At 71.5% G+C, this 57,671-nt stretch carries 46 protein-coding genes, 1 pseudogene and 1 riboswitch (2 of these 48 cut by a window edge); of the genes and pseudogenes, 28 read left to right on the top strand and 19 right to left on the bottom strand.

Annotated elements, in window-relative coordinates; translation table 11 throughout:
* Nucleotides 1-1,168 carry the 5' portion of a DUF4032 domain-containing protein gene (locus O7610_RS25580; RefSeq protein WP_281552936.1) on the bottom strand. The gene continues 53 nt to the left of window position 1, outside the view, so only the first 1,168 of its 1,221 coding nucleotides appear in the window; its start codon is at nt 1,166-1,168; the stop codon falls past the left edge of the window.
* Between the two features lie 150 nt (nt 1,169-1,318).
* Here O7610_RS25580 and O7610_RS25585 point away from each other — a divergent pair, with 150 nt between their 5' ends.
* The 3 genes from O7610_RS25585 to O7610_RS25595 all read left to right on the top strand — a co-directional run bounded on the left by O7610_RS25585 (nt 1,319) and on the right by O7610_RS25595 (nt 4,432).
* The gene (locus O7610_RS25585) at nt 1,319-2,089 is read left to right on the top strand and encodes a phosphatase PAP2 family protein (RefSeq protein ID WP_281552937.1); all 771 of its coding nucleotides are present in this window, start codon (nt 1,319-1,321) and stop codon (nt 2,087-2,089) included.
* Between the two features lie 551 nt (nt 2,090-2,640).
* A complete protein-coding gene (locus O7610_RS25590) occupies nt 2,641-3,192 on the top strand; it encodes an HD domain-containing protein (RefSeq protein WP_281552938.1) in 552 nt (183 codons plus the stop codon).
* A 733-nt stretch (nt 3,193-3,925) separates the two neighbouring features.
* Entirely contained in the window at nt 3,926-4,432 is a 507-nt protein-coding gene (locus O7610_RS25595; protein WP_289212070.1) for a nucleotidyltransferase domain-containing protein, read from the top strand.
* Here O7610_RS25595 and O7610_RS25600 read toward each other — a convergent pair.
* The gene (locus O7610_RS25600) at nt 4,425-5,762 is read right to left on the bottom strand and encodes an IS701 family transposase (protein WP_289212071.1); all 1,338 of its coding nucleotides are present in this window, start codon (nt 5,760-5,762) and stop codon (nt 4,425-4,427) included. The genes O7610_RS25595 and O7610_RS25600 overlap by 8 nt on opposite strands.
* Before the next feature lie 447 nt (nt 5,763-6,209).
* Between O7610_RS25600 and O7610_RS25605 the strand changes: the two genes are divergently transcribed.
* Nucleotides 6,210-7,301, top strand: a complete 1,092-nt coding sequence (locus O7610_RS25605; protein ID WP_289212072.1) for a PD-(D/E)XK nuclease domain-containing protein — start codon at nt 6,210-6,212, stop codon at nt 7,299-7,301.
* 742 nt (nt 7,302-8,043) lie between these two features.
* Here the strand turns inward: O7610_RS25605 and O7610_RS25610 are convergent.
* Complete coding sequence (locus O7610_RS25610; protein ID WP_281552940.1) at nt 8,044-8,514, bottom strand: NUDIX hydrolase; 471 nt, start codon at nt 8,512-8,514, stop codon at nt 8,044-8,046.
* A gap of 5 nt (nt 8,515-8,519) precedes the next feature.
* Nucleotides 8,520-9,278: an XRE family transcriptional regulator gene (locus O7610_RS25615; protein WP_289212073.1), complete on the bottom strand. Its 759-nt coding sequence runs from the start codon at nt 9,276-9,278 to the stop codon at nt 8,520-8,522.
* 473 nt (nt 9,279-9,751) lie between these two features.
* Between O7610_RS25615 and O7610_RS25620 the strand changes: the two genes are divergently transcribed.
* A complete protein-coding gene (locus O7610_RS25620) occupies nt 9,752-9,961 on the top strand; it encodes a hypothetical protein (protein WP_475051452.1) in 210 nt (69 codons plus the stop codon).
* 20 nt (nt 9,962-9,981) lie between these two features.
* The gene (locus tag O7610_RS25625) at nt 9,982-10,239 is read left to right on the top strand and encodes a hypothetical protein (RefSeq protein WP_281552942.1); all 258 of its coding nucleotides are present in this window, start codon (nt 9,982-9,984) and stop codon (nt 10,237-10,239) included.
* 7 nt (nt 10,240-10,246) lie between these two features.
* On the opposite strand, the gene nagA is transcribed toward O7610_RS25625, so the two are convergent.
* From nagA to O7610_RS25640, 3 genes are read right to left on the bottom strand one after another with little or no spacing between them, the layout of a single operon-like run.
* On the bottom strand, nt 10,247-11,401 hold the full coding sequence (gene nagA, locus O7610_RS25630) for an N-acetylglucosamine-6-phosphate deacetylase (protein ID WP_289212074.1): 1,155 nt from the start codon (nt 11,399-11,401) through the stop codon (nt 10,247-10,249).
* Nucleotides 11,398-12,420: an ROK family protein gene (locus O7610_RS25635; RefSeq protein WP_289212075.1), complete on the bottom strand. Its 1,023-nt coding sequence runs from the start codon at nt 12,418-12,420 to the stop codon at nt 11,398-11,400. The genes nagA and O7610_RS25635 overlap by 4 nt, the downstream gene beginning before the upstream one ends.
* Nucleotides 12,417-13,349 carry an SIS domain-containing protein gene (locus O7610_RS25640; protein WP_289212076.1) on the bottom strand — a complete coding sequence of 311 codons (933 nt, stop codon included), beginning with the start codon at nt 13,347-13,349 and terminating at the stop codon, nt 12,417-12,419. The genes O7610_RS25635 and O7610_RS25640 overlap by 4 nt, the downstream gene beginning before the upstream one ends.
* A gap of 251 nt (nt 13,350-13,600) precedes the next feature.
* Between O7610_RS25640 and O7610_RS25645 the strand changes: the two genes are divergently transcribed.
* The 4 genes from O7610_RS25645 to O7610_RS25660 all read left to right on the top strand — a co-directional run bounded on the left by O7610_RS25645 (nt 13,601) and on the right by O7610_RS25660 (nt 17,060).
* Nucleotides 13,601-14,386 carry a DeoR/GlpR family DNA-binding transcription regulator gene (locus tag O7610_RS25645; RefSeq protein ID WP_281552946.1) on the top strand — a complete coding sequence of 262 codons (786 nt, stop codon included), beginning with the start codon at nt 13,601-13,603 and terminating at the stop codon, nt 14,384-14,386.
* Between the two features lie 60 nt (nt 14,387-14,446).
* Entirely contained in the window at nt 14,447-15,475 is a 1,029-nt protein-coding gene (locus O7610_RS25650; protein ID WP_281552947.1) for an ABC transporter ATP-binding protein, read from the top strand.
* A complete protein-coding gene (locus tag O7610_RS25655) occupies nt 15,472-16,482 on the top strand; it encodes an ABC transporter permease (RefSeq protein WP_281552948.1) in 1,011 nt (336 codons plus the stop codon). The genes O7610_RS25650 and O7610_RS25655 overlap by 4 nt, the downstream gene beginning before the upstream one ends.
* A 95-nt stretch (nt 16,483-16,577) precedes the next feature.
* Nucleotides 16,578-17,060, top strand: coding sequence for a DUF3263 domain-containing protein (locus tag O7610_RS25660; RefSeq protein ID WP_281552949.1), 483 nt, complete (start codon nt 16,578-16,580; stop codon nt 17,058-17,060).
* 59 nt (nt 17,061-17,119) lie between these two features.
* Here the strand turns inward: O7610_RS25660 and O7610_RS25665 are convergent, their stop codons facing one another.
* On the bottom strand, nt 17,120-17,332 hold the full coding sequence (locus O7610_RS25665; RefSeq protein WP_281552950.1) for a hypothetical protein: 213 nt from the start codon (nt 17,330-17,332) through the stop codon (nt 17,120-17,122).
* A gap of 152 nt (nt 17,333-17,484) precedes the next feature.
* On the opposite strand from O7610_RS25665, the gene O7610_RS25670 reads away from it, so the two are divergent.
* Nucleotides 17,485-18,360 carry a protein phosphatase 2C domain-containing protein gene (locus O7610_RS25670; protein WP_281555818.1) on the top strand — a complete coding sequence of 292 codons (876 nt, stop codon included), beginning with the start codon at nt 17,485-17,487 and terminating at the stop codon, nt 18,358-18,360.
* A gap of 203 nt (nt 18,361-18,563) precedes the next feature.
* Complete coding sequence (locus O7610_RS25675) at nt 18,564-19,085, top strand: GNAT family N-acetyltransferase (RefSeq protein ID WP_281555819.1); 522 nt, start codon at nt 18,564-18,566, stop codon at nt 19,083-19,085.
* Between the two features lie 70 nt (nt 19,086-19,155).
* On the opposite strand, the gene O7610_RS25680 is transcribed toward O7610_RS25675, so the two are convergent.
* Nucleotides 19,156-21,396 (bottom strand): AAA family ATPase, encoded by a 2,241-nt coding sequence (locus O7610_RS25680; RefSeq protein ID WP_289212077.1) that lies wholly within the window; start codon nt 21,394-21,396, stop codon nt 19,156-19,158.
* A 75-nt stretch (nt 21,397-21,471) separates the two neighbouring features.
* On the opposite strand from O7610_RS25680, the gene O7610_RS25685 reads away from it, so the two are divergent.
* The 3 genes from O7610_RS25685 to O7610_RS25695 all read left to right on the top strand — a co-directional run bounded on the left by O7610_RS25685 (nt 21,472) and on the right by O7610_RS25695 (nt 26,039).
* The gene (locus tag O7610_RS25685; protein WP_289212078.1) at nt 21,472-24,339 is read left to right on the top strand and encodes an alpha/beta fold hydrolase; all 2,868 of its coding nucleotides are present in this window, start codon (nt 21,472-21,474) and stop codon (nt 24,337-24,339) included.
* Entirely contained in the window at nt 24,339-25,241 is a 903-nt protein-coding gene (locus O7610_RS25690; protein ID WP_282232446.1) for an ABC transporter permease, read from the top strand. Before O7610_RS25685 ends, O7610_RS25690 begins: the two co-directional genes overlap by 1 nt.
* Before the next feature lie 75 nt (nt 25,242-25,316).
* Nucleotides 25,317-26,039, top strand: coding sequence for a hypothetical protein (locus O7610_RS25695; RefSeq protein WP_281552954.1), 723 nt, complete (start codon nt 25,317-25,319; stop codon nt 26,037-26,039).
* A 4-nt stretch (nt 26,040-26,043) separates the two neighbouring features.
* On the opposite strand, the gene O7610_RS25700 is transcribed toward O7610_RS25695, so the two are convergent.
* From O7610_RS25700 to O7610_RS25710, 3 genes are all read right to left on the bottom strand, one after another.
* On the bottom strand, nt 26,044-27,864 hold the full coding sequence (locus O7610_RS25700) for a dynamin family protein (protein WP_281552955.1): 1,821 nt from the start codon (nt 27,862-27,864) through the stop codon (nt 26,044-26,046).
* A gap of 175 nt (nt 27,865-28,039) precedes the next feature.
* The gene (locus O7610_RS25705; RefSeq protein ID WP_281552956.1) at nt 28,040-29,671 is read right to left on the bottom strand and encodes a hypothetical protein; all 1,632 of its coding nucleotides are present in this window, start codon (nt 29,669-29,671) and stop codon (nt 28,040-28,042) included.
* A 163-nt stretch (nt 29,672-29,834) separates the two neighbouring features.
* Nucleotides 29,835-32,195: a helix-turn-helix domain-containing protein gene (locus O7610_RS25710; RefSeq protein WP_289212079.1), complete on the bottom strand. Its 2,361-nt coding sequence runs from the start codon at nt 32,193-32,195 to the stop codon at nt 29,835-29,837.
* A 396-nt stretch (nt 32,196-32,591) separates the two neighbouring features.
* Between O7610_RS25710 and O7610_RS25715 the strand changes: the two genes are divergently transcribed.
* Entirely contained in the window at nt 32,592-34,061 is a 1,470-nt protein-coding gene (locus O7610_RS25715; RefSeq protein ID WP_281552958.1) for a dynamin family protein, read from the top strand.
* A gap of 166 nt (nt 34,062-34,227) precedes the next feature.
* Entirely contained in the window at nt 34,228-36,225 is a 1,998-nt protein-coding gene (locus O7610_RS25720) for an Hsp70 family protein (protein WP_281552959.1), read from the top strand.
* Nucleotides 36,226-36,347: 122 nt separating this feature from the next.
* On the opposite strand, the pseudogene O7610_RS25725 reads toward O7610_RS25720, so the two are convergent.
* Both O7610_RS25725 and O7610_RS25730 read right to left on the bottom strand, forming a co-directional pair.
* Nucleotides 36,348-37,093 (bottom strand): annotated as a pseudogene (locus O7610_RS25725) (DUF817 family protein).
* A 46-nt stretch (nt 37,094-37,139) separates the two neighbouring features.
* Nucleotides 37,140-37,280 carry a hypothetical protein gene (locus tag O7610_RS25730; protein WP_281552962.1) on the bottom strand — a complete coding sequence of 47 codons (141 nt, stop codon included), beginning with the start codon at nt 37,278-37,280 and terminating at the stop codon, nt 37,140-37,142.
* Nucleotides 37,281-37,648: 368 nt separating this feature from the next.
* On the opposite strand from O7610_RS25730, the gene O7610_RS25735 reads away from it, so the two are divergent.
* From O7610_RS25735 to paaN, 6 genes are all read left to right on the top strand, one after another.
* Complete coding sequence (locus tag O7610_RS25735) at nt 37,649-37,909, top strand: hypothetical protein (RefSeq protein ID WP_278171781.1); 261 nt, start codon at nt 37,649-37,651, stop codon at nt 37,907-37,909.
* A 93-nt stretch (nt 37,910-38,002) separates the two neighbouring features.
* The gene (locus O7610_RS25740) at nt 38,003-38,821 is read left to right on the top strand and encodes an inositol monophosphatase family protein (protein ID WP_281552964.1); all 819 of its coding nucleotides are present in this window, start codon (nt 38,003-38,005) and stop codon (nt 38,819-38,821) included.
* A gap of 117 nt (nt 38,822-38,938) precedes the next feature.
* On the top strand, nt 38,939-39,310 hold the full coding sequence (locus O7610_RS25745) for a SpoIIAA family protein (RefSeq protein WP_281552965.1): 372 nt from the start codon (nt 38,939-38,941) through the stop codon (nt 39,308-39,310).
* Nucleotides 39,311-39,438: 128 nt separating this feature from the next.
* Nucleotides 39,439-39,580: riboswitch (SAM riboswitch) on the top strand.
* A 10-nt stretch (nt 39,581-39,590) separates the two neighbouring features.
* On the top strand, nt 39,591-40,895 hold the full coding sequence (thrC, locus tag O7610_RS25750) for a threonine synthase (protein WP_282232437.1): 1,305 nt from the start codon (nt 39,591-39,593) through the stop codon (nt 40,893-40,895).
* A gap of 325 nt (nt 40,896-41,220) precedes the next feature.
* Complete coding sequence (locus tag O7610_RS25755; RefSeq protein WP_289212080.1) at nt 41,221-42,234, top strand: GNAT family N-acetyltransferase; 1,014 nt, start codon at nt 41,221-41,223, stop codon at nt 42,232-42,234.
* A 14-nt stretch (nt 42,235-42,248) separates the two neighbouring features.
* Nucleotides 42,249-43,925, top strand: coding sequence for a phenylacetic acid degradation protein PaaN (gene paaN / locus O7610_RS25760; protein ID WP_289212081.1), 1,677 nt, complete (start codon nt 42,249-42,251; stop codon nt 43,923-43,925).
* Nucleotides 43,926-44,000: 75 nt separating this feature from the next.
* On the opposite strand, the gene O7610_RS25765 is transcribed toward paaN, so the two are convergent.
* On the bottom strand, nt 44,001-44,540 hold the full coding sequence (locus O7610_RS25765; protein ID WP_281552969.1) for a GNAT family N-acetyltransferase: 540 nt from the start codon (nt 44,538-44,540) through the stop codon (nt 44,001-44,003).
* Between the two features lie 112 nt (nt 44,541-44,652).
* The gene (locus O7610_RS25770) at nt 44,653-45,576 is read right to left on the bottom strand and encodes a serine hydrolase family protein (RefSeq protein WP_281552970.1); all 924 of its coding nucleotides are present in this window, start codon (nt 45,574-45,576) and stop codon (nt 44,653-44,655) included.
* 235 nt (nt 45,577-45,811) lie between these two features.
* Here O7610_RS25770 and O7610_RS25775 point away from each other — a divergent pair, with 235 nt between their 5' ends.
* Nucleotides 45,812-46,015, top strand: coding sequence for a cold-shock protein (locus O7610_RS25775; RefSeq protein ID WP_067305333.1), 204 nt, complete (start codon nt 45,812-45,814; stop codon nt 46,013-46,015).
* A gap of 416 nt (nt 46,016-46,431) precedes the next feature.
* Nucleotides 46,432-48,054, top strand: coding sequence for a chaperonin GroEL (gene groL / locus O7610_RS25780; RefSeq protein ID WP_281552971.1), 1,623 nt, complete (start codon nt 46,432-46,434; stop codon nt 48,052-48,054).
* Nucleotides 48,055-48,193: 139 nt separating this feature from the next.
* Here groL and O7610_RS25785 read toward each other — a convergent pair whose 3' ends face one another.
* Nucleotides 48,194-50,737 carry a S8 family serine peptidase gene (locus O7610_RS25785; RefSeq protein WP_502959055.1) on the bottom strand — a complete coding sequence of 848 codons (2,544 nt, stop codon included), beginning with the start codon at nt 50,735-50,737 and terminating at the stop codon, nt 48,194-48,196.
* A gap of 35 nt (nt 50,738-50,772) precedes the next feature.
* Here O7610_RS25785 and O7610_RS25790 point away from each other — a divergent pair, with 35 nt between their 5' ends.
* Nucleotides 50,773-52,608: a glycerol-3-phosphate dehydrogenase/oxidase gene (locus O7610_RS25790; RefSeq protein WP_289212082.1), complete on the top strand. Its 1,836-nt coding sequence runs from the start codon at nt 50,773-50,775 to the stop codon at nt 52,606-52,608.
* 26 nt (nt 52,609-52,634) lie between these two features.
* On the opposite strand, the gene O7610_RS25795 is transcribed toward O7610_RS25790, so the two are convergent.
* Nucleotides 52,635-54,044 carry an FAD-binding oxidoreductase gene (locus O7610_RS25795; protein ID WP_289212083.1) on the bottom strand — a complete coding sequence of 470 codons (1,410 nt, stop codon included), beginning with the start codon at nt 54,042-54,044 and terminating at the stop codon, nt 52,635-52,637.
* A gap of 99 nt (nt 54,045-54,143) precedes the next feature.
* Here O7610_RS25795 and O7610_RS25800 point away from each other — a divergent pair, with 99 nt between their 5' ends.
* On the top strand, nt 54,144-55,310 hold the full coding sequence (locus O7610_RS25800; protein WP_289212084.1) for an FUSC family protein: 1,167 nt from the start codon (nt 54,144-54,146) through the stop codon (nt 55,308-55,310).
* A complete protein-coding gene (locus tag O7610_RS25805) occupies nt 55,307-57,103 on the top strand; it encodes a PrsW family intramembrane metalloprotease (protein WP_502959056.1) in 1,797 nt (598 codons plus the stop codon). The genes O7610_RS25800 and O7610_RS25805 overlap by 4 nt, the downstream gene beginning before the upstream one ends.
* Nucleotides 57,104-57,110: 7 nt before the next feature.
* Here O7610_RS25805 and O7610_RS25810 read toward each other — a convergent pair whose 3' ends face one another.
* Nucleotides 57,111-57,671 carry the 3' end of a helix-turn-helix domain-containing protein gene (locus O7610_RS25810; protein WP_289212085.1) on the bottom strand. It continues 654 nt past the right edge of the window, so the window shows 561 of its 1,215 coding nt (coding positions 655-1,215); its start codon lies off the right edge, out of view — the gene reads right to left on this strand; the stop codon is at nt 57,111-57,113.

The raw sequence follows: 57,671 nt of genomic DNA on the forward strand, positions 1-57,671 counted from the left end.
CCAGCACGTCCGCCAGGAACGACTGGACCGCCGGGGCCAGCCCGACGTCCCGGCCGGCCTCCTCGGACAGCCGCCACCGGTGTTCGATGACCTGGGCGAACAGCTCCGACGGCTCGACCTTGCGGCGTAGGTGGGCCGGGACCGCCCGGACCACCGGCTCGAAAACCTCGGTCAGCCAGCGGTGCGCCGCCTGCTGCTCGTCGGTCAGGTCGCTCTCCGCCCGGTGCGCATCGAGGTCGTTGAGCAGCCGGCGGGCCTGGTTCTCCTCGGCGTCGAGGCCGGTCAGCCGCAGCAGCCGCCGACTGTGGTAGCCGGCGTCGACCACCTTTGGCCGGACCAGGTAGGAGCCGCGGTCGACGACCGACATCGCCACCTCGGCGACGTCGAAGCCGAGCTCGTTGAGCCGTCGGATCCGCCGTTCGATGTCGTGCCGGGACTCCCGTTCGATGTGCTGCTCGTAGGTGATCTCATGCCACAGCCGTTCGTAGCGGGCGACGACCTCGTCGGCGACCGTCTCCGGGTCGATCGACTCGTGCAGCAGGCCGGCGGCCTGCAGGTCGAGGGCCTCACCGAAGATGTTCACCCGGGCGATCTCCAGGTCCTCGCCGCGTTGCCCGTTGGACAGGCCCGGCCGCAGTGCGCCGGTCTCGGCGTCGACCAGGTACGCGGCGAACGCACCGGCGTCGCGGCGGAACAGCGTGTTGGACAGTGAGCAGTCACCCCAGAAAAAGCCGGTCAGGTGCATCCTGACGATCAGCGCGGCGAGCGCGTCGAGCAGTCGGGCCAGGGTCTCCGGGCGCAGCTGGTTGGAGAACAGCGCCCGGTACGGCAGCGAGAACTGCAGATGCCGGGTGATCAGCACCGGGTCGAGCGGTTCGCCGTCGGCGTCGGTGCGGTCGGCGACGATCGCCACCGCTTCGACGGCCGGGAAGTCGATGCGCTCCAGGGCGCGCAGCAGGTCGTACTCGCGTTCGGCGACCCGTTCGCCGGTCTCCTTCACGGCGTAGACGGTGCCGGCGAGTTTGACGAACCGGACGACGTGCCGGGAGATGCCCTGCGGCAGCGCCACCAGGTGGTCGGCAGGCCACTGCTCCAGCGGTGTCGACCAGGGCAGGTCGAGCAGCGCCGGGTCCACAAGGGCCGAGGTGATCCGCACGGGATCAAGCATGACGGGTACGACGCCCGGATGCCGCCTGCCGTGGCTCGGCTAACACTGTTGATTTGATCCATATTCAGCGTCTTCGTGGTGGTCCCGCCGTCAAGCTGTCGCCGCACCGACACGACATCGTCACCGCACCGGTTCGGTAACCTGGCCGGCGTGCCCGAGCCGACCGCTACCCGCCCGTCCGCGCCGCCGGCCGACGCGCCGCGGCGACCCGGGCCGACGCCGGCCGGCTGGTGGTTCGACGCGGTGCTGCTGGCCGCGCTGGCCGGGCTGACCGGGGCGCTCGCCGCCGGGGTGTTCCTCGACACCGACCTGGCGGTACGCGACTGGGTCGACGCGCACCGGCCGCCGGTGGCCTACTGGGTGGCCCGGGTGCTCAACTTCTTCGGCCAGGGCGGCTGGCTGCTGATCCCGGTCTCCACCGTGCTGGCGCTCTGGCTGGCCCGGCGGGTCCGTTCGGTGCGTCCGCTGCTGCCGGTGCTCGGCGCGGTGGTGGCGACCTACCTCAGCGTCGGCGCGATGAAGGTGCTGCTGCCCCGGGGCTATCCGCACGACTTCGACGACCCGTTCCCGGAGCGGTTGTTCACCGAGGCGACCCCGGCGATGGCGTACCCGTCCGGGCACGTGACCAACGCGATCGTCTGGTACGCGGTGATCGCCCTGCTGATCACCGGTCTGCTGCGGTCGTACGGCCGGCAGGTCCCGGCCCGGCGGCCGTTCCCCGGCTACCTGGCGCTGCGCTTGCTGCCGGCGACGGTCCTGTTCTGCAGCACGGTCTACCTCGGCTACCACTGGTTGACCGACTCGGTCGCCGGGCTGCTGCTCGGCTGGCTGCTGCTGCGCCTGCTGCAGCGGGTGCCGTGGGACACCGTACGGCTGCCATGGGTGCCCGGTGACCTGGACCGCCCCGCCGGGCTCTTCTAACCAGTAAACCCTCGCTGTTCGGTGCCGCGTCGAGTTGCGGGCTGCAAACCTGCCAGCTCAGCGACCCGGTCGTCAGCCCCGCCGGGACCTACGTACGCCCGTCCGGCTGGTAGGAGCCCTGTCGCCAGTTTCAGTTGCAGGTCGGACCTGGCTGCGCTAGAGTTCACTGTATATACCACCCGGTTTTCCCTAGAGGGGCCGGGTTTTTTTGATCGAGGCAGCAGGCGACTTGGCACCTCCATACCGGGTTTCCGGGTAGCCCGCTGCGGAGGACGAGCCAAGATCACCGTCTCGGGGTCTCCCTCTCTGCACCGCGAGAAGCGATAGGGGCATCCACCCCTCGGCCACGCCGCGCCCCGGCCGGCTGCCGGCCCCAACACCACACATTCCGCAACGCTGACGGTCGGCGGCGGCCCGGTTGGTGTCCGCTGTCCGCGCCAGCCGCCGGGCGTGTTGCGTGGCCGGAGCGGAGCGGCAGCGGACTGCAGGCCGAGCGCCCAGGCGGCGGCGCGTGCGGCCCGCTTCGCTAGGGACGCCGTACGCTCTCGGGTATGTCGGGGCTGGTGGCGCGAGCGGCTGAGCTTGCCGAGGAACAGTTAGCTGCTGCTCTGCCTCGGCGTTGGCGTCATGTGCAGGCCGTTGCCAGGAAGGCCGGCGAGGTCAGTCACGTCCTGGACCCGACGGACGCTGAGGTTCTCGTCGCTGCCGCGTGGCTGCACGATGTCGGGTACGCACCCGGGGTGGCCGATACCGGCCTGCACGCTCTTGACGGCGGGCGGTGGCTACGTCGTGTCGGGGTATCCGACCGCGTGGCCGCTCTGGTGGCTCACCACTCGTGCGCACTGTTCGAGGCGGAGGAACGCGGCCTCCGGGACGAGTTGGCCGCTGAGTTCCCGCAGGAACAGTCGCTGACCGCTGATGCCCTCTGGTACGCGGACATGACGACCGGCCCGGACGGACACGACGTCGCCGTTGCGGACCGGCTGGCGGAGATCGAGCAACGCTATGGCCCGGATCACCTGGTCACCAGGTTCTGGGTACGGGCCAGACCGACACTGCTGGAAGCCGTCGAGCGCACCACGGGTCGGCTCGCGGTGTCCTAACCGATGTACGGCTTCGAACGCCCCTCGTAGCCGTGATCGACGCGCAGTCGCATGGAGGGATGGGTCGCTGCTGGGCCCTGGGCAAGCTCGACGGACGGCTGTCCTGACCACCGTTGCCGTCAAGGTGTCCCGCCGTGTCTGTGCTGGAGCCCCCGGCCGGGCTCGAACCGGCGACATCTCGCTTACGCGCTCTGCGCGCTTCGCCCGGCAGGGTCCGTCCGCGTCGGCGAATTCGGGTCACGGTCCGTGCCCGGCCGCCGACGGCTGTCCTTCGTCCGGGCACGTTGCTGTCACCGTTGCTGTCGAACCGACCTCCTGGTAGCGGGCTCACCGCGCTGCCTCCGCCGCTGGCGACCGGCCAAGGCAACGGAAGACGTTTACGGGCGACGGATCGGTTACCCCACGGCGGTAACAGGGCTGGTCACAGCGGCGGCTGGCCTCATTGCGGCTGTCGCGACGCTCACCGCGCCCCTCATCGCCTGACTACGTGGGGGCAGTCGGTGGCGCTCGCCTACCCCCACATCGTCGCAGCAAGACTGCTCCAACTCGCGTCCGGCGCGCCCGGCGGTTTGGGACGTGTCAACGACAGGGACGCTGCCGTACTCAAGCGGCCCTGTGGAGGAGGGCCAGCGCTTGATGTGCGCCGTCAAGCACAGCCGGACGCTCGGCCATACGAGCGGAGGAAGGCGTCTGCCCGTATCAGGTTGTCGGTGCAGGTCGTTAGGCTCCTGTTATGACCCCGTCGCTCGTGCCGTTGGACCAGGCCACGACTAGTACCAGGCAACCGCCTCAGGACGTCATCGCGCGGGCCATGGCAGCGGTACGAGGGCCGTTCGTTGCTGTTGCCCTGTACGGAAGCCAGGCACGGGGCACCGCCCGGACAGACAGCGACATCGATGTCCTCCAAGTGGTGCGAACACGTCCCGGTAAGTACTCCGACGGGGACGTCAACGTGACTGCATACAACATCAACACCTTGAAGGAGATGTCAAAGCAGGGCAGCCTCTTCATGCTCCACCTGCTCACTGACGGCTACATCCTGAGCGACCCCGATGGGACACTCGGGGAGATTTTTGCCAGTTATCAGTATCCTCCGCACTTCCGGAAGGCGATTGCTGAGTTGGCTGCCGCCGGGCGGGCGCTGACCGTTACGGATGCATCGCTCCACGCGGTCGGCCTGCGAAAGCTCGGGATCTACGTCGCTAGTAGGGCAGCCGTACTTCGTGACTTGATCATGTGAGTCTGGATCGGTAGTGGTACCAGCGGGCGCGGGCTTGATGGCGGCGGCGCCACCAGGACCAGCGGAGATGGTGTTCGAGGCTGTGCCAGGCTCTGGTAGCGAGGTTGTACAGCCTCTTGATCTCGACAACGGTCAGCCGGATGAGTCCGAGGTCGGCCGGTGGTGGTTCGCTGGGGTGGGTGGGTCGGGGTGGTGGCGTGGTCCCGGCCGCGGCGTCGGCGGCGGTGACCGCGCAGACGGCGAGCGCGGCCATGACCAGCACTATGTGCCGCATGATCGGGGTGTGGAGCCGGTTCTGGAACTGGTCGAACCCGAAGTGGTCCTTGCCGAAGCCGTGGTCCTCCTCGATCGTCCACCGCCGGCCGGTCACCCTCACCAACGCGGTCAGGGTCGCCGGAAGACGCTCCGGTATCCAGCAGTAGAAGTAGGCCAGGTCGTCGGGGTCAGCCAGGCTCCGGCGTACGAGCAGGTAGTGGCGGGGGCTGGCGGTGGCGATCCACGCCCACGCGTACCAGCGGTCGCCTTTGGAACCCGCCCCGCAGGACATGGTCTGCCAGGCGGTGTCGGTGGTCAGGGCGGTGACAGCGGTGTCGGCGCGGATCTTCGTCTTCCAGCCGGGCAGGGTGATCCGGAACGAGCACGGCACGCCGAGGCTGTAGCCGATTCCCCGGGTCTCGCAGGTGTCGCGTAGTCGCCGGTCCCGGCCGTAGACGGCGTCGGCGGTGCACCACCGCACGGGTACGCCGGCGTCGAGTGTCTCGGTGAGCAGGTCGGTGGCGAGTCGGGGTTTGGTCGCGAACTCGGTGTCGGCGGGGACGCCGGTGGCGGCGCGGCGGGCGTCGTCGTCGAGGTGGGCGGCGGGGATCCACAGGCGGGAGCCGACCAGGGCGTGGCCGGCGCGGGTGGCGTAGGTGGCGTTGACCAGGTTGACGGCGTTGGTGACCTTTCCCGCGCAGCCCACGTACTGGCGGGTCACGCCGCACGTGCCGGTGCCGGTCTTCTCCACGCCGCTCTCGTCGAAGATCAGGGTGTTGTCGCCGTCCGGGTCGGCCAGGCGTGCCACGGCGAAGTCACGGACCACGCCCATCGCCTTGTCGGTGTCCCAGACCGCGCGTTCGAGGAGTCGTTGCATCCGGTCGGGGGTGGTGTCCCCGGCGTGTTCGGCGAGGGTCCAGCAGTTCTTGCGTGGCAGGTCGGCGATCAGGCCACGGACGTACTTGCCGGCCTGCCGTAGTGGTTCGACCCGGGCGAAACACGCGCCGAGGTCTCCCATCAGCGTGGCGAGGTTCTCCTCGACCCGACCGGCCTCTACCATGGCCGCTGCGGCCACCTCGTGATCCTTCGTTGTCCACACAACACCGGACGATCATGCGGTGGCCGTCTCCGTCGCCGCACACCCTGTCCGTCCACACCCCACCACACCGGTCAGGTCACGAAGTACGGCTGCCCTACTAGAGAGCCCCGAGTATCTGATCAGTCACATGGGCTACGATCCGCGTCGCCCGAATGCTAGAGACCTCCGGGCGATGGTCCTTGAACCCCACTTCGAGCTGTTTCAAACTCGCCTGCAACCTCCGGTGCCATTAACGGTCTGCGGACACTATGCGCAGCGAGGCGGCCGGGCTTTCGTTTCGCAGTCCCTGATTTGCATCGACACGGGCTGCGGCACCACAGAAGGGGCACCGCTAAGCGCGGTCCTCCTTCCCGAGCGGTTGATTGTTCAGTCGGACATAGGAGGCGAGGTCAAGTGACATCTGAGCCGGCTAAGTTGCGTGAATTGCGGAACGCCGTCAATGACGGACGAGAGATAATCTCCGTCCACTATGCTTGCGAGAGTCTGACAGATGCAACGGATCATCCCCCAACTGTCTCCTGCATAGCTGTCGCAAGCCTGAACAACGGGACCCGAGAAGCCTTTTCACTAGCCGACCTACCTGTAGAGACCGACGCGGTGGGGCGAGAAATTTCCTTGCTGGAGCGGTTCTACGACTATCTAAGTGAAAATCGAGAATCTATCATAGTCCACTGGAATATGAACAGCTCGATCTTCGGGTTTGCCGCCCCCGCCAAGCGGTATTGCTTTATCGCTTCCAAGGAGCACCCTCCATACAGGCCGTCCGATCACCTCCTCTATGATATTGATGACATCGTCGCCGAGATGTATGGCGACCAGTACGTCAGGCATCCAAAGTTCTACAATCTTGCCTCACTCAACGAAGTCGGGCTCTACTCATTCCTTCCCGGCAAGGAGGAGGCAAACCGCTTCAAATCCGGAGACTTTGGTGCTATCAATAGCTCCACAACAACCAAAGCGCGTGCGAACTTAGACATCCTGCGCGCACTCTTGGCTGGACAGCTCCGCACCCAGAGAAGTTCGGGAAGCGTGCGATTCGCCGGGCAGCAGATAGATGCCGTTGACACGATTCTGACAATCGGGCAACGGATGCGGGACGTCGAGAGAGAGTTGTCTCGCAGGCACGGCGGTCGACCGACGATCACTGTCGCGGATGAGTATGACGCCCAGGATCTCCTGAAAGGGCTTTTTGCTCTATTCTTTGAGGACGTGCGCCCTGAGACGTGGACGCCTAACGTCGCCGGCGGTGCAGCTCGGATCGACTTCCTACTTCCCTCCTTCGAGCTGGCTGTCGAGATCAAGCGGGCGCGGCCAAGCATGACGGCTCGCAGTCTGGGCGACGAGCTGATTGTGGATCGGGACCGGTACAAGACAGAGCAGCGCGCCAAGCATCTAATCTGCCTTGTCTTCGACTATGACGGAATCCTACCCGGCCCCCGTGGACTAGAGGCGGACCTGAGCCGAGAATCAACGGTCGAAGGGCTGGCGGTAACGGTGAGAATCTTCGACCGCTGACTTTCTCATCCCGTCTGCCGTCGACCCGCCCTCCTGGGGAGCGGGCCTCCGCCCGGCCCGCCACGTCAAGACGGCCTTGACGGCTCGTACGGACGCTGGCGGGTCGGGCGGTGGTCTGCTCGGCTTGCCCGGGTCGATGGCGGGCGGGATGGCTCGCGCAACCACTCACGGACCGCGAGCCGTCGACGATCTTTCCCATCCCGGAGCTGACAGAGCGCCCCCGCCGGAGGCGCAGTAACCGCAACCCCCGCACGCGGCCGGCACCCTGCCGACGCGCCCGGCGTGCGCTCCACCACGCCGTGCGCCTGCCCGACCCGATCCCGGCCGGCTGCCGGCACAACCCCTGAACTTCTCTCCCACCTCGGCCACCCATTCGGCGGCGACCCGTTGGGCATCCCGCTTTCCGCGCCAGCCGCCGGGCGTGTTGCGTGGGCCGTAGTGGAGCGCCAGCGGAACGGAGGCCACGCGTCCAGGCGGCGGCGCGTGCGGCCCGCTTCGCGGGCCGCCTTGAAGACGTACAGAAAGTTCTCACAGCACCGCCGGCAGCCGGCCGGCACCGGGCGCGTATAAGCCTGGCGGGGACGTCTAGGGACGCCGTACGCTCCGGGTATGTCGGGGCTGGTGGCGCGAGCGGCTGAGCTTGCCGAGGAACGGTTAGCGGCGGCTCTGCCTCGGCGTTGGCGTCATGTGCAGGCCGTTGCCTGGAAGCCGTCGGGCGGACCACGGATCGGCTCGCGGTGTCCTAACCGATGTACGGCTTCGAACGCCCCTCGTAGCCGTGATCGATGCGCAGCCGCATGGACGGATGGATCGTCAGCGTGCTCAGCTCATCCTGGGCAACCCACCGAACTTCGGACGACTCGTCGCTCGTGGTGGGTTCGCCGGACAGGTACCGGGCGCGGAAGCAGATGGAGAACTGCTGCCGTACTTCGCCATCGCTGTACTCGATGACATGGTTCGGGTTGGTGTAGAGGCCGACGATCTCGGTCACCTCGATGTCAACCCCGGCTTCCTCCTTGGTCTCACGCACGGCTGTCTCGGCGATGTACTCGCCGAAGTCCTGCGCCCCGCCCGGTAGCGCCCACAGGTCGTTGTCTGTCCGGCGTACCAGGAGAACGCGGTCGTCCGCGTCGAGGACGAAGGCGGTCACAGCGACAACGATCGAGTTCGGTCGGGGGGCGTCCGGGTTGTTGAAGTGCTCGGTCCTGGCCACGGCTCCTAGCCTGCCACTTGCGGGGGCCAGATCGGTGCGGCGCTGGACCAGACGCGGTCGAAGCTGTCGGCGTAGGTGTCGAACAGGTCGCCTCCGGAGAGTCGCCGGAGGTGGAAGACCGGGGCATGTGCGGCGGGGAACCCGTAGGCGTGCGTGTTGACAAGCATCTCGTTGTCAAACCGGTAGATCGAGTTGTAGAGGGTCGTGCTGTGGAACCGGGCATGTACACCTGGCACGTCCTGGAGCTGATTGTAGAAGGCCATCACGTTGCGCACCTTGCCCGCTATTGCGTCGCCGATCCCCTCCTCGGCTCCTCGCTGGGCCACGGCCTCCGACTCCGGGTTGCCGAGGAGTAGTCGGACGTCGACACCGGCTAGCGCCCTTTCTTTGAGGTCTCGGATCAGGGTAGGCACCAGTTCCGGTAGGAACAGGCCGGCGTAGACGAGAATGCCGATTCGTTCGCTGGACTGCTCGATCAGTCGCCGCCACAGGTCGTACGGCACGGCGGACCGGCGGGAGTAGACGTGCACGACCTCGGATTCCGCCACCCGTGCGACGCGCTCGGGTGATGCGGCGTTGGGCCAGAGGTACGACTCACGCTCTTTCAGCAGGCCGGCGATGGCGTGTCGGTGTCGTGGGTAGGGGACACGGTTCTGCGTTATCCACCGCTCGGCCGTCTTGGGGCTGACTCCGACACGTTCAGCCAAACTCAGCGGTGTCAGGCCGGCGTTCAGGACGGCTTCCCGTAGACGGTCGTTCGCCATGACTACCCCTTCGCAACCCTTCGAGGGACGACTTTATCCTAACCAGGACGTCCCTAGACGTGCAAAGTGCGTTGTGACGCCGTGGCTTCCCCTCCGGCGAGAGTGGACCTCGTCAGCGAGCAGTCGTCCGCAAGGGTTGCGCGTTGGACAGGAGGTCCGTGCTCACTCGGTCCTCGGCGCGAACCTGAGTGGATCGACACCTACGAGAAGACGAGGTGGTCATGATCCTCACGCCAACCCAACCCATCTGGAAGTCTCGATGCTAGGCGTCGGCGCGTTCGTCGGGGCGGCGCTGCTCGGCTTCTGCGCGGGGCTGTGGTCGTTCCGAGTGAAGTCCAGATGGTGCCCCAGCTGCGGATGCGCCACCTGGCCGATGGAGCGAGGCGCCGACGGCGTGGAAAGGCCATGTGGCGACGGGTGACCCGGTGAACAACCGGCTGCTCCGGACCCCGGAACCGAGCCCAGGAGATGTGTTGCTGATCGGGCGGGAGGCGAGCGTCCAGTTCGCCGACGACCGCGGCATCCGATTCCGGGTGATCGCGGTGGACCGGAAGTGGACGTACGACGGCTGGATCTGGCTCACCGGCTACGTGCTGGACCGCCACGGCAACGCCATGGAACGGCGCGAGATCTTCGTCCAGCGTCACGGACTCTACCGACTGCCCAAACGTGCCGCGACCTGACTGTTGACCAAGGAGAAGAAGTGATCATCGACGTACTACGGGACTGGTGGCTGCGCTGGCTCGACTGGCGCTCCGGCCGGTCCACGGCGTCCCTGCGACTGCGCGCCCTACGGCTGCGGCAGACGACATCCGCCCGGCACCGCCGACTCGACGGTAACCGTGGACACCACTGGCGTTCGGAGACCACCACCCTGCTGCCGACCCTGCGCCCCCTGATGACCTACGGCCAGCAAGTCGGCTATCGACTGCCGCCCGCCAGCATTCTGACCAGCCGGTGACCGTGGCTCACTGCCAGACGCCGGCGCGCATCACCCGGCGTACCCGCAGGTCGTCGTCGAGCTCGACCAAGTCGGCCCGGTGCCCGGGGGCGAGTGCGCCGACCGTGCCGGCCAGGCCGACCGTCGCCGCCGGGGTGGTGGCCGCCATCCGTACGGCGTCGACGATGTCGATGCCGGCGGCGACCGCCCGGCGCAGCGCCGCGTCCATGGTCAGCGTGCTGCCGGCGATCGACCCGTCGCGGGCCAACCGGGCCACGGAGTCGGACACCGTCACCGCCTGCCCGCCGAGTTCGTACGCGCCGTCGGGCATGCCGGCGGCGGCCATCGCGTCGGTGACCAGCGCGGTCCGACCGGGGCCGCCGACCGACGTGGCGAAGGTGAGGGTGCCGTCGTGCAGGTGCACCCCGTCGGCGATCAGTTCACAGGTGACGCGGTCGTCGCCGAGCAGGGCGAACACCGGGCCGGGTTCGCGGTGGTGCGGCGGGCGCATCCCGTTGAACAGGTGCGTACCGGCGGTGGCGCCGGCGTCGATCGCCGCCCGGGTCTGGTCGTAGCCGGCGTCGGTGTGGCCGATCGCGGCGACCACCCCGGCGTCGACCAGCCGGGCGATCGCGGCCAGCGCGCCGGTCCGTTCCGGGGCCACGGTGACCATCCGGATCACGCCGTCGCCGAGGTCGAGCAGCCCGGCCAGTTCGTCCGGCTCCGGGTCGCGCAGGTACGCCGGGTTCTGCGCCCCGCACCGCACGACCGACAGGTAGGGGCCCTCGAAGTGCAGCCCGGCGAGGGTGCCGTCGGCGACCAGCGGGGCGTACCGGGTGACGGCGTCGCGCATCAGCTCGACTGGCGAGCTGACCAGGCTGGCCAGCAGGCTGGTGGTGCCGTGGGCCAGGTGGAAGGCGGCGGCCCGGCGGGCCGAGTCGGGGTCGCCGGTGGTGAAGGTGTGTCCGCCGCCGCCATGGTTGTGGATGTCGACGAAGCCCGGCACGATCCAGCCCGATGCCGATGCCGATGCCGATGCCGATGCCGATGCCGATGCCGACGCGTGCACCCCGGCCGGGCCGCCGTCGGTCGTCGCCACCTCGGTGATCGTGTCGCCGTCGACGGCCAGGCGGCCGTGCTCGCGTACCCCGTCGGGGGTGACCAGCCGGCCCTCGATCCTCATCGGGCGGCCCGCTCAGCCGGCTCGGCGGCCCGCTCGACCAGGTCCGACGCGACCAGGTCCGACGCGACCAGGTCCGACGCGAGCAGCGCGGCACCGAGGCAGCCGGCCTCGTCGCCGAGCGCGGCCCGGACCAGCCGGGGCAGCCGGTGGAAGGTGGCCCGGCGGCGGACGGCGGCGTCCAGCGGGGCGAGCAGTTGGTCGCCGGCCTCGGCGAGCCCGCCGCCCAGCACCACCAGCTCGGGGTCGAACATCGCCTGGCCGATCAGCAGGCCGTCGGCGAGCGCGTCGACCGCGTCGGCCCAGATCCGGCCGGCGGTCGGGTCGCCGGCGGCGGCCAGCCGGGCCACTTCGGCGGCGCCGCCGGTGCGGCGGCCGGCCTGGTCGGCGTACCGGCGGGTGATCGCCGCCGCCGACGCGACCGCCTCCAGGCAGCCGGTCTGCCGGCAGCCGCAGGTCGGCCCGTCGGGGCGGACCACCACATGACCGAGTTCGCCGGCCGCGCCGTGCGCGCCGGGGTAGCCGGTGCCGTCGACGACGGCGGCGGCCGCGATGCCGGTGCCGACCGCCACGAACAGCACGTGCCGGCTGCCCTGCCCGGCGCCGATCCGGGCCTCGGCGACCCCGCCGGCCCGTACGTCGTGGCCGAGCGCCGTCGGCAGCCCGACCCGGGCGGCCACCAGGTCACGCAGCGGTACGTCGCGGAAGCCGACGTTGGCCGACCAGACCGCGACGCCGGCCGACTCGTCGACGACCCCGGGTACGGCGACGCCGACCGCGACCGGGGTGAGCCCGTCGGCGCGGGCGGCGTCGGCGAGCTGCCCGGCGAGGTCGCAGATGGTGTCGACGACGGCGGCCGGCCCCCGGGCCGCCGCGGTCGGTCGCCGCTCGGTGTGCCGTACCGCCCGGTCGGTCAGCCCGACCAGGGCGCTCTTGATGCCGGTGCCGCCGACGTCCAACGCAATGACGACCTCGTCGGACGGTCCGGGCGGTGTCGGGCCGGCTCCGCCGGGCAGCGTCACGTCAGCACGACCGACCGGGTCAGGTGGCGCGGGTTGTCCGGGTCGAGCCCACGGCTGGCTGCGAGGGCCACCGCGAACCGTTGGGCGAGGATCAGGTCGGCCATCGGGTCGAGCGGCCGGCGTCCGGCGGCCCACCGGTCGAGGACGGCGTACACGCCGTTGGTCCGGCTGTGCACGAACGCCGCGCCCGTCGCCGCCACGTCGTCGGCCAGGTGGTCGGGGATCTCGCCGAACGCCCACACCATCCGGCCCGGCCCGGCGATCGCGATCGGCCCGTGCCGGTAGTCCATCGCCGGGTACGCCTCGGACCAGAAGACGGCGGCCTCGCGGCACTTCAGCGCCGCCTCGTGGGCCAGGCCGACGGTCCAGCCCCGGCCGAGGAAGGTGGCCTGGTCGATCAGTGCCGGGTCGATCGGCAGCCGGGCCCGGACGGCGACCTCGGCGTCGGCGGCGATCGCCGCCACGTCCGCGCCGAGGTGGGCCCGCAGCAGCGCCAGCACGCTGGTGGCGAAGCGGGTCTGCACCACGGACCGCTCGTCGGCGTACGGCAGGGCGACGACGTGGCCGGCGAGCTGGGCGGCGGGGGAGCCGGGGTCGCCGACGAGGACCGTGGTGCGCTGCGGGTCGTCGACGGCGGCGAGCAGGTCGGTGATCTCGGTGGTGGTGCCGGAGCGGCTGATCGCGATGATCCGGTCGTAGTGTCGGCCGGTGGGGAACTCGGAGGCCTGGAAGGCGTCGGTCTCACCGTGGCCGGCGCGTTCCCGCAGCCCGGCGTACGCCATCGCCATGAACCAGGAGGTGCCGCAGCCGACCACGGCGACCCGCTCGCCGGTGCGGGGCAGCGCCCGGGCGGGGGTGTCGGCGGCCTGTGCGGCCGCCCGGCGCCAGCACTCCGGCTGGCTGGCGATCTCGGCGTCGACGTAGCTCATCGCGACACTCCTCGCTGACGACAAGCAGCGGTGCTCGTTCGGGCTCGAACTGGCACCTTTTCGCGCGTCATTGTGCGCGTTCTCGTGACCGGGTGGCAACAACCGGGCTGGGGTGATGCCCGATCGCGCAGCCAGAGGTTTTGCCTGGCGGGCGTTTCGCGCATTAGTGTGCAGCAAACTGGTCACGATCTGCGCAGCGAGGCGTGGTAAGCAGCGAGGCGCGGTAGCAGCGAAGCGTGGGAAGGGGCGGCATGGATCGGTACGCACGCTGGAACGCTCTGCTGGAACTGCTCACCGACAGCGGCCGGATCACCGTCGAGGACGCCGCCACCCGCCTCGACGTCTCCCAGGCCACCATTCGCCGCGACTTCGACCAGCTCGCCCAGCAACAGATGATCACCCGCACCCGGGGCGGGGCGGTCGCCAACGGCGTCTCCTACGACCTGCCGCTGCGCTACAAGACTGCCAAGCACTCGGCGGAGAAGCAGCGCATCGGCGCGGCCGCCGCCGCACTCGTCGAACCCGGCATGGTCGTCGGGCTCAACGGCGGCACCACCACCACCGAGGTGGCCCGCGCGCTCGCCGTACGCCCGGATCTGAACACCAGCGCGGACGGCGCCCAACTGACCGTGGTCACCAACGCGCTGAACATCGCCAACGAGCTGCTGGTCCGTTCCCGGATGAAGATCGTCGTCGCCGGCGGCGTGGTCCGACCGCAGTCGTTCGAACTGGTCGGACCGCTCGGCGGCGCGCTGCTGCGGGAGGTCACCCTGGACGTCGCGCTGCTCGGTGTCGACGCGATCGACCCGCAGCTCGGGGCCGCCGCCCACCACGAGGGCGAGGCGTCGATGAACGCGCTGATGGTGGCCCGCGCCAAACGGGTGGTGATCATCGCCGACGGGTCGAAGCTGGGCGGACACGCCTTCGCCCGGATCTGCCCGATCGACCGGGTGGAGACCCTGATCACCGACTCCGGCGCCGAGCCCGGCACGGTCGCCGCCTTCCGTGAACTCGGCGTGACGGTGGTCACCGCCTGAGCGGTCGGTCCCGTATGGTGTGTCCGGGTTTCGACGGCGGGCGCGCGGCGGAGGTGGCGGATGACGGCCGTACTGGAGATCTCCGGGCTGCGTAAGACCTACCGCAGCCGTCGACGTGGGATCCGGCATGCCGTCGACGGCTTCGACATGCGGGTCGAGGCCGGCCAGGTGCACGGCTTCCTGGGCCCGAACGGATCCGGCAAGACCACCACACTGCGTACCCTGCTCGGCCTGGTCGCGCCGAGCGGCGGCCGGATGGCGATCCTCGGCCAGCCGGTCCCGCAGCAGCTGCCGGCGGTGATCGGCCGGGTCGGCGCCATCGTGGAGAGTCCACAGTTTTTCCCGCACTTCACCGCCCGGGACACGCTGTCGCTGCTCGCTCAGGCCGGCGGCTTGGCGCCGCACCGGGTGCCGGCGGTGCTGGACCTCGTCGGCCTCGCCGACCGGGCCGGCGAGCGGGTCCGCACCTACTCGCTCGGCATGCGTCAACGGCTGGCCGTCGCGTCGGCGCTGCTCAAGGAACCGGCACTGCTGATCCTCGACGAGCCGGCCAACGGCCTGGACCCGGCCGGGATCCGGGAGATGCGCACCCTGATGCGTGACCTGGTCGCCGCCGGCACCACCGTGGTGCTGTCCAGCCACATTCTCGGCGAGATCCAGGTGATCTGCGACTCGGTGACGATCATCTCGCGGGGCCGCCGGGTCACCGCCGGACCGGTCGCCGAGGTGCTGGCCGCGCACTCCGCCGGCGGTCTGCGGGTACGCCTGGAGGCTGCCGCCGACCTGCCGGCCGCCGAGACGGCCCTGAGCGCCGTTGACGGCTCACCGGTCACTGTCACCCGGCACGCCGATCACCTGCTGGTGCACGGGGTCGACCAGCCGGCCCGAGTCACCCGTACTCTCGCCGCCGCCGGCCTGTACGTCAGCGAGCTGACCCCGGTCACCGCCGACCTGGAAAGTGTCTTCCTTCAGCTGACCTCCGAGGCCGACCGCACCGAGGCCGACCGCACCGAGGCCGACCGCACCGAGGCCGACCGCACCGAGGCCGACCTGACGGCCGACGCCGACCAGACGGGAGCCGGGCGATGAATCTGTACCGGGCCGAGCTGCGCCGCCTCGGCAAACGGCGCTTCGTCCGCTACCTGGTGGCCGCCGCGCTGCTGCTGCTGGTCGCGATCGCCGTCGGGACGTTCCTCGGCAACCAGAAGATCGGCCCGGCGGCGTACGCCGAAGCCGAGCGCACCGCCGCGGCCGAGTACCGGGCCGGGGTCGAATGGGCCGAGCAGTGGCGAGCCGAATGCGAGCGCAGCCAGAGCAGCGGCGCCGCCGATACGAACCGGTTTCCACCGAACTGCGCCGATATCGTGGCACCGACCCGGGACATGTACCCGGCCGAGCCGTACCTGCCGGCGACGTTCATCTACCACAGCGATTTTCCAGCCACCCTGTACGTCTTCGCGACCCTGTCCACCCTGGTCTTCTTCGCAGCCGGGGCGTCGTTCATCGGTGCCGAGTGGACCTCCGGCGCGATGATGAACCTGCTGCTGTGGCGGCCACGCCGGCTCCGTGTCCTGTTCACCAAGCTGGCCGCGCTGCTGACCGGCGTACTGGCGGTGACCGTGCCCGCCGTGCTGATGTGGACGGCGGCGCACTGGGCGACCGCCGTGTGGCGCGGTTCGACCGCCGAGATGACCGCCGGTGCCTGGCGGTCCGTCGCGTTGACTGAGCTACGGGTGGTGGTGCTGGTCGTCGCGGCGGCCACGGTCGGCTTCGGGCTGGCCGCGATCGGCCGGCACACCGCGTTGGCGCTCGGCGGCGTCCTCGCCGTACTGGTGCTGGGCCAGTCCGCGTTGAGTTTCCTCGCCGACGTGACCGACGCCACCTTCACCGAGGCGTGGGTGCTGCCGGTGTACTGGATCGCCTGGATGGACTCGTCGATCGAGCTGACCAGCTGGCAGGCGTGCGACGGGCAGCCCGGCTGCGTACCGCCGACCACGGAGCTGACCTGGCTGCACACCGGCGTGCTGATGGCGGCGGTGGTGCTGTTGGTGTTGGTTGTCGCGGCGTGGACGGTGCGCCGGCGCGACGTCAGCTGAGTCGGCTGGGCCAGCTGACGGCGTCGTCGCCGACACACCGCAACGGCGCAAACCGGCGGATGCGTACCCGTGGGGTCGGCGATTACCCTGGTGAGGTGCCGGCTGCTGACGAACCCCGGACCGGACCCGGCGCCGGGCCGGTCCCCCGGACGACGGCCGGCGTTCCCCGGCAACGCAGCGAGCCGGGCGGTTCCCGGGGCTCCGACGACGCCGGCACCGAGCCGCTCGACGACGCCGGCACCGAGCCGCTCGACGACGCCGGCCGCAACGCCGATGGGTCCGACGCCGGCACCGGACCGGGCGGTGCGGGCACCGTCAGCGGTACGCCTGCAGCCGGGCCGGCCGCGACCGGGCTGACCGAGCGTGAGCAGCGGGTTCTCGATTTCGAACGGCAGTGGTGGAAACACGCCGGTGCCAAGGAACAGTCGATCCGGGACACCTTTGGTCTCTCCGCCACCCGCTACTACCAGCTGCTCAACCAGTTACTGGACAACCCGGTCGCGCTGGCCGTCGAACCGGTGCTGGTGGCCCGGCTCCGCCGGCTGCGGGCGGCCAGGTCGCGGGCCCGGCGCGGCTGAGCCGGTCCGCCGGTGGCGGACCGGTCGGGATCGGCCGTCGGCCCGTCTGCGCGGGCCAGTCACTTCTCGTACATCTTGAGCCCGTTGCCGAGCGCGATGAACGTCGGTGCCCATTCGCCGACGAAGATGCCCCACCGGTCGGCCCGGTCGACGCCCGCCGCCTCGAACCGCTTGGAGAGTATCCAGCTGGTCAGCGAGATCCCGATGCTGACGATGCCGGCAACGTACATGTGTTCGGCCCGCAGGCCCTTTTCGTGCAGTTGACGCAACATCTGTGGTCCCCCCTGAGTCCCGGGCGCCGCTGTCACGTGCGCCGCGCGGCTCGCGATCCTCGACACCCACCTACCGGTCAAGCTACCGTCGGTGACGGACCGGATTCTGAGAGTTGGTGAGAGATGCTCAGGGTGATTCCCGGCCGACTCCGATGCCGGCGGTGACGAGCCGGTCGTCGGCCCCGCCGGCCGACCTGCCGACGATGCGGGTGGACGCCTGCTCGGTCGCCGCGCCCGGACAATCGGACAACGAGGACCATATCCTGCAGTACGGAGACCTGGTCGGAGTGCTGGACGGTGCCACCGCTCCCGCCGGCTTCGACACCGGCTGCAGCCACGGGCCGGCCTGGTACGTACGCCGGCTCGCCGCCCGGCTCGGGTTGGCCAGCGCCGCTACGCCGGCCGCCCCGCTGGCCGGGCTGCTCGCCGAGGCCATCCGGGCGGTCCGCGACGACCACGCGGCCAGCTGCGACGTGGACCACCCGGGAACCCCGTCGGCCACCGTGTGCCTGCTGCGCCGCTCCGGTGGACACCTGGACTACCTGGTGCTGTGCGACAGTCCACTGGTGTTCGAGGCGGCCGGGCAGGTCGGCGTGGTGTCCGACAACCGGTTGGCCGACACCATGGACAGACTGCGCGGACAGCACGATCCGCCGGCCACCGACGACCCACGGCACCGCTACCACCGGGCCGTACGGTGGCAGCGGCAGTGGATGAACCAGCCGGACGGCTACTGGGTGGCCGCCGCCGACCCGGCCGCGGCCGACCGGGCGCTCTGCGGCACCCTGCCACTGACCGGACCGGGCCGGATCACCCGGGCGGCGCTGCTCAGCGACGGGGCGACCCGGGCCGTCGAACGGTTCGGGCGGTACAGCTGGCCGCAGCTCATGGACCTGCTCGCCGAGGCCGGGCCAGCCGAGTTGATCCGCCAGGTACGGACGGCCGAGACCGCCGAGCCGGATCGGTCGATTGGTCACAAGCGGCACGACGACGCCACGGCGATATTTTGTTTGTTCGATACCGGGTGATCCGGCCCGTCGATGCGTACTGACCTGGGACAACAGCTGACGGGCGGGATCCGGGTCGCCGGCCCGCGGGTGACCGGTGTCACCGAGGCGGTTTGGGAAGCGCCGGTACTGAGCAACTATCCCGCTCAGGGGCCGGTAGCTGGGTAGACGGGAGGTGCGGAATGAGTAAGGCGGAGTCGGCACCGGCCTGGGAGACTACCGCCGTGCGGCACGACGTGCGGTTGACCCCGATGAGCGACGACCTGTTGGAGCCGTTGCTCTCTGCCGCCGTGGCCGAGGCCGAGCCGGGTGAGGTGATGCCGCCGGTGCCCGGCCCGGCCGGTTGGACCGCCGCCCGCCGGGACGCCTTCCGCACGTTCTACCGGTCCCACTTCGGCGGCGGGCAGTTCGGGCCCGCCGGCACCATCGTCTACGCGGTCACCGTCGGCGGGGACGTGGTCGGCGGCATCCGGCTCAGCCGGCTCGACACCCCTTCCGTCGTGGAGACCGGCATCTGGCTCGGCCGGTCCGCCCGTGGGCGGGGGGTCGGCTCCGCCGCGCTACGCGCGGTGCTGGACGAAGCGGTCCGGCTCGGTGCCCACCTGGTCATCGCCCGGACCACACCGGCCAACCGGTCGGCGATCAACCTGCTGCGGCGGTGCGGCGCGATCATCGGGGTCGAGCAGGGCCAGGTGCACGCCCGGTTCTGGCTGGACGAGGCGTTCACCACCGACCTGGCCGGCTGATCCGGGCGCGCTGATCCGGGTATGCCGGCGCGTCTGGCGCGCAACGGCACTTCAGGGGCGCGACGCGCCCCTACCGGGCGGACTGCTGTTCGGCGTACGCGGCCAGCCAGGCCACCTGCGCCGGGTCCAGCGACGGCCGGATCCGGTTCCGGGCCGCCGCGACGTGCGCGGCGGTCACCGATGACGCCTCCAACGACTCCCGCATCGCGGCCAGGGCCGACTCGCGGACCAGTGCGGCGCAGTCCGCCGCCGAGAACCCGTCCAACGACGCGGCGAGCTCGGTCAGGTCCACATCGTCGGCGAGCGGCACCGACTTCGCCGCCGCCTTGAGGATCTCGGTGCGCGCGGCACCGTCCGGCGGCGGTACGTACACCAACCGCTCCAGCCGGCCCGGCCGCAGCAGGGCCGGGTCGACCAGGTCCGGCCGATTCGTCGCACCGATCACCACGACGTTGCGCAGCGCCTCGACCCCGTCCAGTTCGGTGAGCAGCGCGGCGACCACCCGGTCGGTGGTGCCGCCGTCGGACGCCTGCCCGCGCACCGGGGCCAGGGCGTCCACCTCGTCCAGGAACACCAGGGTCGGCGCTGCCTCGCGGGCCCGGCGGAACAGTTCGCGGACCGCCCGTTCGCTCTCCCCGACCCACTTCGACAGCAGCTCGGCGCCCTTGACCGACAGCACGTTCGCCTTGCCGGTGCCGGCCAACGCGGTCACCAGGAACGTCTTGCCGCAGCCCGGCGGACCGTAGAGCAGCACCCCGCGTGGCGGCTGCACGCCCAACCGGGCGAAGGTGTCCGGGTAGGTCAACGGCCAGAGCACCGACTCGGTCAGCATCTGCTTGACCTCGGCCATGTCGCCGACGTCGTCCAGCGTCACCCGCGCCAGCTCCAGCGTGGACGTCGCCATCGAGGTGGGGCGGACCACCTCCAGCGCGGCCTCGAAGTCGGCGGCGGCCACCATCGGCGTCTCCGCCGACTTCTGCCGCAGCGCCGCCCGTACCCCGGCTTCGCGGGCCAGCGCAGCCAGGTCGGCGGCGACGAACCCGGGGGTACGCGCGGCGACGTCGTCGAGCCGGACGTCGTCCTCCAGCGGCATGCCCCGGGTCAGCACGGCCAACTGTTCCCGACGCATCGCGGCGTCCGGCAGCGGCACCGCGACCTGCACGGCGAGCAGGTCCGGGCCGCGCAGCCCGGGGTCCAGCGCCTCCGGGTGGCTGGTGGTGCAGACCACCGCCGCGCCGGCGGCCACCGTCTCGGCCAGCACCTGCCGGAACACGGTCGACAACGGACCCGGCTCGTCGCGGGGCGCGATCGCGTCCACGTCGGTGATCAGCAGCACTGCGGCGTCGCCACGGCGTACCGACTCGGCGGCCCGCCGCAGCCGCTGCGCCGCCGCGTCGTTGGTCGACGCGGCGAGCTCCGGCGCCCAGAGCGTCTCCACCCGGGCGTCCAGGTCGGCGGCGACCGCACGGACCAGCGCCGACTTGCCGGACCCGGCCGGTCCGCTGAGCAGTACGCCGAGCGAGACCGTGGTGCCCAGCCGGTCCAGCACCTCCCGATGGTGGAAGCCGAGGTCGAGCAGCTCGGTCAACTCGTGTGCCTGGGCCCGCAGGCCGGGCAGGTCGTCCAGGTTGGGTGCCGGCTCGTCGACGAAGTCCGGTGCCGGTGCCGGCGACACCGGCCCGGCCGGGCGGACCTCCTCCCCGGACGACCCGTGGGTGGCCGGCCCGTGCCGCCAGGCCACCACGGTGTCCATCGTGACCAGCACCGGGTCCCCGGTCCCGGCCGGGCCGGCCGGCTCGGCGTCGGCGACCGTCAGCAGGGTGCTGGTCCAGGCGTACCCGACGACGTTGGCCAGACTGCGCCGGGCCGCCTCCATCAGGCCACGGTGCGCCGAGTCGGAGAAGACGTCCTGCGGCAGCAGCGACACGTCATCACCGGCGGTGACCACCTTGCCGAGCAGGGCCAGCCGCAGCATCTCCGGGCTGACCACCGCGACGATCTCGACCGGTCCCTCCAGGGTCAGCCGGCGGGCGGCGACCTCGGGCGCCGGGGCCACGGTCACCTGACCGCCGTCGCGGACACCGAGGTTGCCCAGGGTCAGGTCGTCGGCGTACAGCAGAGCGCGGCTGGCGCCGGCCTCGGCGCGGGCCGCGACCCCGGCGGTGCTGCGTCGCCCGGTCAGCCGCACCGGCGTGCCGGCGGTGACGCCGAGCGCGGCCAGCACCTCCGGGTGCAGTCGGACGATGCCCCTGCGGGCGTCCAACGCGGCGGGCCGCAGGCTCGCGGACAAGGTCAGTTCGGGGTCGGCCACCCGCCGAGCCTATCCACCGCCGCGGCTGAGAGGGTTCACAGCTGGCCGGCGGGCGGTGGCCGTACCGTGTGGCACATGCCGACTCCCTTGTCCACGCGGCTGCGTCGGGTCCTGCCCGGGTCGAACCAGCGGCGGCTGAGCGGCGGGCTGCTCGCGCTCGTCCTGGTCGCCGGCGTGGTCACCTGGGCGGTCTGGCCCGAGTCGGTGCCGTACGCGGTGACCGAGCAGCGGCTCACGGTCCGCTCCGGCCCGGACGGTGACCAGCCGGTCGATCTGGACACCACGTTCTATTTGCCGGAGACGGCCTCGGCGGCCGATCCGGTGCCTGCGGTGCTGCTCGCCCACGGCTTCGGCGGTTCCAAGCAGTCGGTGGCCGCCGACGCCGAGGAACTGGCCACCCTCGGGTACGCGGTGCTGGCGTACTCGGCGCGCGGGTTCGGGGCCAGCGGCGGACAGATTCACCTGAACAGCCCCGACCATGAGGTGCGCGACGCCGCCCGGCTGCTCGACTGGCTGGCGCAGCGCCCCGAGGTACGCACCGACGCCGACGGCGACCCGCAGGTCGGGGTGGTGGGCGGCTCGTACGGCGGCGCGTTGGCGCTGCTGCTGGCCGCTGCCGACGACCGGGTCGACGCGATCGTGCCGATGATCACCTGGAACGACCTGGCCGGTGCGTTCCTGCCGGAGTCGACCGGCGGTGACCCGGTCGACGGGGTGTTCAAGAAGGGCTGGGCCGGACTGTTCTTCGGCAGCGCCGGGGCTCCCGTCGGCGGGCCGGGGATGCCGGCCGACCCGGCTGGCCCGGGGGCACCGACCGGCGTCGGCGGGCCGGGGATGCCGGCGGATCTGGGTGGGCTTGATCCGCAGTGCGGGAGGTTCGCCGCTGACGTGTGCGCCGCGTACCTGCGGATCGCCACCACCGGCCGGGGGGACCCGGCGGCGGTGGCACTGCTGCAGCGGTCCAGCCCGGCCCGGGTGCTGGACCGGATCACCGCGCCGACGCTGCTGATCCAGGGCACGGCGGACACGCTGTTCCCGCTGGCCCAGGCCGACGCGAACGCCCGGGGCATCGCCGCGAACGGCACCCCGGTGCGGGTCGCCTGGTTCACGGGCGGTCATGACGGCGGCAGCGGTCCGCTGACCGACCAGGACCGGGTCAAGTTCCTCACCGCGCAGTGGCTGGACCACCACGTCGCCGGGGACGGCGAGGCTCCGGGCGGCAGCTTCACCTGGTCGCGGATCGCCGGCTTCGACGCGATGGACCGGGGACTGGTCGCCACCGGCTACCGGGTCACCGACTACCCCGGCACCGCCGGCACGGCAACGACGACGGTGACCGTCGGCGGTCCGCCGCAGCCGATCGTCAACCCGCCGGCCGGTAACCCGGCGGCGGTCTCCTCGCTGCCGATGGCCGGCGGGCTGGCCGGTGCGCTCGGTGGCGTCGCCGGCGGCTTGGTCAGTGAGCTGCCCGGCCAGCACGGACACTTCGACTCGGCGCCGTTGGCCGACCCGGCCGACGTGGTCGGCGCGCCGACGGTGACGGTCCGGGCCGCGTCGCCGACCGGCGAGGCGGTGCTGTTCGTCAAGCTGTACGACGTCGACCCGGACGGCGCGATGAGCCTGCCCGGTGGGCTGGTCGCGCCGGTCCGGCTGACCGGCCTGCCGGCGGACATCGCGCAGGCGCAACCGGTCGAGGTGACCCTGCCGGCGATCGTGCACCGGTTCGAGGCCGGCAACCGGCTGCGGATCGTGGTCGCCACCTCGGACCAGGGGTACGCCACCCCGGTCGAGCCGACCGTCTACACGGTCGCCCTCGGCGACGGCACCGCGGCCGGGGGCACCGACGGCGCGCCGGTCGTCCTGCCGCAGGTGGCCGGTGAGCCGATCGCGACCTCGGCAGCGCTGTGGCGCTGGGTGCTCGCCGGGCTGGTCGCCGCGATCGTCGTCGGACTGGTCGTGGTCCTCGCCGTGGTGCGGCTGCGGCAGCGGCGCACCGACCACACCGTCGACGCCGCGCACGCGCAGACCCCGCTGGTGGTGCGGGATCTGCGCAAGGAGTACGCCGACGGGTTCGTCGCGGTCGAGCGGGTCGACTTCACCGTCGAACGCGGCCAGGTCGTCGGCCTGCTCGGGCCGAACGGTGCCGGCAAGACCACCACCCTGCGGGTGCTGATGGGGCTGACCCAGCCGACCCGTGGTGAGATCCTGGTCTTCGGCCACCGGCTGGTGCCCGGCGCGCCGGTGCTGTCCCGGATCGGGTCCCTCGTCGAGGGGCCCGGGTTCCTGCCGCACCTGTCCGGCATCGACAACCTGCGGGCGTACTGGCGGGCCACCGGACGCCCGGCGGCCGATGCGCACTTCGACGAGGCCCTGGCGATCGCCGGGCTGGGAGATTCGGTCCACCGCAGGATCCGCAACTACAGCCATGGGATGCGTCAGCGGCTGGCCATCGCCCAGGCCATGCTCGGGCTGCCGGAGCTGCTGGTGCTCGACGAACCGACCGACGGGCTGGACCCACCGCAGATCGCCGAGATGCGCCGGGTGCTCAGGCGGTACGCCACCGGCGGGCGGGCGGTGCTGGTCTCCAGCCATCTGCTGGCCGAGGTCGAGCAGACCTGTACCCACGCGGTGGTGGTCAACAAGGGCCGGATCGTGGCCGCCGGGCCGGTGGACGACATCGTCGGGGATTCGCCGAGCGTGCAGTTCGACGTCTCGGACGTGACCGCCGCCGAAGCGGTGCTGAAGCGGCTGGCCGGGGTGCGTACCGTCGCCGCCGACAACGGCGGGCTGATCGTCGACGTCGATGGCACGTCGCGCAGCGAGGTGGTCGCGGAGCTGGTCCGGGCCGGGGTGGCGGTGGACCGGGTGGTGCCCCGCCGCCGGCTGGAGGACGCCTTCCTGGCCCTGGTCGGCGAGAACTCACGGGGAAGCGGGGACCGCTGATGGCTACCGTCGAATCACCGGGCGTGCGACAGCCGGACCGGCCGGCGGACCTGTCCGGCGCCGCCGCCGGCTACCGGGCCCGCGCCACCTTGCCGTTCTGGGCCGAGGTACGCCGTCAGGCGGCCCGCCGTCGCACCCAGCTGACCCTGGGCTTCATGGTGCTGCTGCCGTTGATCGTGCTGATCGCCTTCGAGTTCGACGACGGTGACGACGACAACGGCGGCGGCGAGTTCGCCAGCCTGGTCGAGCTGGCCACCACCGGCGGGTTGAACTTCGCCCTGTTCACCATCTTCGTGTCGTCGACGTTCCTGCTGGTGGTGGCGGTGGCGTTGTTCTGTGGCGACACGGTGGCCAGCGAGGCGAGCTGGGGGAGCCTGCGCTATCTGCTGGCCGTGCCGGTGCCCCGGGGCCGGCTGCTGGCGGTGAAGCTGGTCGCCGCGTTGGCGTACTCCGGGTTGTCGATCCTGGTCCTTGCCGCGACCGCGCTGCTGGTCGGCACCCTGCGGTACGGCTGGTCGCCGCTGCGTTCGACGGTGGCTGCCGAGATCCCGGCCGGGGAGGGCACGCTGCGGCTGCTCGGCATCCTCGGCTACCTGGCGGTGGTGCTGCTGATCGTGGCGTCGCTGGCGTTCCTGCTGTCGGTGTCGACCGACGCGGCGCTCGGCGCGGTCGGCGGCGCGGTGCTGCTGTGGATCCTGTCCAGCATCCTGGACCAGATCACCGCGCTGGGCGTGCTGCGGGACTTCCTGCCGACCCATTTCAGCACCGCCTGGCTGGGGCTGCTGTCGACCCCGATGCAGACCGACGACGTGGTACGCGGCTGCGTGTCGGCGTTGGCGTACGCCACGGTCTTCCTGTCGTTGGCGTTCTGGCGGTTCACCCGCAAGGACGTCACGTCCTGACCGTGGCAGGGTTAGGGGGCGGGGCGGGGATGTCCCCCTTGCCGGTCCGGGTGGTGCTCTTCTTACAGTGGTTACATGGCACCGGCGCGATCCCTGCATGAGATCTTCGCTGGGCTGCCCGGCGACGCCGCAGCCCACAGCGACGTCGCTGCCGTGCTCGATGCCAACGGCTACGCGGACCTTTCCCCGGAGTTGCTGGCACAGGCAGTGGTCAGCTTCGCGGACACCGCCCCGGCTGAGGTGGCCGAACATCTGGCCCCGTTCGTCACGGCGCACAGCCAGGTCAGCGGCGACGGCACCGTACCGGACGATCTGGCCTCGCCGCTCGACCTGCTCGCCACGGCTCCCGCCCCGGCGTTCGACGCTCCGACGCCGGATGATCCGGCGTTCGACCGGCTGGATCTGGACGGTCCGGGGTTCGACGCCGTGCCGCCGGACGGTCCGGGGTTCGACGACCCCGCCGGTTTCGACACCCCCGGGTTCGACACCCCAGCCAGGTTCGACACCCCAGCCGGGTTCGACGACCCGGGTTTCGCGGCCGGCCCCGAGATCGACGCGGCGTTCGGTCGCGGCGACGGCCCGACCGTTGACGATCGTGAGTCGGCAACGGTCGACCCGTCCCCGGCCGGCCCGACCGGGGACGACGCCGAACCGGCCAGCCACGACAGCCAACCGGACGCGGCGGATCTCCTGGACGGTCCGCTACCGTCGGGTGACCCGTGGGCGATGCCGCCAATCTCCGAGGGCACCGCCGGGGTGGACGGTGCCGCGGAGATCGACGACCTCGGGGCCGGCTGACCGGTCAGGCGCCGACGATCGCGGTGGCGTGTTCGCGCAGCTGACGCAGCCGGTCCAGCTCAGCGTTTAGATCGCGGAGCCGGCTCTCCCGCTCGGCCTTGGTGCGCTGGGCCGCTTCCGACGCTGCGGACAGCGCCTTGGCGTTCGATCGGGACAGCTCCTCGGCCAGCGCGCTGTAGTGGTCGCGGAGCTGGCGCTGAATCCGGCGCAGGGTGTCCCGGGAGTCCTTGGTCATCACGAAACTGACCTCGTCGCAGTACCGCCGGACGGCGTTCTTCGCCTGGTTCTGCCGGTTGACGCGTTGCCGCTTCTTCTCCTCGCGCAGGCCCTTGCGGCCCATCACCAGCCCGATTCCGATGCCGATCGGGCCGAGCGCGATCCCGGTCAACGAGCCGAGCATGACGAACATGAGCGCGCCGCCGTAGGCGCTCTTGAGCGCCACCATCGCCTGCTTGCCCAGCTTCATCTTGGCCAGCTCGATCTTGTGGTCCACCTGTGCGGTGCCGACCAACGGGACCGGGTCGGGGATCGCGACGTGGTGTAGCACCTCGCCGGCGGCCTCCTGGAAGTGCAGGGCCACGTCGTCGCTGAGGCTCATCGCCCGGTCACGCAGCATCATGTAGTTGGCCAGCAGTTCGTTGGACACCCTGGCCTGCAACCAGCGTTCGGTCTCGTCCCAGGCGTCAGCGGGGTCGATCTCCTCGATCGCGGCGTCGGCCTCTTCGAGGATGCGCCGGAGCCGGCCGCGCAGGTCGTAGTCGACGTCGGCGTTGAGGTCGGAGATCCCGTCGCTCAGCGTCTGTTGCCACTTCGCCGCAGCCGCCTTGAGTGACTCGACCCGCTGCTTCACCGCGTTGAGCTCGGCCACCACCGTGGCGGCGGCCTCCGGGTCGGCGAGCGCGGCGTGCTCGGCCTTGAACTGGTTCTCCATCTGCTCGCAGATGCCGACGACCGACGCGGCGGCCTGTGTGGCGACCCGGGTCGCCGCTCCGCCGGCGACCCGCTGCGTCACGAACTTGACCAGATCCGGGAACCCGGACTCGGCGTTGAGTTCCTTGTCGTTGCCGGCGACTGCCCGCAGCCGCAGCGCGGACGACACCGGGATGATCGGCATTTCGACTTCGCGGCGCAGGTGGCCCTCGTCCAGGTCCCGGATCTTCCGCCAGTGTGGATAGAAGTCCGTCTTGGTGATCACGCACACCACCGTCGGGCACACCTCGTGGGCCTGCCGCAGAAAGTCCAGCTCGCTGCGGGTCAACTCCTGGGCGGCGTCGGTGACGAACAGCAGCGCGTCGGCCATTGAGGCGGCGGACAGGCTGGCTGCAGCGTGGACCGAGCCCAGACCGCCGACTCCCGGGGTGTCGACCATGACGAGGCCGTTCGACAGGATGTTGCGCGGCAGCCGGACCTCCACCCCGGCGATCCCGGGTGGGGTGGCGTCGCCGGTGGCCCGTTCCAGCACCACATCCTGCACCTGGTCGATGGGCAGCGGCTCCCGCCGCGCGGGGTCGTCGCTGAACAGCAGCTGCGCCGACGGCTGCGGTCCGTGCCGGATGTAGGTCGGCAGGACGGTGGCCACGTCGTCGTCGACCGGGCAGATCTTCGTCCCGACCAGCGCGTTGACCAGTGAGCTCTTGCCCTGTTTGAACTCGCCGACGACCACGACGTGCACCACCGGGTCGGACAGGGTGTGCCGGATGGTGGCCAGCCGACCACCGAGGTCGGGGCGGTCGTACGCCTCGCAGGCGCGTACCGCGAGATCGACGATCTGTGTCGCCCGTTGCAGCGTGCCGTCAGCGTCAGGGGGTGTCGTTTTCGCGGTCAACGTCGCTCCTCGATCGAGGTTGGTGTCGGCAGGCGGTGATCAGCAGGCGGTGGTCAGCGGGGAAACGTGCGAGCGCCAACATGGCGTGGCAGGCCCCGGCCGGACCTGCCACGCCATGTTGGCGCTCACCGGGCCGGACGCCGTGCGACGTCCGGTCCGCTCTGTGGTTGTCCGGTCACGCCCCGAGGGTCGGGTCCGCAGTGGTGTCCGCCTCGGCGGTGCTGTTGTTGTTGAACGAGTCGTCGGTGGTGAACGAGTCCTCCGTGTTGAAGGAGTCCTCCTGGTTGAACGAGTCGTCGGTGTTCACCGAGTTGTCGGTCGACTGGTCGTTGAACGAGTCGTTGGTGGACTGGTCGTTGAACGAGTCCTGGGTGCTGGCCGAGTCGCCCCCGGAGGCCAGCGACGAGTCCTCGATCCTCGAGTCGGTGGTGTTCTGCTGGCTGCCGCCCCCGAAGTTGATGTTGATCGGCCCCAGCGCGCCGCCGTCGCCGCCGCTGGCGTTGCCGCCGGTGCCGGCGCCACCGGCACCGCTGCCACCGGTCGCGGTGCCGCCGGCCCCGCCGGCCCCGCCGTCGCCGCCCTCGCCGTCACCCTCGCCCTTGCCTTCGCCCTTGCCGCGCAGCCCGACACCGACGCCGGCACCGACGCCGGCACCCGTCCCGCCGTCGCCGCCGTTGCCCCCGTCGGCGTCGGCGTCGCCACCGACGCCGCCGGCCCCACCGGTGCCGCTGGCGTCGCCGCCGGCCGCCCCGCTGGTGTCGATGTCGAACTGGGCAGCCTGGTTGTTGTCGCCGACCACGGCCTTGTCGACGTCGTCAGCGACGATCCCGGTGTTGTCGCCCAGCACCGTCCGGTCGACGTCTCCATCGGCGATCACGCCGGAGTTGGTGCCGGTGTTGACCACGCCGTCGATGTCGTCGCCTGCGGTGACGGCGTTGTCGCCGGTGTTGCCGACCACATCGCCGGACTCGGAGTTGCCGAGGAACGCGCCGTCACCGGTCGCACCGAGCACGTCGCCGCCGCCGGTGCCGACCACCGCGCCATCGTCGGCGATCACCTTGTCGCCGTCGACGAACTCCAGCGACGAGTTGTCGCCGGTGACGCCGAACGCGTCGTCGCCGGCCGCCACCGACCCGCCGGTCGCGGCGACCTGGTCGCCGTCGCCCTGCTGCGCCACCGCCCCGTCGCCGGTGGCCGCGTTGACGTCCCCGTCACCGGTGTTGGCGACGTTGCCGTCCCCGGTCTGGTTGAGGTTCTCGGAGTCGACGTCGATGTCGCCCAGCACCGGACCGTCCACGTCGACGTCCACCGAGTTGTCAATCTCGGTGGAGTTGTCGGTGAAGGTCTGCGAGTTGTCGATGAAGTTCTGGTTGGTGAAGTTCTGCGTCACCTGGGTCACCTGCTGCACGACCTCCGGGGTCGGTACGTTGGCGGCGGCGCCGGCACCGAAGCCCCCTCCGGCGCCGCCGCCCCCTCCAGCGAAGCCGCCGCCCCCTCCGGCGCCTCCACCGGCCCCCCCGCCAGCGAAGCCCCCGCCGCTGCCGCCGCCACCGGGCCCGCCGCCGGCGAAGCCGCCGCCCCCTCCGGCGCCCCCACCGGACGGGCTTGCGCTGCTGCCGAACGCCGCGTCGTTGACGATCTGGTCGACGTCGAGCTCGTTGAGCGTCTCCGCCTCGATCCCGTTGGCGGCGAACGCGCCCTCCGGGTCGGCCAGGAACTTGGCGGTCTCCTCTTCGCTGCTGAACACCTTGTCGAACAGCGCCTTGACCTTCTCGACGATCAACGGGGTGACTTCTACCGCGGCCATGATGTCTCCTGCATTCGTGGTTCGTAGGGGTTTTGGTCCGTCCCGATCGGCCGGACATGTACAAGACTGCGGGTCAACGCCCGCCCCTCGCATCGGGGCTTCCCCCCTGCCAGGTTCGGGGGTCTAGGGGGTGCCACCAAGCTCAGGTCAGCTAACCGACAAGTCAGGACTCCTCGGGGAGCAGACTTCGCAGCGTAGCGACCATCTCGGCCCGGGTGGTAACCCCCAACTTGCCGCGGATCCGGGCCACATGGTGCTCGACCGTCTTGGGGGACAGGAAGAGTTGCGTCCCGATCTCACGGTGGGTCCGGCCGGCCAGCACGAGCCGGGCCACCTCGACCTCCCGGTCCGACAGGCCACCGTGCGAGGCCCCCGGCCGCGACTCGTCCGGCACCGGGTCCATCCGGGTCAGTTCCCGGGCCCGTTCCAGGAGCCGGCGGGCGGCCGACGCGTCGGTGGTACGGACCGCTGCCTGACCGATCAGTCTGGACGACTCCCAGGGCAGTTCGGCGGCGGCCAGTTCGGCGGCGTCCGTCAACACCGCGTCCGGGTCGACCTCGCCGGCGAGTACGGCGGCCCACCGGCCGGCGGCCCGGCACTGCGCCTGTTGCCGGAATCCGCCCGGGTCGAGCGAACCCAGCTCGTCGGCTGCTGCCGCAGCCGCCGCCGGCTCCTCACCCACGACCGCGATCTGCAACCGGATCCAGCTCAGCGACACCGTCCACGCCGTCGGTCGACCCAGCTGGTCGACGATGCCGGCCAGGTCGGCCAGGACCGGTGCGATCCGCTGGTGGTGGCGCAGCCGGGCAGCGGCGACCAGCAGTTCCTCGACCACTTCCAGCTGGGACAGGTCCACGGCCCGCCGGGCCAGCACCGGCTCGGCGACGGACCAGGCCGCCCGCAGTTGGGCGATGTCCCCGCTGCGGCGGGCGATCCCGGCGGTGAGGCCGGCGTAGGTCAGCCGTTCTCGGCCGGGCAGCATGGCACCGGACAGCCGGCGTAGTTCGGCGACGGCCGAGTCGTATCTGCCGGTGCGCATTCGGACCCAGGCCAGCAACGTCCGGTGCCGGTCCAGCGCGACGGGACCGCCGGCCCCGCTGGTCGACGCCCGCTCCAGCAGATGCTCGGCGGTCGCGGAGTCACCGGCTGCCACCGCGACCAGCGCTCCGACCGCGTGTGGCAGGTCCGGTACGGCAACCGGGGGCGGTGCCTTTTCGAAACTCTCGGCGGCCTCGATCAGCAACGGCAGCGCCGCCGCCGGATCCGTCATCGCCAGCGCGGCGTCGGCGAGTCGCCGCACCGGCAGCGGAGCCGATCCGGTCGCCGCCGTCCGCGCGGCGGCCAGCTGACCGGTGACCACCAGGGCCGGTACCGCGAGGACCGGGCCAGGGGCGTCGGCGCCCAGCAACGCCTCCGCCGCTCGAGCGGCGCGGCCGTCGTACGCCGCCGCCGCCCCGGCGACCAGCGCGATCCGGCCGGTGTCGGCCGGTGCCGCAGCTGGCCCGTCCAGGTCGACCGGCACCCCCAGCAGGGTGGCCGCCTCGGCCCGCCCGGCGGCCACGGTGGATGGCTCGGCGCCGGCGTCCAGCGCGTCGTCGTACCAGGTCAGCGCGCTGCCCGGGTCGGTAAACCGCAACCGGTCGCCGGCCTGCCGGTAGACGTCGGCGGCGGTCGGGGTCCGGGCCCGCGCGGCGCGTAGCTGTCCGGCGGCGCGGACTGGGTCGGCACCGGTGGCCAGCAGCGCCGTGGCCACGGTCTCGTGCAGCCGACGGCGCTCCGACGGGGGCAGGTCGAACAGCAACGCCCGGGCGACCGCCGGGATCATCCGTTCTCCGTCGGGGGTGAGCAGTCCCTCGTCGCGCAGCGACCGCATCGTGGCGGCCGCCTCGGCCGGGTCCAGGCCGGTCGCGGCGCAGACCACGTCGTCGGCCAGGTCCAGACCGAGAGCCAGGACTGCGGCCAGTCCGGCGACACCGCGTCGGGCGGCGTCATGTCCGGTGGCGTCACGTCCGGCGGCGGCGAATCGACGTTGTAGCCGGGCGACCAGGGCGGGCGGCGTACCGGCCGGGTCGGCGGCGACCGCGACGGCGACAGCGGCCAGCCCGGCGGAGGCAACCTGGAGCGCGTGCAGCTGTTCCGCTGTGGCCGGTCGGCCGAGAACCTCCTCTGCCAGCTCGGCCAGGGCGGCCGGTGCGAGTGGGCCGAGCTGCTCGACCGGGCCCTGCCGGGAGACCGCCTCGTCCAGGTCGGCGAGTTCCGGGCCGGTGATCGTGGGACGCCGGGCGATCGCCATCGACACCCCGCCGTAAGCAGCCACGGTCAGTGACCGTAAGATCGCTGGCTCCAGGTGGTGTGCGTCGTCGACCAGGACCAGGGCGCCGTCAGCTCGGGCCTGATCGAGAAGAACCTGCAGGTCGTCGGTTGTCGCGGGCGACACGCGTACGGCCGGTCGGCCGGCGGCTGCGGCGATCTCGCCTAGCCGCCGCGATCGCCCGGAACCGTCCACACCCACCACGACAGTCACCGGTGCAGCCCCTCCTTGCCCGTGTCAGTGAGGCAGTGTACGGACGGCTCCGCAGGCCGACGCATGGCCTGACCCCGTACGCGTGTACCGTGTACTCTCGGCCCGACCTGGGCGCTGAGTGTGCCGTACCCCGAACGTGCGTTCCGCCGGCCGCCGAACGTGCGCGTGGTCAGCTGTGCTGTGTCTCCCGGCTGGGCTGTTCAGCCGGTCAGCAACTCGTTGATCGACAGGGTCGCCCGGGTGAATCTGCGGGTCGGTCCGGTACCGGTGACCGACTCCGACGAGTGAGACAACAGGACACATCCCCGGCGGACTAGAAAGTAGCGGTGTGAGAAATGTGCAGTCCGAGTTGGTCTGTAGTCATATCCCCAGGCCACGGTCACCGGCGGTGACCGGATGAGTCTGATCGACCGGACCCGCAGCGTGCTCGGCCACGCCGTCGAGGTCTACCGGGGCACCGCATACGAGCGGCGGCTCAGCGCCGTCCGCGACCGGCTCGACGAGCCGCTGCGAGTGGCCATCGCCGGTCGGGTCAAAGCGGGCAAGTCCACCTTGCTCAACGCGCTGGTCGGTGACCGGCTGGCCCCGACCGACGCCGGGGAGTGCACCCGGATAGTCACCTGGTACCAGGACGGACATACCTACCGGGTGCTGGCGACGCCCACCCAGGGCGAGCCACGACAGCTCCGGTTCACCCGCGAGGACGGCGCGATCGATGTCGACCTGGGCGACCTGTCCGTCGACGACGTCGCGCAGCTGGACATCACCTGGCCTTCGCAGGCCCTGCGTAACGTGACGCTCATCGATACCCCCGGTATCGGTTCGCTCTCCGAGCAGACTTCCCGGCGCGCCTGGGACCTGCTCGTCCCGGACGAGGAGGAGACCCCGGCAGACGCCGTCGTCTACCTGATGCGCCACCTGCACTCCAACGACGTCGACTTCCTGCGGGCCTTCCACGACGTGGAGGTGTCCCGGCCCAACCCGGTCAACGCCATCGGCATCCTGTCCCGGGCCGACGAGATCGGCGTCGGCCGCCTCGACGCGATGGCGTCCGCCCGGCGGATCGCCGAACGGCTGAGCACCGACGCGAACGTGCGACGGCTGGTGCAGTCGGTCGTCCCGGTTGCCGGTCTGCTCGCCGAGACCGCCGCGACGTTGACCGAAGTGGAGGTCGCGCAACTACGCCGGGTCGCCGAACTGCCGGTGGCCCAGGCCGAACAGCTGCTGCTCTCCGCCGACCGGTTCGTGCAGAACATGCCCGAACTCGGGCTGACCACGATCGAACGGGAAGCACTGCTGGCCCGGCTCGGCATGTTCGGCCTGCGGCTGTCCGTCGCGATGCTGCGACACAACGGCGCGGCGACCGCCACCGAACTTTCCCAGGAGTTGACCGAGCGCAGCGGGCTCACCCAGCTGCGCGAGGTCCTCGGCTCACTGTTCTTCGAGCGTCGGGACGTGCTCAAGTCCCGGTCGGCGCTGCTGGCGCTCGCCGACGTCACCCGGCTCTGTGACCGACCCGGCAGTGAGCAGGTAGCCGGCGCGGTCGAGGAGATCATCGCCTCGGCGCACCCGTTCAACGAGCTGCGCGTGCTGTCCAGCCTGCGGGCCGGCTGGATCACCGGCAAGCCCGCGGTCGTCGCCGAGCTCGAGCAGGTGATCGGCGGCTCCGGCGCGGCGGCGCAGCAACGGCTGCGGCTGCCGGCCGACGCGACCACCGCCGAGGTGACCGAGGGCGCGGTCGAAGCGCTGGGCCGTTGGCAGCGGCGCGCCGAAAGCCCGATGACCCCGTACGAACTGGCGGTGGCCGCCCGGGTGGCGGTCCGGTCCTGCGAGGGCATCATCGCCGACCAGCGGCGATCCCGGTGACCGGGTGCCTGGCCGGGGTCAGCCGGCCCAGCGGTGCCGCCGGACGTTCGCCACGTACCACTACCGTTTTCAACAGTGATCCGACCTTGTGGTGTGCGGCACACCACCGGTCGGCTACCCAGACCCGGCCATACCTGTCTCCACAAACTCCATCGGAGCAACCCTGATGTACGCACTCGGCATTGACCTCGGCACAACGTTCACGGCGGCAGCGATCTGGCGGGAAGGCCGGGTGGAGACCGTCTCACTCGGCGGCCGGAGCTCCGCGATCCCATCCGTGGTGCTGCTGCGGCAGGACGAAACGTTCCTCACCGGCGAGGCGGCGCACCGTCGTGGGCTCTCCGAGCCGCAGCGGGTGGCCCGCGAGTTCAAGCGGCGGCTCGGCGACACCACCCCGATCCTGCTCGGCGGCGTACCGCAGTCGGCCGAAGCGTTGATGTCCCGGTTGCTACGGTCGGTGGTGGAGGAGGTGGCCCGCCGAGAGGGTAGCTTCCCTGCGGCGATCTGCGTCTCGCACCCGGCCAACTGGGGGCCGTACAAGCTCGACCTGCTGCGCCAAGCGGTGCGGATGGCCAACCTCGATGTGCCGGTGACCTACACCACCGAGCCCGCCGCCGCAGCGATCAACTATGCCGAGCAGCAGCGGATCGAGCCGGGCTCCATCGTCGCCGTCTACGACCTGGGTGGTGGCACCTTCGACGCGGCGATGCTGCGCAAGACCCCCACCGGCTTCGAGATCATGGGCCAGCCGGAGGGCATCGAACGCCTCGGCGGCATCGACTTCGACGCAGCGGTGTTCAACCATGTCCGGGCAACGCTCGGCGGGAAACTCGAAGAGCTCGACGAGGAGGATCCGGCGGCGATCGCCGCCGTCGCCCGGCTGCGCGACGAGTGCATCCAGGCCAAGGAGGCGCTGTCGTCGGACACCGACACCTCGATCCCGGTGCTGCTGCCCAACATCTCCACCGAGATCCGGCTCACCCGAGCCGAGCTCGAGGCGATGGTCCGCCCGGTACTGCACGGCTCGATCGAGGCGCTGCACCGGGCCGTACGGTCCGCCGGCTGCTCGCCGGAACAGGTGCACTCGGTGCTGCTGGTCGGTGGCTCGTCGCGGATGCCGATCGTCTCCCAGCTGGTCGGCTCCGAGCTGGGCCGGCCGGTGGCGGTCGACGCGCACCCCAAGTACTCGGTCTCGCTCGGCGCCGCCTGGCTGGCCGCCGCGGAGCTGACCGGCCAGACGATGCCGGCCGGGCCCGCCCCGACCCCGACCCCGGCTCCGCCGGCTGCGGCGGCCGCGGCGACCGGCACCTACCGGGTGCCGCCGACCGCGCCGGTCCCGCCGACCGCGCCGACCGCGCCGGTCTCCGCGGCGGGCTACCGCACGTCGTCGCCGCCGGCTGGCGTCACTGGCGTCGCCTCCGTCGGACGCGGCAGCCCGGACGCCGGCAGCGGCTATCCGTCCCGTACCGAGACGTTCGCTTCGGCGAACTCCATCGGCACTGAAGACTCCCCGGGGCGGCGCGGTGGGGAGAAACCGTCGGCGAAGCGTGGCCGGGGGCCGCTGATCGTGGCCGCCGCCGTGTTGGTGGTGCTGTTCACCGGCGGCGGGGTCACCTACGCGCTGACCAGCGGACAGGGCGACGACGGCCAGCCGGTGGCCAACGGCGTGGACGATCCTGGTCAGGACACCGGAGCGGAACAGCCGCAGGACCAGCAGCCGGAGCAGACCGGTGAGCCGGAGCCGGAAACGCCGCAGATCCCGGCCGACGAGCAGTGCACCGACGAGATCAAGAGCAACTGGACCTGGGTCTGTCTCACCTCGGCGCGGGTCGCCGGCGGCAAACTGACCGTGGAGTACGAGGCCGAGTTCGGCGGGAACCAGCCGTCCACCAACGGCGGATGGCACCTGCACATCTACGGCAGCGACGGCACCACCCCGCCGGACCACGTGATGGGCAGCCACGTCCCCGACGGCCAGCGGGGATCCTGGTACGTCGAGGACCAGAACCCGTCGGTGGTCTGGACGAACGACCGGGCGTTCATCAACGCGATCGGCGAACAGCCGAAGGTGTGTGCCCGGATCGCGAACTCGGCCCACGAACTGGCGCAGCACGACAACGGCAGCTACACCACCGGCAACTGCGTCAAGATTCGCTGGGAGTGACCCGGTAGTCGACCCGGACCGCGCGAGTGTTCCTGTGTGGAGATGCTGTCGGGCACGGGAACACTCGCCGGGTGGCTGTTGGATGCCGGCGGGTCTGCCGGTGACCTGCGACCGGGTGCCGGTCAGTCCGACCGGGTCGTGACGCTTGGCCGAGGGCGGTCGCCGTACAGCCGCCCCTCGGTCGCCTTCACCGACGCGACCAGGACGAACGACAGCGTCACCAGCAGCGCCCAGGAGCCGAACTTGCCAGCGTGCACGAACGTCCAGACGTGCTGCTGGTCCGGGTAGGTCCAGGCGCCGAGGAACGTGGCGATGTTCTCGGCGACCCACAGGAAGAAGCCGATCAGCACGAACGCCAGAGCCAGTGGCATCCGTAGCCGGGCGTCGCCGACGGTGTAGTGCACCCAGGTCCGGCGGAGCGCGATCAGCAGCAGCACCGCGATCACCCAGCGGGCGTCGGGCAGGACGTGGTGGGTGAAGAAGTTGACGTAGACCGCGACGGCGAGCCCGGTCACCGCCATCGCCGGGTAGCGGGTCACCCGTAGGTCGAAGCGGCGCCACGCCTGACAGATATAGGAGCCGACCGCCGCGTACATGAAACCGGAGTAGAGCGGCACCCCGGCGACCTGGGTCAGCGCATCCTCCGGGTACGACCCAGCCGATGCGCCACAACCCCGATCGTCAGCGCGACCATACAGATCAGCAGCGCGTCGTAGCGGGGGACCGGCAGCGGGACCACCGATGTCAGCGCCAGACAGGTGAAGACCGCGACCGCGAAGCCGCACGACTTCGCCTCGGTCCAGCCGAACCGCAGCAACAGGACGGCGCGTCGGCGCAGGTCCGCGCGGGCCCAGACGGCCGCCGTCATGGCGGTCGCCCCGGAGCCGGGCCGGCTGGGCCGGCTCCGGTGCTCGTCAGCGGCGGCCGACCCGGGACAGTCCCGGGCCGGTGTCGTGGTCGTCGATCTCGACCGAGCCCAGCTGCATGAACCGCCGCAGCGCGTGTTCGACAGTCGCCCCGGTGTACCCGCTGGCGACGTCGCGCCTGCGCAGCACCGGCCCGACTGGACGGACCGGCCCGACCGGGCGTCGGTGATCCGACTCGATCAGCGCGGATACCTGACTGTGACCCTGTCCCACAGCGACTCCATACCTTCGAGTGTGACCTTTGAGCGTGGTCTGCCCCACACGGCCGGGCCTACCCTACCGTTGCCGTCGGTGATCATCGAATGGTGTACCGACGGGTCGGATGGGTGGCCGGGACCAGCGCCCACCGGCTGTTACTACGCCTTCACCGTTGCTACATCTTGACTTGCTGCGACCACTCTCCGTGATTGTGTCGTCTGATCGGTGGACTTCGACAGTGGCTCAGCTCCGGTAGCGTCGTACCGGTCCGGTGGTCGTCCGATGGGGAGGGTTCAGGCGTGAGCTCGGTTGAAGAGGTCAAGGCGGGAGTCGCCCGGTTCGGTGACGAGCTCGGCCAGCAGGTGGGGGCGATCCGGGCGAGTGCGGAGGCGCTGAGCACCAGCGGAGCCGCGCTGCGGGCGATCACCAGCGGGTCCAGCCACTCGCAGGTGGCCGAGACGATCGCCAAGGTCGAGCAGGCCAAGCAGAAGCTGGCCGAAGCGGCCGCCCTCGCGCAGAGCGCGATCGAGTCGAGCCGCGGGTACGCGTCGAGCTTCTGACCAGCGGTCGACCGGCTGTCCCGGTTGGTGGTGTGTCCCGGTTGGTGGTGTGTCTAGGGTTGCAGGGCTGGTGGCCTGTCTAGGGTTGGCGGCATGGCTGACGATCCGCTTGCCCTGGACGACCTGCTCACGATCGCGACACAGGCCACCGCACGCGGTGCCGAGCTGATCCGTACCCGTGAGCCCGGACACCTGGCCGGCAAGGGTGACCGGGACTACGCGTCCGAGGTGGATCTCGCTGTCGAACGGGAGCTGCGTGCCTTCCTGGCCGACGCCACCCCGCACGTCGGGTTCCTCGGCGAGGAGGAAGGCGTCTCCGGGGTCGGCGACGGGCCTCAGTGGGTGCTGGATCCGGTCGACGGCACGGTCAACTTCGCGCACGGCGTACCGCTGTGCGGGGTGTCGTTGGCCCTGGTCCGGGACCGGCGTCCGGTGGTCGGGGTGATCGAGTTGCCGTTACTGGGCGGCCGGTACACCGCGACTCTCGGCGGGGGCGCGTGGCGCGACGACCGGCCGATCCGGGTGCGGGGCACGACGCGGCTGCCCGACGCGTTGGTCAATCTCGGCGACTTCGCGGTGGGCGACGAAGCCGCGGAGCGCAACGCCGCCCGGTTCGCGCTCACCCAGCGGATGGCCCGGGGCGCGCTGCGGGTGCGGATGCTCGGCTCCGCCGCGATCGACCTGGTCTGGGTGGCCGACGGTCGTACCGATGTGTCGATCGCCCTGTCGAACAAGCCGTGGGACATGGCCGCCGGCACGTTGATCGCCCGAGAGGCGGGTGCCGCCGTCGTCGACATCGACGGTACGCCGCACAGCCTCGACTCGTTCGCGACGATCGCTGCGGCTCCGCAGCTGCTCGACGAGGTCCTCGCGCAGGTGCGGGCGGCGGCTGACGACGGCGGGCTCACCTGACGACGGCGGGCTCGTAGGTGTGCAAGGTCGCCTGCCGGGAACGGCAGTGGACGGCCGTGCCGGGTCGTCGACCCGGGCGGCATCCGGGACCCGGACGGCGGCAGGGAAGGAACGGGGATGATTACCAGGATCGGGCAGGAAGGGAACGTGCTCGGTTACGAAGTGGCCGGGAAGCTGACCGAGCAGGAGTACCAGGACCTGTACCGGGAGCTGCGGGCGGCGATCGCCGAGTACGGCTCGGTCTCGGTCCTCGGCCGGCTGCCGGACGACGGACTGCCGGGTATGGAGCTGTCGGCGATCGATGACCGGTTACGGTTTGCCCGGGAGCATCTGACCGACATCGACCGGGCTGCGGTGGTCGGCGGCAACCGGGTGGCCGAGTGGGTGACCCGGGCCTCGGACGCGATGACGCCGATCGAGCTGCGGCACTTCCACGCCGGCGCGGAGCAGCAGGCCTGGGACTGGTTGCGTCGAGCCCGCCCGGTGTGACGGCCGGTCGCGCCCGGTCGCGCCCGGTCGACGTTCGGTGGCGGCCGGTGCGGGCTTGCTCACACCCTGGGATCGCCGGGTGCCCGGTCCGACCAGCGCCCGTACACTCGCTGGAAACACAACTTCATACCTCATCCAGAGGGGCAGAGGGACACGGCCCGATGAAGCCCCGGCAACCACCCCCACCCGTCGCGCCGGTCGCAATCGGCCAGCCGGGGCAGGTGCCAATTCCGTCCCCGTCGCACCGCGCGGCGCAGGGAAAGATGAGAGGACAGCCGCCATGACGTCGCTGATCGACGCGAGCACCACCAGCCCTGACTCCGCCCCGGTGAGCACCACCAGCCCGGCCCGTGTCCTGGTCTGTCGCGGCTGTGGTGCCGAATACCCGCTCGCCGCGCAGCACGCCTGTTACGAGTGTTTCGGGCCGCTGGAGGTCGGCTACGACCCAGCGGCTCTCGCCCGCGTCACCCGGGCCGACATCGAGGCGGGCCCGGCCAACATCTGGCGGTACGCCCCGCTGCTGCCCGCCGGTCAGGACCCGGCCACCCGGGTCAGCCTGGATCCCGGCTTCACCCCCCTCGTCCCGGCCGCCGCGCTCGCCGCCGAGCTCGGCATCCGGGCGCCGCTGTGGGTCAAGGACGACAGCGCCAACCCGACCCACTCGTTCAAGGACCGGGTCGTTTCGGTGGCGCTCACCGCTGCCCGTACGCTCGGTTTCTCCCGGTTTGCCTGCGCCTCCACTGGTAACCTGGCCAACTCGGTCGCTGCGCACGCCGCCCGCGCCGGCGTACCGTCGATCGTCTTCATCCCCGGCGACCTGGAGCCCGGCAAGATCGTCACAACCGCGGTGTACGGCGGTGAGCTGGTCGCGATCGAGGGCTCCTACGACGACGTGAACCGGCTGTGCAGCGAGCTGGTGGAGACCGACGAGTTCGAGGACACCGCGTTCGTCAACGTCAACGTGCGGCCGTACTACGCGGAGGGGTCCAAGACGCTCGGCTACGAGGTGGCCGAGCAGCTCGGCTGGCGGATCCCCGAGCAGGTGGTGATCCCGATGGCCAGCGGTGAACTGCTCACCAAGGTGGACAAGGCGTTCACCGAGCTGGTCGAGATCGGTCTGGTCGACGCGCCAGCGAACGGCTGGCGGGTGTTCGGCGCTCAGTCCGCCGGTTGCAACCCGATCGCGACCGCGCTGCACCGCGACACCGACCAGATCGTGCCGGTGAAGCCGACCGGGATCGCCAAGTCGCTCAACATCGGCGACCCGGCCGCCGGTCTGTACGCGTTGGAGGCGGTGCGGCGCACCGGTGGCTGGATGGACTACGCCGACGACGACGAGATCCGGGCGGGGATCCGGCTGCTGGCCCGGACCACCGGTGTGTTCGCCGAGACGGCCGGTGGGGTGACCACGGCGGTGCTGAAGAAGCTGGTCGGCAGTGGACGGCTGGACCCGGCCGCCGAGACGGTCGTCTACAACACCGGCGAAGGCCTGAAAACCATCGACGCGGTCGCCGGGCAGGTCGGCCCTACTCATCGGGTGAAACCGTCGTTGCGTTCGGTTCGTGAGGCAGGGCTGCTCGGCTGACCTTCTGACCAGCGCACCCTCCACTGAATCGGCTGATCGGCCTACGCTGATCAGCCGATGTTCGTGTGCGGTCCGTAGTCAGAGTTTTGCCATAGGTCGAGAAAATACGCCGGTGGGGTCTTGACGGCTGCACTTGCACGGCGCAGGATGCTCCGTGCGGGAGGACGACTCGCCGTAAGGGCCCCGACCGAGCTTGGCAACAATCTCAACCCCGGGTCCCAACGACCGACGGCGCCGGAGGCGCTGTGCGAGCGTCCTCCCGACCAACATCCCCCGACCGGTAATTCGGTCGCGCTGGTGGTCCCGCCCCGTCACGCTCGACGGCATGGACATCACCATCACCCCGCTGGATCCGGCCGACGAGGCCGCCTTCGAGCAGGCGTACCAGATCAAGCGGTCGGCCACCTCCGTCCCGGACATACCGCCGACGCCCCGGCAGTGGTTCGAGGCCCTGCTGCGGCATCAGCGGCACAGCGTACGGTTCGAGGCCGCGTTGGCCAGTGTGGACGGCGTACCGGTCGGGTTGGTCGCCATGGAGTTCCCGTTGCTCGACAACCTCGACAACGTCGGCGTGGACATCCAGGTGGCCCCCGGGCACCGGCGGCGCGGCATCGGTCGCGCACTGTACGCGTACGCCGTGCGGCGGGCCCGGGAGGTCGGCCGCACCCGGATCATGGGGCACTCGGCGGACACCATGCCCGGCGGCGTCGCCCGCGACCCGGCGCCGACCGCCTTCGCCCTCGCCGTGGGGGTCAAATCGGCCCTGGTCGAGGCGCGCCGTCGGCTCGAAATCGACGCGGTCGACCAGCCGGCGCTCGACGTGATGCTCGCCGAGGACTGGCGCCGCGCCCCCGGCTACGAGTTGCTGACCTGGGTCGGACCCTGCCCTGAGGACTACCGCGCCGATCTCGCCTACCTGGACGGGCGGATGGTGACCGACTCGCCAATGGGTGACCTGGAGTGGGAGCCGGAAAAGGTCGACGCCGACCGGATCCACGAAGCGGATCTGGCCCGGGAGGCGGCCGGCACCCGCAGCTACCACACGGTGACCCGACATCTGGACAGCGGCCGGATCGTCGCCTGGAGCAACATCACCCGGCAGGCCGAACCGGACTGGCACGCCTATCAACAGATCACCATCGTCGACCCGGATCATCGCGGTCACCGGCTGGGCACCATCGTCAAGATCGAGAACCTGCGGTTCACGTTGCGCCACGAACCGGCGCTGCGGGTGATCGACACCTGGAACGCCGACAGCAACCAGCACATGATCGCGATCAACGAGGCGCTCGGCTTCCGGGCGGTCGACATCTGGCAGAACTGGCAGCAGACCATCTGAGGCATGATGACGGCATGACGGAGACCCCGCACCCGCTGTACGTCACGCACGCCGACACCCTGGCCCGCGCGCTGACCGCGATCGTCGAACGCGACTACTGGTCGGCCTACCCCGAGTCGCCGAGCCCTCGGATCTACGGCGAACACGCCGCCGCCGAGGGCGCGGCGGCTTTCCGCGCCTACCTGGGCAGGGATTTCCCCCTCGACCAGCCCACCGCCACCGGCGAACCGGTCGCCACCGACGACAGCCCGTTCGGCATCGAACTCGGCGCCCGGTACCCCCGCGCCGACGCCGACCAGCTGATCACCGCCGCCCGGGCCGCGCTGCCCGCCTGGCGCGAGGCCGGCCCGCGCAGCCGGGCCGGCGTCTGCCTGGAGATCCTCGCCCGGCTGCACGAGCACAGCTTCGAGCTGGCCAACGCGGTGCAGTTCACCACCGGTCAGGCGTTCGTGATGGCGTTCCAGGCCGGCGGGGCGCACGCGCTGGACCGCGCGCTGGAAGCCATCGCCTACGCGTACGCCGAGATGACCCGCCACCCACGGACCGCCGGTTGGGAGAAGCCGACCGGTCGGGGCGAGCCGCTGCGGATGGCCAAGACGTTCCATGTGGTGCCGCGCGGCGTCGCGCTGGTCATCGGCTGCCACACCTTCCCGACCTGGAATTCCTACCCGGGGCTGTTCGCCTCCCTGGTCACCGGAAATCCGGTGCTGGTCAAGCCGCACCCGGGCGCGGTGCTGCCGCTGGCGATCACCGTCCGCTACGCCCGCGAGGTGCTCAGCGAGGCCGGCTTCGACCCGAACCTGGTGCAGCTCGCGGCCGAGGCGCCGGGGGAGCGGTTGGCGACCGTCCTCGCCGGCCGCCCCGAGGTGCGGATCATCGACTTCACCGGCTCCACCGAGTACGGCGACTGGCTGGAGGCCAACGCCCGTCAGGCCACCGTCTACACCGAGAAGGCCGGTGTCAACACGATCATCGTCGACTCCACGGCGGACTTCGCCGGCATGTGCCGCAACATTGCCTTTTCCCTCTCGCTCTACAGCGGCCAGATGTGCACCACCCCGCAGAACATCCTGGTGCCGGCCGGCGGCATCGAAACCGATCAGGGGCACAAGAGCCCGGACGAGGTGGCCGACGGCATCGCCGCCGCGATCGGCAAACTGACCGGCGACCCGGCCCGGGCGGTCGAGCTCATCGGCGCGATCGTCGACGACGCGGTCCTCGACCGGCTCGCCGCAGCGGCCAAGCTCGGCGAACCGGTGCTGGAGTCGCGGGAGATCAGCCACCCGGCCTACCCGAACGCGGTGGTGCGTACCCCGCTGGTCGTCAAGCTCGACGCGGACGCCGACGACGTCTACGGCCGGGAGTGGTTCGGGCCGGTCACCTTCGTCGTCGCCACCGCGTCCACCGCGCACAGCGTCGAGATCTTCCGACGTACGGTCGCAGCCCGGGGTGCGCTCACCGCCGGCGTCTACTCGACCGACCAGCGGGTGCTCGCCGACGTGGAGACCGCCGCGCTGGACGTCGGTGTGCACCTGTCGGCGAACCTCACCGGCGGCGTGTTCGTCAACCAGTCGGCGGCCTTCTCCGACTTCCACGCCAGCGGTGCCAACGCCGCGGCGAACTCGGCGTTGACCGACGGCGCGTACGTCGCCGGCCGGTTCCGGATCGTCCAGTCCCGCCGGCACGTCTGACCCGGCGCAGCACGGGAGCCGGGTCGGCTCCCGTGCCGGCCCGGTGTCGGGTCGGCTCCCGTGCCGGCCCGCCGGTCACGCCGGCCGGCGCATCTGCAACTCGGTCAGGTCCGGCCGGGTCGGGTGCGGCAGGCGTACGCCGGTGTCGGCGAAGCCGAGCCGCTGGTACGCCCGTACCGCCCGGTCGTTGCCGACCACCACCTCCAGCAGCAGCTCCGGCCGCCCGGCCGCACGTGACCAGGCAGCGACCGCGTCTACCAGTTCGGCGAGCAGGCTCCGGCCGCGCCAGGCCGGGCTGATGTAGACGGCGAACAGGACGGACACCGACGGGTCGTCGCGCCAGACGTGTGCTCCCGCGTGCGCCACGAACGATGTCGGTCCGGTCTCGGCCACGAACTGGGCGATCAGGTCACCGACGGCGGACCGGGCTGCCCGCTCGGCGTACTCGTGCAGCGGGCGGGCCGCCGCGTCGGCGAGCCGTTCGATGAACGCCAGCGGCGAATCGGCGAGCATCTCCAGCCGCAGCGCGCGCATCCGGGCGGCGTCGTCGGCCCGGATCCGCCGGACTGCGGCTACCGGCGGTACGACGTGGTCGGTGTCGGTCCCAGTTCCCATGCCGGCATGCTTGCCCGGCGCGGCCCGGCGGACAACCGGAATCCCGCCTTCGGCCCGGCCCGTACCGGTCACGCCACCAGCCGCCACGGTCATGCCCTCGCCGGCAACGGGGTCACGCCACCAGCAGCAGGGCGGTGCCGAGTTGCCGGCAGTAGTCGATGCCGTGGTCGAGCCCGTGCCGCCCGGGGTAGCGGGCCAGCGCGCCGATCACCCAGGTCTCCCCGATCGCGAGGCAGCTGACGTGCCAGAGCCCGTCCTCGTCGCGCAGCAGCCAGCCATTCTTGATCGCGATGGTGGCCGCGTACTCGGCGGTGAGCGCGTCCCGCGGGCCGAAGTCGCCCGCACCGCGGACGGCGCGCATCTCGGACAGCAGCCACGGTGTCCACTGCGGCCCGGCCGCCCGCCCGTCGGCGAGGCAGCGCCCCAGCCTGGTCACATCGCGGGCGGAGACGATCGTGTTGCTCCACCGGTCGCGCTCCGGGGCCGAGTCGGTCAGTCCGCAGATCCGTACCATCCGCTCGATGGACTCCTGGCCACCGACCCGGTCGTAGGTGGCGTCCGCGCCGGGATTGTCGCTGTCCCGGATGATCGACGACAGCTGGGCGAGCTGAGGTGTCCGGAGCATGTGGCCCTGTTCGTCGGCGCGGCGCAGGTCGTCGGCGGCCAACCACACCTTGATCAACGACATGGTGTCGCTCTGTGCGGTGAAGTTCGGTGACCCGGTGATCAGCCCGGTACGCCGGTTCAGCGCCGCCCAGGAGAAGAATCCGTCGGTCGGTGTCGGCACCGGCCCGGCGCGCAGCAACACGCTGCGCTGATGGTCGTGGTCCTGGTCGGCGACGGTCCAGCCCGGCTCGCGCGGCGGTGGTTTGCCGGCGTCCCCGGGCAGGCCGCCGGTGAACGCCGACAGCACGATGAGTAGCCCGACGGCGGCGGCCACCGGGTGGCGTTGGCGGGCGCGGTCATGTCGGGGCGCGGTGCGGTCCGGCCGTCGGACGGCCCGGCTGCCAGGCGCGCGATGCCGTCCGGACTTCACGTTCTGCGGTGTACGGGACACACGTGGTCAACGAAATGTGGTGCCAGAGAGACTTGACTGGGGGTTAATGTCCCCTTTTGGGGTAGTGCGGTGCCGTCGGACCTCGTGTAGCGTGCGATTTCGGCTGCTGTACTCGGGCACCCGCACTGGAGTCCCGATCGGTGGCTTCGGTCGGCGAACGCGCCGACCAGAGGGCCGGCAGAGGCCCGGCACGACAGAAGTGAGGAAGTGCACCGTGGCGCAGGGCACCGTGAAGTGGTTCAACAGCGAGAAGGGCTACGGTTTCATCGCGGTCGACGGGGGGCAGGACGTCTTCGTCCACTTCTCCGCGATCGAGATGGACGGCTACAAGGCGCTCGACGACGGGCAGCGCGTCGAGTTCGAGATCGCTCAGGGGCAGAAGGGTCCTCAGGCGGAGAGGGTCCGGGTCATCGCCTAGTCGACACAGTCTGCGTACCCGCAAGGCGTCGGTTCTCCTGGTGGAGCCGGCGCCTTTCATCGTCTCGCCGCCCGGCGATCCTGCTCACCTGATCCTGACCGCGACCGCTGTCGGCGGCCGTGCGGCCCGAAGGGGTACGTCGGGCCGGCAAGTTGCTGTTCGCTTGCACTCGACAGGGGAGAGTGCTAAACAAGGATTGGCACTCGCCAACCGGGAGTGCCAAAGGTCGGGGCGGTGGGGCCACCGCCGTCGTCCCGCTTCGCGGGGTGGCGGAGATGGCCGGTCGTCGCGGGCTATCCGGCCCGGCCGGCGGACGTCACTGTCGTCAGGTAGCGACGTCCGAAGGTGCGTAGAGCAGGCGGCATGGCGGAGCTGACCGGCTCCGGTGCTGCGAGCGTCCAGGAGGACAACGCCGTATGGCCAAGATGATCGCGTTCGACGAAGAGGCGCGCCGCGGTCTCGAGCGGGGTATGAACACCCTCGCCGACGCCGTCAAGGTGACGCTGGGCCCGAAGGGCCGCAACGTCGTGCTCGAAAAGAAGTGGGGCGCCCCCACCATCACCAACGATGGTGTGAGCATCGCCAAGGAGATCGAGCTCGAGGACCCGTACGAGAAGATCGGCGCCGAGCTGGTCAAGGAGGTCGCCAAGAAGACCGACGACGTGGCCGGTGACGGCACGACGACGGCGACCGTCCTGGCCCAGGCCCTGGTCCGCGAGGGCCTGCGCAACGTCGCGGCCGGCGCGAACCCGATGGCCCTGAAGCGGGGCATCGAGGCCGCCGTGTCCAGCGTCGCGGAGGAGCTGAGCAAGCTCGCCAAGGACGTGGAGACCAAGGAGCAGATCGCGTCCACCGCGTCGATCTCCGCCGGTGACTCCAGCGTCGGCGAGATCATCGCCGAGGCGATGGACAAGGTCGGCAAGGAAGGCGTCATCACCGTCGAGGAGAGCAACACCTTCGGCCTGGAGCTCGAGCTCACCGAGGGTATGCGCTTCGACAAGGGCTACATCTCGCCCTACTTCTGGACCGACCCGGAGCGGATGGAGGCCGTCCTCGACGACCCCTACATCCTGATCGTCAACAGCAAGATCTCCTCGGTCAAGGATCTGCTCCCGATCCTGGAGAAGATCATGCAGTCGGGCAAGCCGCTGCTGATCATCGCCGAGGACGTCGAGGGCGAGGCGCTGGCCACCCTGATCGTCAACAAGGTGCGCGGCACCTTCAAGTCGGTTGCCGTCAAGGCTCCCGGCTTCGGTGACCGCCGCAAGGCGATGCTGACCGACATCTCGATCCTCACCGGCGGCCAGGTCGTCAGCGAGGAGCTCGGCCTGAAGCTCGACGCGGTGACCATCGACATGCTGGGCCGGGCCCGCAAGGTCCAGGTGACCAAGGACGAGACCACGGTCGTCGACGGTGCCGGCGACGCCGAGCAGATCCAGGGCCGGGTCAACCAGATCCGGGCCGAGATCGAGAAGAGCGACTCCGACTACGACCGTGAGAAGCTGCAGGAGCGGCTGGCCAAGCTGGCCGGTGGCGTCGCGGTGATCAAGGTCGGCGCGGCCACCGAGGTGGAGCTCAAGGAGCGCAAGCACCGCATCGAGGACGCGGTGCGCAACGCCAAGGCAGCCGTCGAGGAGGGCATCGTCCCTGGTGGTGGCGTCGCCCTGGTGCAGGCCGGCAAGACCGCCTTCGACAAGCTCGACCTGGTCGGCGACGAGGCGACCGGCGCGCAGATCGTGAAGATCGCGCTGGACGCCCCGCTGCGGCAGATCGCCGTCAACGCCGGCCTCGAAGGCGGCGTCGTGGTGGAGAAGGTCCGCAACCTGGAGGCCGGCCACGGCCTCAACGCCGCCAACGGCGACTACGTGGACCTGCTGCAGGCGGGCATCATCGACCCGGCCAAGGTGACCCGGTCGGCGCTGCAGAACGCCTCGTCGATCGCGGCGCTGTTCCTGACCACCGAGGCCGTGGTGGCGGACAAGCCGGAGAAGACCCCGGCTCCGGCGGGTGCGCCGGGCGGCGGCGAGATGGACTTCTGAGTCCAGCCACGCCGCAGTAGCGACAAGAAGGTAGCGACAAGACCGCAGGGCGGTTACCGGGCAGCTTCCCGGTAACCGCCCTGCGGCGTCTCTGCTCCCGCCGGTCAGCCGACCGGTGCGCAGACCGGCCGAGCGCCGATCAGGCGTTGGACCGGGCGGCCTGCACCGCCGCGTACGCGTCGACCAGGCCGGCGCCGGTGAGGTTCGCCGGGTCACCGCAGGTGTCACCGCCCCCGGTGCCGGCCTCGGCGGCGGTCTGCCGCAGGATCCGCGCCGTGCCGTCCAGATCACCGATCAGCTCCGGTTGCGCCGACCACAGCAGCGCCACCACCCCGGCCACCTGCGGGGTCGCCATCGACGTACCGTCCAGCGCCGCGTACCCGCCGCCCGGCATCGCCGACAGGACGTCGGCGCCCGGCGCCACCAGGTCCGGCTTGACGGTGCCGTCCGGTGCCGGGCCCCGGCTGGAGAAGTCGGTGACCTCCCGGTCGGCGTCCACCGCGCCGACGGTCAGCACATCGGTGTACGGGGCCGGTGGGTCGTCGACCGAGCTGCAGAACGGGCCGGTGTTGCCGGCGGCGGCCACCATCATCAGCCCGGCGGCGGCCAGCGCCTCGGTGGCCGGCCGCAACGAACCCAGGTCACAGCCTTCCAGCTCCGGGCAGCCCCAGGAGTTGGTCAGCACGTGCGGGGCGCGCTCCGGTCGCCCGTCGGCGAACGGGTCGCCCCCGGTCGGGAATGGGGCCAGCATGAACTGCAGGCAGTCCAGGTAGCGTGCCGGGTTGCCGAGGTTGCGGTCCAGGTTGACACAGCCGACCCAGGACGCGCCCGGCGCGACCCCGATCGAGGTGTCGCCGACAGCCGAGCCGAGCGTGTGGGTGCCGTGCCCGTTGTTGTCGGTCGGCGTACCGGTGCCGTTCCACGGGTCGAACCAGGAGTCGCCGCCGCCCCGGAACCCGTCCGCGAGCGCCGGGTGGTCGCCGTCCACCCCGGAGTCCGAGGCGCCGACCACGATGCCGGCGCCCTCGACACCAAGCTCCGTCCAGACCCGTTCGGCACCGAGCATGGTGATGTTCCACGGCGGGGTACGCGGAGCGGGCTGGTCGCCCCGTTCGGGCTCGACCGTGGCCGGCAGCGGCCGCAGCTGCTGACTGATCAGCACCCGGTCGACGTCGTCCCGCCGGGTCAGCCAGGGCCGCAGCGCCGGCCCGGCGTCCACCTCTATCGCGTTGACCAGGTAGTACGGCGTGTAGGACAGCCCCCACCCGTCCAGATCGTCGCGCAGGTCGGCCTGGCTGGCCTCGGCGGTGTCGACCAGCCGTTGAAAGACCGTACGGACCCGTTCGTCGCGGGCCTGCGGTCCGGTGCCGCGCGGCACGTCGGACAGGTCGGCCTGCTCCCGCAGCACCACGAACAGCCGTTCGCCGTGCAGTCCCGGCTGCCCGACGGCGAGGTGCACGGCGGCACCGGCCACCGCCAGCACCGCGACGGTGGCCACCGCCACCCACCGCAGCGGTCGACCCGCCAGCCGTGGTGGTCGACCCGCCCGCCGCCAACCGAGACCGAAGCCGAGGCCGACACCCAACGCGAGCGCCAGCGCCAGCCCGACGCCGGCACCGACCGCCGCCCAGAACGGCACGTCACGGCCGATGGCCAGGAGCAGCGAGACCTCTTCCGGGTCGAGCAGGGCCAGCGGTCCGGCGGCGGACAGCCCGGCCAGTACGCCGACCGGCGCGCTGGACCGGTCGGCGGCCCAGCCGATCGCCGCTGCCGCGTACCCGATCGGCGGCAGCACCAGGATCGCGGCCAGGTGCCCGCCGGGTTGGCCGATGCCGGCGGCGAGCAGCAGCAGCCCGACCCCGGCGACCGTCCCGCCGAGCAGGATGGTGCGCACCGCCGAGCGCCCCTGCGGGCCGGCACCGATCGCCGTCCAGAACCGGCGGGGCAGCAGTTCGGCGGCGTACCAGCCGATCGCGGCCGCTGCGGCGACGGCGAGTGCCGTCTCCACCGCGCCGCCCAGCGCGCCGACCCACCACCAGGGCAGCAGCATGACCAGCCCGGCCGCGACGGCGAGCAGGACAGCGACCATCCGGTCCGCCTTGCCGGACTGAGCGTGAGCTGGCTCGGCCTGAGCTGACTGAAGCTGACCTGGTTCGGCCGGACCTGGTTCGGCCGGACCTGGTTCGGCCTCGCTCGGTTCGGCCCGGCGCCGTAGCGCCCGCAGCCCGGCGGCGCCGCCGGCGGCGAGCACGGTGAGCGTTGCCAGGTACAGCTCATGGTGGACGGTCGGTACGGCCCGCAGCAGCCCGAAACCGCCGAGGGCGAACGCGGCGACCAGCCAGGCCCGGCCGGTCGCCCGTACCGCCGGTGACCGGGGCACCAGCGCCAGCAGCATGGTGGGTACGCCGACCAGCAGTGCGTTGCCGAACGCGATCAGTGGCCAGACCACCGCCGGGGTGGGCAGCCCACTGGCCTGCAGGACCTGGTCGGTCAGCCAGCCGCCGGCCTGCGCGAACACCGTTACACCGACCGACCAGATCGCGATCGCCACCGCGGCGACCGTCGGCCACACGCTGGCCGGCGGCGGCCCGGCGGCGGCGGACGGCTGCATCGGGTACGGCGGCTGCATCGGGTAGGGCTGACCGGGGTACGGGTAGCCGGGATGACCGGGCGGCTGCGTCATGTCCGTCACCCTAGGCGGCCGGATACGGTGGAGAGGTGCGTGACCCTGCCGTCTCCCGGTACGCCGCCGGCCAACTGTCCGTGACCCGCCGCGCCGCCGATCTGCGCCGCCTACGTGGCGAGCGGTTCGACGTACTGGTGATCGGGGGTGGGGTGACCGGCGTCGGCGCCGCCCTCGACGCCGCGTCGCGCGGTCTCAAGGTGGCGCTGGTCGAGGCCCGCGACTACGCCGCCGGCACGTCCAGCCGGTCCAGCAAACTGATCCACGGCGGGCTGCGCTATCTGGAGCAGCTCGAGTTCGGGCTGGTGCACGAGGCGTTGACCGAGCGTGGGCTGCTGGCCACCCGGATCGCCCCGCACCTGGTCCGGCCGGTGCCGATCCTGGTTCCGCTGCCGCAGGGTGGCGCCAGCGGGCCACGGGCGCTGCCCGGCCGGCTCTGGCGGCGGGCCTACTACGGCACCGGGGTCGCCGCGTACGACGCGTTCGCCGGGGTGTTTGGCGGCGGCCGGGGGATGCCGCTGCACCGGCACCTGTCCCGCGAAGGCACCCGGCGGCTCTTCCCCAGCCTGCGGTCGGACGTCGTCGCCGGCGCCATCCGCTACCACGACGGTCAGGTCGACGACGCCCGGCTGGTGGTCACCCTGGCGCGGACCGCGGCCAGCCTCGGCGCGGCCGTGGTGACCAGCGCCCGCGCCGTCGGCCTGCTGCGCCAGGCCCGCGAGGTGACCGGGGTGCGGGTCCGGGACATGGAGGCCCGGCCCGGCGATCCGGACGCCGAGTTCGAGGTACGCGCCCGTACCGTGATCGCGGCCACCGGCGTGTGGAGCGACGACGTGTCGCGGATGCTCGGCGACGTCGGGGTCCGGCCCGGCCTGCGGGTACGCGCGTCGAAGGGCGTGCATCTGGTGGTGCCCCGGTCGGCGATCACCGGTGAGGCCGGGCTGATCCTGCGTACCGCCACCTCGGTGCTGTTCGTGCTGCCCTGGGGCGGGCACTGGATCATCGGCACCACGGACACCGACTGGCGGCTCGACCGCGCCCACCCGGCCGCCTCCGAGCGCGACATCGGCTACCTGCTCGACCAGGTGAACACGGTGCTGGACCGGCCGTTGACGCCGCGCGACATCGAAGGGGTGTACGCCGGGCTGCGGCCGCTGCTGTCCGGTGAGGCGGACTCGACGTCGCGGCTGTCCCGGGAGCACGCCGTGGTGGAGCCGATGCTGGGTCTGCTGCTGGTGGCCGGTGGCAAGTACACGACGTACCGGGTGATGGCCGCGGACGTGGTGGACCGGGCGGCGGCCCGGCTCGGGGTGAACCGGCCGTCGCGGACCGCCGACCTGCCGCTGCTCGGTGCCGACGGGTTCCCCGCGATGTGGCGGGACCGGGCTGACGTGGCCCGCCGGCATGGCGTCCCGGTCGGGGTGCTGGAGCATCTGCTGGAGCGGTACGGCACCCTGGCGGTGGAGCTGCTGGCGTTGATCGGCGACGATCCGTTGCTGGCCAGTCCGGTGCCCGGCGCACCGGAGTACCTGGCTGCCGAGATCGCGTACGCGGCCCGCGCCGAGGGCGCGCTGCATCTGGACGATGTGCTGACCCGGCGGACCCGCATCTCGATCGAGACGCCGCACCGGGGCAACGAGTCGGCCGGGCACGCCGCCGAGGTGATGGGCCGGGTGCTCGGCTGGGACGACGCGGTGCGGGCCCGTGAGGTGGAGCACTACCGGGCCCGGGTGGCGGCGGAGCTGCAGTCGCAGCGGATGCCGGACGACGCGACGGCCGACGCGGCGCGGCTCGGTGCGGCGGACGTCCGTGGTTTCGCGGCCGACCGGGGCGTGGACTGGCCGACCGACTCCGACGTCACCGCCGGCTGAACATCCGGCTGGCCGGCTGAACATCGCTAGCCGGCTGAAGGCCAGAGCAGTTTGCCGGGGTTCAGCAGATTCGTCGGGTCCAGCGCCTGTTTGACGGCGCGGTGCACCCGCATGCCGACCGGGCCGATCTCCTCGGCCAGCCAGTCGCGTTTGAGCAGGCCGACGCCGTGCTCGCCGGTGCAGGTGCCGCCCAGGTCGAGCCCGAGCCGCATGATCGCGTCGAACGCCGCCCGGCCGCGCGCCAGGCTGTCCGGGTCGGCCCGGTCGACCACGATGTTGGGGTGCAGGTTGCCGTCGCCGGCGTGCCCGACGACGCCGATCGGTACGGCGTGTTCGGCGGCGATCGCCTCGACGCCGTCGAGCATCCGGGCCAGCGTCGAGCGGGGCACCGCCACGTCGTCGATGATCAGCCCGCCGTTGCCGGCGGGGAAGGTCTGCGCGGCGAGGCGTTCCATCGCCGGGTGGGCCAGCCGGCGGGCCTGCAGCAGGGCGGCGCCCTCGACCGCGTCGCTGGCGGCGTACACCTCGGCTGCGCCGGCGGCGGTGCACACCTGCGCGATCCGGTCCAGGTCGGTGCCGGCGGCGGTGCCGGTGTCGACCGAGGCGAGCAGCAGCGCGGCCGCGTCGGTGCGTAACCCCATCGGCCGGTACGCCTCGATCGCCTGCAGATGGGTACGGTCCAGCAGTTCCAGCAGGCTGGGGCTGAGTCCGCCGGAGGCGATGCCGGCGACGGCGGTGCCGGCTGCGGCGGTGGAGTCGAAGACGGCGACTAGGGTGAGCGAGGTGTCGGCGGCCGGCCGCAACGCGACGGTCACCTCGGTGATCACCCCGAGGGTGCCTTCGGAGCCGACGAACAGCCGGGTCAGGTCGTAGCCGGCGACCCCCTTGGCGGTACGCCGGCCGGTGCGCAGCACCTCGCCGCTGGCCAGCACCACTTCGAGCCCGATGACGTATTCGCCGGTCACGCCGTACTTGACGCAGCACATGCCGCCGGCGTTGGTGGCCACGTTGCCGCCGATGGTGGACGACTCCCACGAGCCGGGGTCCGGCGGGTAGCGCAGCCCGTGCCGGCCCACCTCGGCGGCAAGGGTGGCATTGACCACGCCGGGCTGGACGACGGCGGTGCGGTTGACCGGGTCGACGTCGACGATCCGGTCCATCGCGGCGGTGGAGAGCACCACCGCGCCGTCGACCGCGTTCGCCGCGCCGGCCAGCCCGGTCCGGGCACCCTGCGGCACCACCGGTACGCCGTACCGCGCGGCGACCTTGACGGTGGCGACCACCTCGGCGGTCCTGCGGGGTCGGACCACGACGGCCGGGGTGCCGGCGGCGCACAGGTCGGCCTCGTCGCGCTGGTGGCCGCGCAGCAGGTCGGGGTCGGTGAGCACTGCGGCGTCGGGCAGCTCGGTGCGGAGGGCCTCGATGAGGTCGGACATCTTCGCAGGCTAGCCAGCGCGGCACCGGACCGGCCACCTCGGGCGTGACCGGATGGGCAATACCGCCTTAAGCCGCAAACTGCTCGGTACGCTGCCCGCATGGCCGACGTCGGGAAGCCACCACGTGCGGCGGCGGCACCCCGTCTCACCGGGCTGCTCACGCTGACCCGCAGCCGGGTCGGAACCGAGTTGCGGGAACGGTCGGACCGGGTCCGCGCCAACCTCGTACTCGCCCTGCAGGCCGGCCTGGCGGCGGCGCTCGCCTGGTTCATCGCCCGCCGGGTGATCGGCCACCCGGTGCCCTTCTTCGCCCCGATCGCGGCGGTGATCATCCTCAGCGCCTCGATCGGGCAACGGCTCAAACGCGCCGCCGAACTGGTGGTCGGGGTCGCGGTCGGGATCGCCATCGGCGACCTGATCGTCATCACCATCGGCACCGGCACCTGGCAGTTGCTGCTGATCGTGCCGCTCGCGGTGATGGTCGCTGTCTTCCTGGGCAGCGGCGCGGCCCTGGTCACCCAGGCCGCGTCGTCCGGAGTGCTGGTCGCCACCCTGACGTCGCAGTCGGAGAACCTCTACCCCGACCGGTTCATCGACGCCCTGGTCGGCGGATTGGTCGGGCTGGTGGTGCTGATTCTGCTGCTGCCGCTCAACCCGCTGGTCATCGTGCGCCGGGCCGCCGATCCGGCGCTGGACGTCCTGTCCGACATGCTGATCCTCAGCGGCAAGGCGTTGGCTGGGCGGGACCGCCGCCGGGCCGAGGCCGCATCGAAGCGGCTGCACGATGCGGAGAAGGAGTTGTCCGAGTTCCGGGAGGCGGTCGAGGCGGGACACGAGACGGCGGTCCTGGCGCCGGCGCGCTGGCGGGCCCGCGGCCCGCTGGCCCAGTACGCCGAGAGCGCCGAGTACGTCACCCGAGGGCTGCGCAACTCACGGGTGCTCACCCGGCGGGTGGTCTCCCTGCTGACGGAGGACGAGCCGGTGCCGTCCGCCCTGGCGGAGGCGGTCTGTCACCTCGGCGACGCGGTGCGCATCCTGCGCCACGAACTCGACGCGGGTACCGACCCGGTGCGCACCCGGCGGCGGGCGCTGGACGCCGCCCGGTGCGCCGGTGTGGCGTACGACGCCGGGGTGGGGTTCAACGGCAGCGTGGTGGTAGCCCAGGTCAGGGCTACCGCGAGCGACCTGGTCCGGGCCAGCGGGATCGAGGCTGGCACGGTCGAGGAGATGGTCAGTGAGGCGTTCGGGCGCGACGGCCCGGAATGACCGGCCGGGCGACACGCTGCCCGCCGTTGGTCGGAGCTGGCTACGCTAGCCCAATGTCCGACACTGTCCCCGGTGGTCCATCCGGCTCCCGCCCTGCGGCGGATTCGAGCGATCCGACCGAACCGGTGGATGCGGTGTCTCTGCCCGAGCAGCCAGCTCCGGAGACGTCGGCGGAGCCGGTGTCCCCGGCCGCCGCCCCGACGGAGCCGGCGGACGGGGTGGTGCCGGCGGGGCGGCTGCGGCGTAGCGTCTGGCTGCGCTGGCTGGCGTTGGCCGGCATCGTGGTGCTGATCGCCGGCTGCGGCGTCGCCATCCTGGTCTACCTCGGCACCGCGCTCGGCCCGGTCGCGTTGACCGTCGGCGTCATCGCGGCGGTGCTGCCCGTACCGGTGCTGGTCGCCTGTTTCCTGTGGCTGGACCGGTACGAGCCGGAGCCGGTGCGCTACCTCGCCTTCTGCTTCGCCTGGGGTGCGTTCGTCTCCACCTACGCATCACTGAACGTGAACAACTTCTCGGCGGATCTGCTCTACAACCTGGGCTACTCGGAAGCGTTGGTGGCGGTGCTGGTGGCACCGTTCATCGAGGAGCTGACCAAGACCCTCGGGCCGATCCTGCTGCTGCTGACCCGCCGCCGCGAATGGTCCGGCATCACCGACGGTATCGTCTACTGTGGCATGTCGGCGATCGGGTTCGCGATGGTGGAGAACATCCTCTACCTGGGCGGTTACGGCTACGCGGCCGGCGCCGACCAGTACGGCCCGGCGACCGGTGCGCAGAACGTCTTCGCCATCTTCATCGTCCGGATCCTGTTCACCGGCTTCGCCCACCCGCTGTTCACCTCGATGGCCGGTGTGGGGCTGGGCATCGCCGCCCGTACCGCCGACCGCCGGATCCGGGTGCTCGCGCCGACCGCCGGGCTGCTGCTGGCGATGATGCTGCACGGGGCCTGGAACCTGATCCCGACGCTGGTCGAGGCGACCGGCCAGACCCTGATCCTGCTGTACGGCTACATCGGGCTGATGGTGCCGATCTTCTTCGGCATGGTCGGCCTGGCGGTGTGGCTGCGCAGCTGGGAAGGGCGGCTGACCGAGCGGGTGCTGCCCGACTACGTCCGGGCCGGCTGGTTCACCCCGCCGGAGGTGGCGGCGCTGGGCAGCCTGGGCCGGCGGCACTCGGCGCGCCGCTGGGCCAGCCGGGTGGCCGGCGAGCCGGGCGTACGGGCGATGCGCGACTTCCAGGCCGCCGCCACCAAGCTGGCCCTGCTGCGCGACGGGCTGCTGCGCGGCCTGGAGAGCAAACCGAAGGAGCTGGCCCGGCACGCCAAGGAGGAGCAGCGGCTGCTGACCGCGCTGGCCGGCTACCGGCAGGCGTTCGTCGGCCGGGACCCGCAGGCGCCGCACGCGCTGTGGAACGGGGTGGACTACCAGATCGCCTTCCCGGACGGCAGCCAGCGGCAGGTGCCCGCGCCGGATGAGCCGGTGGTGCCGATCCCGGTGGTGCTCACCGCGCCACCGCCGCCTCCGCCACCGACGTTCGCCGGCTACCCGGGTTGGCCCGGTGCCGGGCCGGGCACCCCGCCCGGCTACGGCCCACCCCCGTTTGCCGGCTACGGCCCCCCGCCACCTGGTTACGGCCCGCCCTCTGGCTACGGCTCTCCGCCGCTTGGCTACGGTCCACCGCCACCGCCGGGCTATGGCGCGCCGCCCCCGGGCTACGGTCCGCCGTCCGGGTATCAGGTCCGGCCCGGCCACGACAGCCCACCGCCGTCCGGCTACGGCCCGCCTCCGGGCTAGCGGGAGATCAGCAGCGGGTCAGCCCGAGCGCCGTGGCCAGCCGGGCGACGCCGGCAACCTGCGGTCCGCACCGGGCGATCTCGGCCACGACGGTACGGGCGGAAGGCCGGCAGCGGATCTCAGCCGGTGCGACGCGGTCCGCCTCGACGAGCCACCGTCCCGCCGCCGCGAAGTCGCCGACGTCGAGGTGTGCGCGTGCGGCGTCCACCAGGTATGCCGCCCGGTGTTCGGCGGGCAGTCCGCGCCACGTCTGCCGCCGGGTGGCTGTCTCGTGTCGGCGTACCGCCTGCCGGGCGTCGCCGGACTCCACCGCCGCCACGATGTGCGCCAGTTCGACGGCCGCCGGGCCGAAGCTCGCCGTCCGGTAGTCCTGCCCGTCGCCAACTCGCCCGGCGACGTCGGTAGCCCGGCCGAGGAGTTCACCGACACTTTGTGTTTCGCCGCAGCCGGCGGCGGCCAACCCGGCCTGCAGCAGCAACGTCCCGTACACCGTCCGGCACTGCGTCGACGCGGCTCCACCACTCGACGCGGCGACCCGGTCGGCGGCGGCGACCGCTGTGGTCATCGC

The sequence above is a fragment of the Solwaraspora sp. WMMA2065 genome (assembly GCF_030345075.1).
Lineage (GTDB): Bacteria > Actinomycetota > Actinomycetes > Mycobacteriales > Micromonosporaceae > Micromonospora_E.

Coding starts and splice junctions, on each gene's coding strand:
- O7610_RS25590 (WP_281552938.1), top strand. CDS start 2,641: ATGTCGGGGCTGGTGGCGCGAGCGGCTGAGCTTGCCGAGGAACAGTTA.
- O7610_RS25595 (WP_289212070.1), top strand. CDS start 3,926: ATGACCCCGTCGCTCGTGCCGTTGGACCAGGCCACGACTAGTACCAGG.
- O7610_RS25615 (WP_289212073.1), bottom strand. CDS start 9,278: ATGGCGAACGACCGTCTACGGGAAGCCGTCCTGAACGCCGGCCTGACA.
- nagA (WP_289212074.1), bottom strand. CDS start 11,401: ATGAGGATCGAGGGCCGGCTGGTCACCCCCGACGGGGTACGCGAGCAC.
- O7610_RS25640 (WP_289212076.1), bottom strand. CDS start 13,349: ATGAGCTACGTCGACGCCGAGATCGCCAGCCAGCCGGAGTGCTGGCGC.
- O7610_RS25645 (WP_281552946.1), top strand. CDS start 13,601: ATGGATCGGTACGCACGCTGGAACGCTCTGCTGGAACTGCTCACCGAC.
- O7610_RS25650 (WP_281552947.1), top strand. CDS start 14,447: ATGACGGCCGTACTGGAGATCTCCGGGCTGCGTAAGACCTACCGCAGC.
- O7610_RS25655 (WP_281552948.1), top strand. CDS start 15,472: ATGAATCTGTACCGGGCCGAGCTGCGCCGCCTCGGCAAACGGCGCTTC.
- O7610_RS25665 (WP_281552950.1), bottom strand. CDS start 17,332: ATGTTGCGTCAACTGCACGAAAAGGGCCTGCGGGCCGAACACATGTAC.
- O7610_RS25670 (WP_281555818.1), top strand. CDS start 17,485: ATGCCGGCGGTGACGAGCCGGTCGTCGGCCCCGCCGGCCGACCTGCCG.
- O7610_RS25685 (WP_289212078.1), top strand. CDS start 21,472: ATGCCGACTCCCTTGTCCACGCGGCTGCGTCGGGTCCTGCCCGGGTCG.
- O7610_RS25690 (WP_282232446.1), top strand. CDS start 24,339: ATGGCTACCGTCGAATCACCGGGCGTGCGACAGCCGGACCGGCCGGCG.
- O7610_RS25695 (WP_281552954.1), top strand. CDS start 25,317: ATGGCACCGGCGCGATCCCTGCATGAGATCTTCGCTGGGCTGCCCGGC.
- O7610_RS25705 (WP_281552956.1), bottom strand. CDS start 29,671: ATGGCCGCGGTAGAAGTCACCCCGTTGATCGTCGAGAAGGTCAAGGCG.
- O7610_RS25715 (WP_281552958.1), top strand. CDS start 32,592: ATGAGTCTGATCGACCGGACCCGCAGCGTGCTCGGCCACGCCGTCGAG.
- O7610_RS25720 (WP_281552959.1), top strand. CDS start 34,228: ATGTACGCACTCGGCATTGACCTCGGCACAACGTTCACGGCGGCAGCG.
- O7610_RS25740 (WP_281552964.1), top strand. CDS start 38,003: ATGGCTGACGATCCGCTTGCCCTGGACGACCTGCTCACGATCGCGACA.
- O7610_RS25745 (WP_281552965.1), top strand. CDS start 38,939: ATGATTACCAGGATCGGGCAGGAAGGGAACGTGCTCGGTTACGAAGTG.
- thrC (WP_282232437.1), top strand. CDS start 39,591: ATGACGTCGCTGATCGACGCGAGCACCACCAGCCCTGACTCCGCCCCG.
- O7610_RS25755 (WP_289212080.1), top strand. CDS start 41,221: ATGGACATCACCATCACCCCGCTGGATCCGGCCGACGAGGCCGCCTTC.
- paaN (WP_289212081.1), top strand. CDS start 42,249: ATGACGGAGACCCCGCACCCGCTGTACGTCACGCACGCCGACACCCTG.
- O7610_RS25765 (WP_281552969.1), bottom strand. CDS start 44,540: ATGGGAACTGGGACCGACACCGACCACGTCGTACCGCCGGTAGCCGCA.
- groL (WP_281552971.1), top strand. CDS start 46,432: ATGGCCAAGATGATCGCGTTCGACGAAGAGGCGCGCCGCGGTCTCGAG.
- O7610_RS25785 (WP_502959055.1), bottom strand. CDS start 50,737: ATGACGCAGCCGCCCGGTCATCCCGGCTACCCGTACCCCGGTCAGCCC.
- O7610_RS25795 (WP_289212083.1), bottom strand. CDS start 54,044: ATGTCCGACCTCATCGAGGCCCTCCGCACCGAGCTGCCCGACGCCGCA.
- O7610_RS25800 (WP_289212084.1), top strand. CDS start 54,144: ATGGCCGACGTCGGGAAGCCACCACGTGCGGCGGCGGCACCCCGTCTC.
- O7610_RS25805 (WP_502959056.1), top strand. CDS start 55,307: ATGACCGGCCGGGCGACACGCTGCCCGCCGTTGGTCGGAGCTGGCTAC.